This is a genomic window from Frigoribacterium sp. NPDC087798 (assembly GCF_044742985.1).
GTDB lineage: Bacteria > Actinomycetota > Actinomycetes > Actinomycetales > Microbacteriaceae > Frigoribacterium.
This window is the reverse complement of sequence record NZ_JBIUVP010000003.1, coordinates 224,264-277,722: the sequence shown is the minus strand read 5'-3', so window position 1 is coordinate 277,722 and position 53,459 is coordinate 224,264. Positions and strand designations below refer to the sequence as shown.

General features: G+C 72.8%; 61 protein-coding genes and 1 tRNA gene (2 of these 62 running past the window's edge). 29 read left to right on the top strand and 33 right to left on the bottom strand.

Going from position 1 to position 53,459, the window contains the following annotated elements:
* Window positions 1-455, top strand: the end of a protein-coding gene (locus tag ACIOSR_RS11200; RefSeq protein ID WP_402752645.1) for a DUF418 domain-containing protein. Its footprint begins 565 nt before the window's first position; only the last 455 of its 1,020 coding nucleotides appear in the window; its start codon lies off the left edge, out of view; it ends in the stop codon at window positions 453-455.
* 25 nt (window positions 456-480) lie between these two features.
* Here the strand turns inward: ACIOSR_RS11200 and ACIOSR_RS11195 are convergent, their stop codons facing one another.
* Window positions 481-765 (bottom strand): hypothetical protein, encoded by a 285-nt coding sequence (locus tag ACIOSR_RS11195; RefSeq protein ID WP_056044422.1) that lies wholly within the window; start codon window positions 763-765, stop codon window positions 481-483.
* 178 nt (window positions 766-943) lie between these two features.
* On the opposite strand from ACIOSR_RS11195, the gene glsA reads away from it, so the two are divergent.
* Window positions 944-1,882, top strand: a complete 939-nt coding sequence (glsA, locus tag ACIOSR_RS11190) for a glutaminase A (RefSeq protein WP_402752644.1) — start codon at window positions 944-946, stop codon at window positions 1,880-1,882.
* 72 nt (window positions 1,883-1,954) lie between these two features.
* On the opposite strand, the gene ACIOSR_RS11185 is transcribed toward glsA, so the two are convergent.
* The 15 genes from ACIOSR_RS11185 to ACIOSR_RS11115 all read right to left on the bottom strand — a co-directional run bounded on the left by ACIOSR_RS11185 (window position 1,955) and on the right by ACIOSR_RS11115 (window position 12,163).
* The gene (locus ACIOSR_RS11185) at window positions 1,955-2,410 is read right to left on the bottom strand and encodes an SRPBCC family protein (protein WP_056044418.1); all 456 of its coding nucleotides are present in this window, start codon (window positions 2,408-2,410) and stop codon (window positions 1,955-1,957) included.
* 313 nt (window positions 2,411-2,723) lie between these two features.
* Window positions 2,724-3,179: an Hsp20/alpha crystallin family protein gene (locus ACIOSR_RS11180; RefSeq protein WP_056044415.1), complete on the bottom strand. Its 456-nt coding sequence runs from the start codon at window positions 3,177-3,179 to the stop codon at window positions 2,724-2,726.
* A gap of 221 nt (window positions 3,180-3,400) precedes the next feature.
* Complete coding sequence (locus ACIOSR_RS11175) at window positions 3,401-3,997, bottom strand: hypothetical protein (protein ID WP_402752643.1); 597 nt, start codon at window positions 3,995-3,997, stop codon at window positions 3,401-3,403.
* Window position 3,998: 1 nt separating this feature from the next.
* A complete protein-coding gene (locus ACIOSR_RS11170) occupies window positions 3,999-4,334 on the bottom strand; it encodes a hypothetical protein (protein WP_056044409.1) in 336 nt (111 codons plus the stop codon).
* Window positions 4,335-4,433: 99 nt separating this feature from the next.
* Window positions 4,434-4,718 (bottom strand): hypothetical protein, encoded by a 285-nt coding sequence (locus ACIOSR_RS11165; protein ID WP_402752642.1) that lies wholly within the window; start codon window positions 4,716-4,718, stop codon window positions 4,434-4,436.
* A 32-nt stretch (window positions 4,719-4,750) separates the two neighbouring features.
* Window positions 4,751-5,392 carry a hypothetical protein gene (locus ACIOSR_RS11160; protein WP_402752641.1) on the bottom strand — a complete coding sequence of 214 codons (642 nt, stop codon included), beginning with the start codon at window positions 5,390-5,392 and terminating at the stop codon, window positions 4,751-4,753.
* A 105-nt stretch (window positions 5,393-5,497) separates the two neighbouring features.
* Window positions 5,498-5,797, bottom strand: a complete 300-nt coding sequence (locus tag ACIOSR_RS11155; RefSeq protein WP_402752640.1) for a hypothetical protein — start codon at window positions 5,795-5,797, stop codon at window positions 5,498-5,500.
* Complete coding sequence (locus ACIOSR_RS11150) at window positions 5,794-8,067, bottom strand: hypothetical protein (protein WP_402752639.1); 2,274 nt, start codon at window positions 8,065-8,067, stop codon at window positions 5,794-5,796. Before ACIOSR_RS11150 ends, ACIOSR_RS11155 begins: the two co-directional genes overlap by 4 nt.
* Window positions 8,064-8,456, bottom strand: a complete 393-nt coding sequence (locus tag ACIOSR_RS11145; RefSeq protein ID WP_159828199.1) for a DUF6507 family protein — start codon at window positions 8,454-8,456, stop codon at window positions 8,064-8,066. Before ACIOSR_RS11145 ends, ACIOSR_RS11150 begins: the two co-directional genes overlap by 4 nt.
* Window positions 8,453-8,845, bottom strand: coding sequence for a hypothetical protein (locus ACIOSR_RS11140; RefSeq protein WP_402752638.1), 393 nt, complete (start codon window positions 8,843-8,845; stop codon window positions 8,453-8,455). The genes ACIOSR_RS11145 and ACIOSR_RS11140 overlap by 4 nt, the downstream gene beginning before the upstream one ends.
* Window positions 8,835-9,968, bottom strand: a complete 1,134-nt coding sequence (locus tag ACIOSR_RS11135) for a DUF6177 family protein (protein ID WP_402752637.1) — start codon at window positions 9,966-9,968, stop codon at window positions 8,835-8,837. Before ACIOSR_RS11135 ends, ACIOSR_RS11140 begins: the two co-directional genes overlap by 11 nt.
* Before the next feature lie 160 nt (window positions 9,969-10,128).
* Window positions 10,129-10,199 (bottom strand) — tRNA-Gly (locus ACIOSR_RS11130).
* Window positions 10,200-10,365: 166 nt separating this feature from the next.
* Window positions 10,366-10,878 carry a hypothetical protein gene (locus ACIOSR_RS11125; protein ID WP_402752636.1) on the bottom strand — a complete coding sequence of 171 codons (513 nt, stop codon included), beginning with the start codon at window positions 10,876-10,878 and terminating at the stop codon, window positions 10,366-10,368.
* Window positions 10,875-11,612, bottom strand: a complete 738-nt coding sequence (locus ACIOSR_RS11120; protein ID WP_402752635.1) for an Asp23/Gls24 family envelope stress response protein — start codon at window positions 11,610-11,612, stop codon at window positions 10,875-10,877. Before ACIOSR_RS11120 ends, ACIOSR_RS11125 begins: the two co-directional genes overlap by 4 nt.
* Entirely contained in the window at window positions 11,609-12,163 is a 555-nt protein-coding gene (locus ACIOSR_RS11115; protein WP_056044391.1) for an RNA polymerase sigma factor, read from the bottom strand. The genes ACIOSR_RS11120 and ACIOSR_RS11115 overlap by 4 nt, the downstream gene beginning before the upstream one ends.
* A 240-nt stretch (window positions 12,164-12,403) precedes the next feature.
* Here ACIOSR_RS11115 and ACIOSR_RS11110 point away from each other — a divergent pair, with 240 nt between their 5' ends.
* The 5 genes from ACIOSR_RS11110 to ACIOSR_RS11090 are packed head-to-tail and all read left to right on the top strand — an operon-like array spanning window position 12,404 to window position 14,601.
* Window positions 12,404-12,844: an Asp23/Gls24 family envelope stress response protein gene (locus ACIOSR_RS11110; RefSeq protein ID WP_402752634.1), complete on the top strand. Its 441-nt coding sequence runs from the start codon at window positions 12,404-12,406 to the stop codon at window positions 12,842-12,844.
* Window positions 12,841-13,032, top strand: a complete 192-nt coding sequence (locus tag ACIOSR_RS11105; protein ID WP_123571013.1) for a DUF2273 domain-containing protein — start codon at window positions 12,841-12,843, stop codon at window positions 13,030-13,032. The genes ACIOSR_RS11110 and ACIOSR_RS11105 overlap by 4 nt, the downstream gene beginning before the upstream one ends.
* The gene (locus tag ACIOSR_RS11100) at window positions 13,029-13,412 is read left to right on the top strand and encodes a hypothetical protein (protein ID WP_173154290.1); all 384 of its coding nucleotides are present in this window, start codon (window positions 13,029-13,031) and stop codon (window positions 13,410-13,412) included. Before ACIOSR_RS11105 ends, ACIOSR_RS11100 begins: the two co-directional genes overlap by 4 nt.
* A complete protein-coding gene (locus tag ACIOSR_RS11095) occupies window positions 13,409-13,999 on the top strand; it encodes a hypothetical protein (protein WP_402752633.1) in 591 nt (196 codons plus the stop codon). Before ACIOSR_RS11100 ends, ACIOSR_RS11095 begins: the two co-directional genes overlap by 4 nt.
* Window positions 13,996-14,601, top strand: coding sequence for a hypothetical protein (locus ACIOSR_RS11090; protein ID WP_402752632.1), 606 nt, complete (start codon window positions 13,996-13,998; stop codon window positions 14,599-14,601). Before ACIOSR_RS11095 ends, ACIOSR_RS11090 begins: the two co-directional genes overlap by 4 nt.
* Window positions 14,602-14,700: 99 nt before the next feature.
* On the opposite strand, the gene ACIOSR_RS11085 is transcribed toward ACIOSR_RS11090, so the two are convergent.
* Window positions 14,701-15,681, bottom strand: a complete 981-nt coding sequence (locus ACIOSR_RS11085; RefSeq protein WP_402752631.1) for an NAD(P)H-quinone oxidoreductase — start codon at window positions 15,679-15,681, stop codon at window positions 14,701-14,703.
* Between the two features lie 49 nt (window positions 15,682-15,730).
* Here ACIOSR_RS11085 and dcd point away from each other — a divergent pair, with 49 nt between their 5' ends.
* Complete coding sequence (gene dcd / locus ACIOSR_RS11080) at window positions 15,731-16,318, top strand: dCTP deaminase (protein WP_056044378.1); 588 nt, start codon at window positions 15,731-15,733, stop codon at window positions 16,316-16,318.
* A gap of 347 nt (window positions 16,319-16,665) precedes the next feature.
* Here dcd and ACIOSR_RS11075 read toward each other — a convergent pair whose 3' ends face one another.
* Window positions 16,666-17,805 carry a helix-turn-helix transcriptional regulator gene (locus ACIOSR_RS11075; protein WP_402752630.1) on the bottom strand — a complete coding sequence of 380 codons (1,140 nt, stop codon included), beginning with the start codon at window positions 17,803-17,805 and terminating at the stop codon, window positions 16,666-16,668.
* Between the two features lie 177 nt (window positions 17,806-17,982).
* Between ACIOSR_RS11075 and ACIOSR_RS11070 the strand changes: the two genes are divergently transcribed.
* Window positions 17,983-19,020 (top strand): aldo/keto reductase, encoded by a 1,038-nt coding sequence (locus ACIOSR_RS11070; protein ID WP_056044374.1) that lies wholly within the window; start codon window positions 17,983-17,985, stop codon window positions 19,018-19,020.
* Between the two features lie 327 nt (window positions 19,021-19,347).
* Here ACIOSR_RS11070 and ACIOSR_RS11065 read toward each other — a convergent pair whose 3' ends face one another.
* Together ACIOSR_RS11065 and ACIOSR_RS11060 are read right to left on the bottom strand one after the other, a co-directional pair.
* Window positions 19,348-20,193 carry a tryptophan-rich sensory protein gene (locus tag ACIOSR_RS11065; RefSeq protein ID WP_173154278.1) on the bottom strand — a complete coding sequence of 282 codons (846 nt, stop codon included), beginning with the start codon at window positions 20,191-20,193 and terminating at the stop codon, window positions 19,348-19,350.
* A gap of 156 nt (window positions 20,194-20,349) precedes the next feature.
* Window positions 20,350-20,811, bottom strand: a complete 462-nt coding sequence (locus ACIOSR_RS11060; protein ID WP_235452366.1) for a DUF3817 domain-containing protein — start codon at window positions 20,809-20,811, stop codon at window positions 20,350-20,352.
* A gap of 215 nt (window positions 20,812-21,026) precedes the next feature.
* Here ACIOSR_RS11060 and ACIOSR_RS11055 point away from each other — a divergent pair, with 215 nt between their 5' ends.
* Complete coding sequence (locus tag ACIOSR_RS11055; protein ID WP_402752629.1) at window positions 21,027-21,704, top strand: SDR family NAD(P)-dependent oxidoreductase; 678 nt, start codon at window positions 21,027-21,029, stop codon at window positions 21,702-21,704.
* Between the two features lie 229 nt (window positions 21,705-21,933).
* Here ACIOSR_RS11055 and ACIOSR_RS11050 read toward each other — a convergent pair whose 3' ends face one another.
* Both ACIOSR_RS11050 and ACIOSR_RS11045 read right to left on the bottom strand, forming a co-directional pair.
* On the bottom strand, window positions 21,934-22,839 hold the full coding sequence (locus ACIOSR_RS11050; RefSeq protein ID WP_402752628.1) for an FAD-binding oxidoreductase: 906 nt from the start codon (window positions 22,837-22,839) through the stop codon (window positions 21,934-21,936).
* A complete protein-coding gene (locus ACIOSR_RS11045; protein WP_056044367.1) occupies window positions 22,836-23,414 on the bottom strand; it encodes a molybdopterin-dependent oxidoreductase in 579 nt (192 codons plus the stop codon). The genes ACIOSR_RS11050 and ACIOSR_RS11045 overlap by 4 nt, the downstream gene beginning before the upstream one ends.
* 175 nt (window positions 23,415-23,589) lie before the next feature.
* Here ACIOSR_RS11045 and ACIOSR_RS11040 point away from each other — a divergent pair, with 175 nt between their 5' ends.
* The 4 genes from ACIOSR_RS11040 (at window position 23,590) to ACIOSR_RS11025 (ending at window position 27,332) form a co-directional block, all read left to right on the top strand.
* A complete protein-coding gene (locus ACIOSR_RS11040) occupies window positions 23,590-24,210 on the top strand; it encodes a superoxide dismutase (protein ID WP_055976080.1) in 621 nt (206 codons plus the stop codon).
* A gap of 166 nt (window positions 24,211-24,376) precedes the next feature.
* The gene (locus ACIOSR_RS11035) at window positions 24,377-25,636 is read left to right on the top strand and encodes a sensor histidine kinase (RefSeq protein WP_402752627.1); all 1,260 of its coding nucleotides are present in this window, start codon (window positions 24,377-24,379) and stop codon (window positions 25,634-25,636) included.
* Entirely contained in the window at window positions 25,633-26,370 is a 738-nt protein-coding gene (locus ACIOSR_RS11030) for a response regulator transcription factor (protein WP_159826655.1), read from the top strand. The genes ACIOSR_RS11035 and ACIOSR_RS11030 overlap by 4 nt, the downstream gene beginning before the upstream one ends.
* A complete protein-coding gene (locus ACIOSR_RS11025) occupies window positions 26,367-27,332 on the top strand; it encodes a hypothetical protein (protein WP_402752626.1) in 966 nt (321 codons plus the stop codon). Before ACIOSR_RS11030 ends, ACIOSR_RS11025 begins: the two co-directional genes overlap by 4 nt.
* Window positions 27,333-27,375: 43 nt before the next feature.
* Here ACIOSR_RS11025 and ACIOSR_RS11020 read toward each other — a convergent pair whose 3' ends face one another.
* Window positions 27,376-28,053 carry a ScbR family autoregulator-binding transcription factor gene (locus ACIOSR_RS11020; RefSeq protein WP_173154261.1) on the bottom strand — a complete coding sequence of 226 codons (678 nt, stop codon included), beginning with the start codon at window positions 28,051-28,053 and terminating at the stop codon, window positions 27,376-27,378.
* A gap of 214 nt (window positions 28,054-28,267) precedes the next feature.
* Here ACIOSR_RS11020 and ACIOSR_RS11015 point away from each other — a divergent pair, with 214 nt between their 5' ends.
* Entirely contained in the window at window positions 28,268-28,744 is a 477-nt protein-coding gene (locus ACIOSR_RS11015; RefSeq protein WP_054145054.1) for an N-acetyltransferase, read from the top strand.
* Here ACIOSR_RS11015 and ACIOSR_RS11010 read toward each other — a convergent pair.
* Window positions 28,734-29,705, bottom strand: a complete 972-nt coding sequence (locus ACIOSR_RS11010) for an EamA family transporter (RefSeq protein WP_402752625.1) — start codon at window positions 29,703-29,705, stop codon at window positions 28,734-28,736. The genes ACIOSR_RS11015 and ACIOSR_RS11010 overlap by 11 nt on opposite strands.
* 71 nt (window positions 29,706-29,776) lie before the next feature.
* Between ACIOSR_RS11010 and ACIOSR_RS11005 the strand changes: the two genes are divergently transcribed.
* The 3 genes from ACIOSR_RS11005 (at window position 29,777) to ACIOSR_RS10995 (ending at window position 31,274) form a co-directional block, all read left to right on the top strand.
* Complete coding sequence (locus ACIOSR_RS11005; RefSeq protein ID WP_402752624.1) at window positions 29,777-30,676, top strand: LysR family transcriptional regulator; 900 nt, start codon at window positions 29,777-29,779, stop codon at window positions 30,674-30,676.
* Between the two features lie 89 nt (window positions 30,677-30,765).
* Window positions 30,766-31,017, top strand: coding sequence for a type II toxin-antitoxin system Phd/YefM family antitoxin (locus tag ACIOSR_RS11000; RefSeq protein WP_054145051.1), 252 nt, complete (start codon window positions 30,766-30,768; stop codon window positions 31,015-31,017).
* Window positions 31,014-31,274, top strand: coding sequence for a Txe/YoeB family addiction module toxin (locus tag ACIOSR_RS10995; RefSeq protein WP_402752623.1), 261 nt, complete (start codon window positions 31,014-31,016; stop codon window positions 31,272-31,274). The genes ACIOSR_RS11000 and ACIOSR_RS10995 overlap by 4 nt, the downstream gene beginning before the upstream one ends.
* 10 nt (window positions 31,275-31,284) lie before the next feature.
* Here the strand turns inward: ACIOSR_RS10995 and ACIOSR_RS10990 are convergent, their stop codons facing one another.
* On the bottom strand, window positions 31,285-32,577 hold the full coding sequence (locus ACIOSR_RS10990; RefSeq protein WP_402752622.1) for a peptidoglycan DD-metalloendopeptidase family protein: 1,293 nt from the start codon (window positions 32,575-32,577) through the stop codon (window positions 31,285-31,287).
* Between the two features lie 302 nt (window positions 32,578-32,879).
* On the opposite strand from ACIOSR_RS10990, the gene ACIOSR_RS10985 reads away from it, so the two are divergent.
* On the top strand, window positions 32,880-33,950 hold the full coding sequence (locus ACIOSR_RS10985) for a glycoside hydrolase family 6 protein (RefSeq protein ID WP_402752621.1): 1,071 nt from the start codon (window positions 32,880-32,882) through the stop codon (window positions 33,948-33,950).
* A gap of 168 nt (window positions 33,951-34,118) precedes the next feature.
* Here ACIOSR_RS10985 and ACIOSR_RS10980 read toward each other — a convergent pair whose 3' ends face one another.
* Entirely contained in the window at window positions 34,119-34,589 is a 471-nt protein-coding gene (locus ACIOSR_RS10980) for a MerR family transcriptional regulator (protein ID WP_402752620.1), read from the bottom strand.
* A 98-nt stretch (window positions 34,590-34,687) separates the two neighbouring features.
* Between ACIOSR_RS10980 and ACIOSR_RS10975 the strand changes: the two genes are divergently transcribed.
* Window positions 34,688-36,334, top strand: a complete 1,647-nt coding sequence (locus ACIOSR_RS10975) for a SulP family inorganic anion transporter (protein WP_402752619.1) — start codon at window positions 34,688-34,690, stop codon at window positions 36,332-36,334.
* A 152-nt stretch (window positions 36,335-36,486) separates the two neighbouring features.
* On the opposite strand, the gene ACIOSR_RS10970 is transcribed toward ACIOSR_RS10975, so the two are convergent.
* Together ACIOSR_RS10970 and ACIOSR_RS10965 are read right to left on the bottom strand one after the other, a co-directional pair.
* Window positions 36,487-37,224 carry a C40 family peptidase gene (locus ACIOSR_RS10970; RefSeq protein WP_402752618.1) on the bottom strand — a complete coding sequence of 246 codons (738 nt, stop codon included), beginning with the start codon at window positions 37,222-37,224 and terminating at the stop codon, window positions 36,487-36,489.
* A 542-nt stretch (window positions 37,225-37,766) separates the two neighbouring features.
* Window positions 37,767-38,408 (bottom strand): DUF1992 domain-containing protein, encoded by a 642-nt coding sequence (locus ACIOSR_RS10965; protein ID WP_402752617.1) that lies wholly within the window; start codon window positions 38,406-38,408, stop codon window positions 37,767-37,769.
* Between the two features lie 160 nt (window positions 38,409-38,568).
* Here ACIOSR_RS10965 and ACIOSR_RS10960 point away from each other — a divergent pair, with 160 nt between their 5' ends.
* Complete coding sequence (locus ACIOSR_RS10960) at window positions 38,569-38,985, top strand: hypothetical protein (protein WP_402752616.1); 417 nt, start codon at window positions 38,569-38,571, stop codon at window positions 38,983-38,985.
* Between the two features lie 170 nt (window positions 38,986-39,155).
* Here ACIOSR_RS10960 and ACIOSR_RS10955 read toward each other — a convergent pair whose 3' ends face one another.
* Both ACIOSR_RS10955 and ACIOSR_RS10950 read right to left on the bottom strand, forming a co-directional pair.
* Window positions 39,156-39,647, bottom strand: a complete 492-nt coding sequence (locus ACIOSR_RS10955) for a hypothetical protein (protein ID WP_402752615.1) — start codon at window positions 39,645-39,647, stop codon at window positions 39,156-39,158.
* A gap of 235 nt (window positions 39,648-39,882) precedes the next feature.
* Complete coding sequence (locus ACIOSR_RS10950; protein WP_402752614.1) at window positions 39,883-40,758, bottom strand: Rieske 2Fe-2S domain-containing protein; 876 nt, start codon at window positions 40,756-40,758, stop codon at window positions 39,883-39,885.
* Window positions 40,759-41,221: 463 nt separating this feature from the next.
* Here ACIOSR_RS10950 and ACIOSR_RS10945 point away from each other — a divergent pair, with 463 nt between their 5' ends.
* Complete coding sequence (locus ACIOSR_RS10945; protein WP_402752613.1) at window positions 41,222-42,391, top strand: BMP family protein; 1,170 nt, start codon at window positions 41,222-41,224, stop codon at window positions 42,389-42,391.
* A gap of 164 nt (window positions 42,392-42,555) precedes the next feature.
* On the opposite strand, the gene ACIOSR_RS10940 is transcribed toward ACIOSR_RS10945, so the two are convergent.
* Window positions 42,556-44,727, bottom strand: coding sequence for a transketolase family protein (locus tag ACIOSR_RS10940; RefSeq protein WP_402752612.1), 2,172 nt, complete (start codon window positions 44,725-44,727; stop codon window positions 42,556-42,558).
* Between the two features lie 222 nt (window positions 44,728-44,949).
* Between ACIOSR_RS10940 and ACIOSR_RS10935 the strand changes: the two genes are divergently transcribed.
* The 4 genes from ACIOSR_RS10935 (at window position 44,950) to ACIOSR_RS10920 (ending at window position 48,003) form a co-directional block, all read left to right on the top strand.
* Complete coding sequence (locus tag ACIOSR_RS10935) at window positions 44,950-45,681, top strand: GntR family transcriptional regulator (RefSeq protein ID WP_056227873.1); 732 nt, start codon at window positions 44,950-44,952, stop codon at window positions 45,679-45,681.
* 113 nt (window positions 45,682-45,794) lie between these two features.
* Complete coding sequence (locus ACIOSR_RS10930; RefSeq protein ID WP_158612887.1) at window positions 45,795-46,250, top strand: PTS sugar transporter subunit IIA; 456 nt, start codon at window positions 45,795-45,797, stop codon at window positions 46,248-46,250.
* On the top strand, window positions 46,247-46,549 hold the full coding sequence (locus ACIOSR_RS10925; RefSeq protein ID WP_056044337.1) for a PTS sugar transporter subunit IIB: 303 nt from the start codon (window positions 46,247-46,249) through the stop codon (window positions 46,547-46,549). Before ACIOSR_RS10930 ends, ACIOSR_RS10925 begins: the two co-directional genes overlap by 4 nt.
* A gap of 8 nt (window positions 46,550-46,557) precedes the next feature.
* A complete protein-coding gene (locus ACIOSR_RS10920; protein ID WP_402752611.1) occupies window positions 46,558-48,003 on the top strand; it encodes a PTS ascorbate transporter subunit IIC in 1,446 nt (481 codons plus the stop codon).
* A gap of 239 nt (window positions 48,004-48,242) precedes the next feature.
* Here ACIOSR_RS10920 and ACIOSR_RS10915 read toward each other — a convergent pair whose 3' ends face one another.
* Complete coding sequence (locus ACIOSR_RS10915; protein ID WP_402752610.1) at window positions 48,243-49,604, bottom strand: FAD-dependent monooxygenase; 1,362 nt, start codon at window positions 49,602-49,604, stop codon at window positions 48,243-48,245.
* Window positions 49,605-49,664: 60 nt separating this feature from the next.
* Here ACIOSR_RS10915 and ACIOSR_RS10910 point away from each other — a divergent pair, with 60 nt between their 5' ends.
* Window positions 49,665-50,165: a MarR family winged helix-turn-helix transcriptional regulator gene (locus tag ACIOSR_RS10910; protein WP_235452360.1), complete on the top strand. Its 501-nt coding sequence runs from the start codon at window positions 49,665-49,667 to the stop codon at window positions 50,163-50,165.
* A 58-nt stretch (window positions 50,166-50,223) separates the two neighbouring features.
* Here the strand turns inward: ACIOSR_RS10910 and ACIOSR_RS10905 are convergent, their stop codons facing one another.
* Window positions 50,224-51,534: an amidohydrolase gene (locus ACIOSR_RS10905; RefSeq protein WP_402752609.1), complete on the bottom strand. Its 1,311-nt coding sequence runs from the start codon at window positions 51,532-51,534 to the stop codon at window positions 50,224-50,226.
* 135 nt (window positions 51,535-51,669) lie between these two features.
* On the opposite strand from ACIOSR_RS10905, the gene ACIOSR_RS10900 reads away from it, so the two are divergent.
* Both ACIOSR_RS10900 and chrA read left to right on the top strand, forming a co-directional pair.
* Complete coding sequence (locus ACIOSR_RS10900; RefSeq protein ID WP_402752608.1) at window positions 51,670-52,332, top strand: GNAT family N-acetyltransferase; 663 nt, start codon at window positions 51,670-51,672, stop codon at window positions 52,330-52,332.
* Between the two features lie 73 nt (window positions 52,333-52,405).
* Window positions 52,406-53,459, top strand: partial view of a chromate efflux transporter gene (chrA, locus tag ACIOSR_RS10895; protein WP_402752607.1) — the 5' portion only. Its footprint extends 215 nt past the window's final position; 1,054 of the gene's 1,269 nt are visible here — the first part of the coding sequence; it begins with the start codon at window positions 52,406-52,408; its stop codon lies off the right edge, out of view.

The following is a 53,459-nucleotide window of genomic DNA, read 5'->3' as shown; positions in this document are numbered from 1 at the left end:
CGGCCGGGCGCGGCGTGGTGCTCGTCTTCGCCGCGGCCGCGGTGCTCACGGTGCCGGCCCTGCTCTGGCAGGCCACGACCCCGGGCGACCCGCGCTTCTCGACGCCGGGCGGCATCGCCGGGCTGGTCATGGCCGTCGCCTACGCCACCGCCCTCGCCCTGCTCTGGCGCACCCCCGCCCGCCGCGTCGTCGCCGCCGTGTTCGAGCCGCTGGGCCGCATGGCGCTGACCAACTACGTCGTCGCGGCGATCGTCGTGGCAGGTCTCGCCCTCGTGGTCGACTTCGGGCACCTGACGAGCGTCGTCCCGGGCCTGGCGATCAGCGTCGTCCTGATCGCCGTGCAGTCCGTGCTGAGCCGCCTCTGGCTCGCCCGGTTCGTCTACGGCCCGGTCGAGTGGGCCTGGCGGAGCGTCACCTGGTGGCGGCCGGCCGCGCTGGTGCGCCGGGCGTCCTGACCGACGGGAGCCGCGCCTCCTCGGGTCAGCGGCGGTTCCAGGAGGCCCGCACGACGGTGTCGAGGGCGCTCGAGAGGTCGGTGCACCAGAGGCGGCGACCAGGGGTCGCGGCGAGAGTGAGCTCGTAGCCCGCTTCGGTCTGTGCGACCGATCCGATGACCACCGGGGCTCCGCGCTCCGACCGCCGGACGTCGACGATGCGCCAGCGGCCGCGGCCGATCACGTCGAGCCTCAGGTCGAGGGCACTGGCGAGCGGGCCCCGTCCCGGCCAGGCCGTGCCCGACCGGCGTCCCCCACCGTCGTTCAGCATGGTCGCCCCTTCTCGCGGTCCGCCCCGATGCGGCCCGACGAGGTGCACGTTAGACACGCGACCTGACAACGGGAGGGGTTGACTCCGAGGGCCCGGCGTGATCCTTGTACCCCGCCCCGGGCCCCCGTTGCCTCCTGCAGGCCCGGACGCACGGGCCCCGGCCTGTCAGGGTGGAACGATGCCGTCCCCCATCCCGTCGTCCGACGCCGCGTCCCTGGAGGCCCTGCGCGCCTCCGTCCTCCCGACCCGAGGAGGCGCGGTGGACGACAGCATCCCCCAGCTCGCCGAGGCCGACCCCGAGCTGTTCGGGGTCGCCGTGGTGCGGTCCACCGGCGAGGAGGTCGCGTCCGGCGACTCGGGTCACGCGTTCTCGATCCAGTCGGCGGTGAAGCCGTTCCTCTTCGCCCTGGCCCTCGCCGACACCGGCGGAGCGGCGCTCGACGCGGTCGGCATCGAGCCGACCGGCGAGGCGTTCGACGCGATCAAGCTCGAGGGCGGCACCGGGCGGCCGCCGAACCCGATGGTCAACGCCGGAGCTCTGCTCACGGCCGCCCTGGTCGACGGCGACACCTGCGACGAGCGCACGGCGCGCATCCTGGCGGGCCTCGGGGCCTTCGCGGGGCGCGAGCTCGACTACGACCGCGAGGTCAGCGAGTCCGAGCAGCTGCACGGCGACCGCAACCACGCGCTGGCCCACCTGATGCGGTCCGAGGGCAGCCTCGAGCACACGGCCGACGACGCGGTGGCGCTGTACGCCCGGGCCTGCTCGGTGCTGGTCGACAGCGAGGCGCTGGCCGTGATGGGCGCGACGCTGGCGTTCGGCGGCCGCAACCCGGTGACGGGCGAGCAGGTCGTGGACGCCCGCGTCGCCCGTGACGTGGTGTCGGTCATGGCGACCTGCGGCGTCTACGACGGGTCGGGCCGCTGGATGCGCGGCGTCGGGGTGCCCGCGAAGTCGAGCGTCTCGGGTGCGATCGTCTTGTCGGCGCCGAATCGGCTGGGCGCGGCCGTGTTCAGCCCGCCGATCGACGAGCAGGGGACGAGCGTCCGTGGTGCCGAACTGAGCCGCCGACTGAGCGAGGAGCACGGGCTGCACTCGTTCGGCTTCGGCGGCTGACGCGGACGAGGCCCCCGGTGGGCGTCCTGCGAACAGGAGCCGACCGGGGGCCTCGTCGGGTGGAGCCGGGACTCAGGCCTGGACGTCGCCGCGCCAGGCGCCGTCGACGTTGCCCTCGCGCTCGATGAACTCCTTGAAGTTCTTGAGGTCCTTCTTGATGGCGTGGTTGTCGGCGCCGAGCGTGTTGCCGACCTTCTCGAGGAAGCCCTCGGGGGTCCAGTCGATCTGCACCGTGAGGCGCGTCACGTCGTCGCTCAGCTTGTGGAACGTGATGACGCCGGCGTGGTCGACCTCGCCGCCCGTGCTGTTCCAGGCGACGCGCTCGTCGGGGTGCTGCTCGGTGATCTCGGCCTCGAAGGTCTTCTCGACCGGTCCGACCTTGACCTTCCACACCGTGAGGGTGGGGGTGGTCTGGGTGATGGACTCGACCTCGTCGAGGAACTTCGGGAACGACTCGAACTGGGTCCACTGGTTGTAGGCGACGCTGACGGGGACGTTGACGTCGATGGTCTCGATGGCCTGTGCCATGGTGCACTCCTTGCTGACGGTGTTCAGAATTGTCGGGCGGCGCCGTGTCGGCGTCGTGCCCTGCCGTGAACGGTAGGAGGCGCGGGTCGGCTTCGCCCACGTGCGGAGGCAACGGTCAGGTGCCGGGTGACACGGCCGACCTGGGCACCGCACAGTACTCGCGTGCCCGCGACCGACGACGGGGCGGTCGAGCGCCGGCGGAGCGGTCGAGCGCTGGCGTCGCCGGAACGGGGACCACCCCGCCACGACGGATCGTGACGGGGTGGTGGGGCCGATGGCGTGGCCGGGGTCGACGACCAGACCGCCTGAGGGGTCAGCTCGTCGTGTCGCGGGCCGGCGACGCGTCGATCGCGTCGACGGTCTCGTGCGCCTGGCCCGAGACGACCTCGATCTTGCGCGGCTTCGCCCTCTCGCTGACCGGGATGACCAGCGACAGCACGCCGTTGTCGTAGTGGGCCGTGATGCGGCTCGAATCGATGCCCTCGCCCACGCTGAACTGGCGGAGGTACGAGCCGTGCGGCCGCTCCTGCGCGAGCCACTTGACGCCGTCACGGGTGTCGGGCGTGCGGTTGGCCCGGATGGTCAGCAGCTGACCGTCGACGTCGACGTCGACCGACCCCGGATCGATGCCCGGCATGTCGGCGTTGAGCACGTAGCGGTCGCCGTCGCGATAGAGGTCGACCGGCATGACCCTGGGCCCCTGTCGCATGCCCGTGAGGGCGCCGGTGAGACGGTCGAGCTCGGTGAAAGGATCGAAAGACATGGCCATGATGAAGAGTCCCCTTTCGGTTGATCGGTGTGACCCGGGACCCCGTGGCCCCGGCTCGTTGACGACACGAATGTACCTCTGACCAGCGTTTCGTACCTCAAACGCAGCTTGAACGCTGCCGAGAGATCACTGAGGACGCTGCACCTGCCGGCGGGCGGCCCGTTGGGCGCGGATCTCCTCGATGCGGGCCAGGAGGGCGCTGCGTGCCTGTTCCGACATCGTCATGACGGTTCTCCTGCTCGTCGGCGTCGGTCTCGGAGTTCGTCCCGGATCTCGAGCTTGCGATGCTGGGACCTCAGACGGTCGAGGAAGTCGGCCACGGCCGAGACCTCGCCGGGGAACGTGTGCAGGCTCCGTTCCTCCACGGCAGCTCGTTCGTCGACGTAGAAAGTGCTCCACACGCCGTCACGTCGCGCCACGACGAGACAGTGCTGGCGCCTGAGGTACACGTCACCGAGCGCGACACTGATGCGGTTCAAGCCCTCCGCCTCCATCTGCGCAGGCAGCGACGCGAGGTCGGTCATCGACGCACGTTCGACGCGCTCGAGGTCGCGCTCCCGTTGCAGGTCGCGGAGGAGCTTCTTCAGCCGGAGCAGGACGAGGAAGTCCTCCAGGGCCTCGGACTCGCTCGGGTAGGTCCGTACGCTCCCGTCGACGACCGCCGCGCGCTCGTCGGTGGAAAAGGACACCCAGGCATCGTCGCGTCGGGTGACGACGAGGCAGTCCGTCCTGTTCGCGGGGTCACCGTCGATGACATGCGCCAGGTCGTCGAGTCCCTCTGCCGCCATGACGGCGCGCACCGATTCGATCGTCGCCATGTCAGGCCTTCCCCGGTCGGTCGTCTCGTGACGCCTGCCACGTCTCGTGGGCGAGCCTGTTCTTCTCCCTGATGCGCGACATGAGTGCGTCCTCGTCGGCCCTCAGCCTCATGAGACGCAGGAAGTCGTCCAGAGCGTCGGAGAGTTCCTCGTACGTGCGAACGCTGGTCTCCTCGACACCGGCACGTTCATTGGTCGAGAAGGAGGTCCAGACGCCGTCCCGTCGGGTCAGGACCAGGGCGTCCGCCGAAATGGCGTGATCATCACCGATCACGTAGGCGAACCTGTCGAGCCCCTCGGCCTCGATCGTCGCGACCGTTTCTTGGAGTGTCGTCATCCTCTGGGGCCCCTCGGCGGTCGTCGTTCCTCTGCCTCGAGGACGGCCAAGGTCTCGTCACATGGCTGCACGACGTCCGCTCCTTCTCGCCGGGCACGCTCAGTCATGGGGCTCCAGGCCCTTGTCGAGGAGGGCCTCCAACTCCTTCAACCGGGCGACGTTCTGCAACTGGGACATGAAGTCCGTCACGGCAGAGCGTTCATCCGGATACTCGACGAGTGTCCGCTCTTCGACGACACCTCGTTCGTCGCGCAAGAAGGTCACCCACACCCCGTCGATCTGCCCGATCACGTGCGCGCCGGGGACGGGCAGCGACGTGTTGCCGATGAGGAAACCGAGGTGCCCGAGCCCGGCCGCTTCCACTTCTGCTCTCAGTCCGTCCACGTCGGTCCTACTCATCAGCCCTCGAGCACCGGCTAGACGTCCTTCTCAGCCGCGGCCTCGGAACGAAGCCGCTTGACGAGCGCGATACCGTCGAGCAGAACGAGGAACCCCTCGACTGCCGACCGCTCGTCCGGATACGTCCGGACGCTCTTGGCCCTGGTCAGCCCTCTTTCATCCCTGACGAAGGTGCTCCAGCCATCTTCGCCCTGGGCGATGACGAGTGCGGATGGACGCTGTGTCTCCGCGTCACCGATCAGAAAGTTCAGGTGCCCGAGCCCGAGTTGATTCACGCGGTTCGGCAACGAGGCCGAAGTGTTCGAGTCGCCATCAGTCATGGATCTCCTCGAGGAGGCGGTTGATCCTCCCGTGTAGTCACCATCGATGACGTGGTCCAAGCGAAGGAGACTCTCAGCCTCGAGGACGGCCCGCAGCTCCTCCAATCGGGCGAGGTTCCGCAGCTGCGACATGAACTCCGTCACGGCAGAGCGTTCATCCGGATGCTCGACGAGTGTCCGCTCTTCCACGACCCCTCGTTCGTCGCGCAAGAAGGTCACCCACACCCCGTCGATCTGCCCGACCACCTGCGCACCCGGAACGCGTAGCAAGGTGTCGCCGATCAGGAAGTTCAGATGCCCGAAACCGGCCGCTTCCACTTCTGCTCGGAGTTCGTTCACGTCGCGCGCTTCGGGGACTTCAGTGTCGTCCGATCTCGTCGACGTCCGGCGTCTTCCGTCCCGCCCACGCATGACGAACGGCGCTCCGGCCACTGGACCAACTCGTCAACTCTGCCCAGCGGCCCGGCGGCGGGCTGCCAGCTCGGCATCGATCTCCGCGATTCGTGCCATGTTTCGCAAGAGGCGAATGAAATCCGCGCTCGCTGCCTCCTGATCACCGTAAGTCCGAACGCTCTGCTCCTCGACGAGTCCTCGCTCATCGACGTAGAACGTGGTCCAGATCTCAGCCTTCTTGGCGATGACGAGGGCATAAGGTTTGCTCGCCTCAGGATCACCGATCACGTAATTGAGATGACCGAGCCCGAGGGCCTGCACCTGCGACTCCAGGGATTCCATGCTGCTCATGCGGACGGCACCTTCACTTCTTCGACCAGTCCAAGACGCAGGAAGTCCTGGACGCTCATGGGGAGCAGGAGCTGGACCCCGCCACCACTCTGCCCGAACCCGGGAGCAATGGGCCCGCGCATGAGATGCATGTCGTCCCAGGTCTTCCGATGGTCCGACATCGACAGGTCGAACCGCTCGCGGGTCAGGGCATCGCTTCGGTCGTAGGCACCGCGGATGTCTCCGAGGTCACCCTTCGTCCTATAGACGTGCTCGATGGCGGGATCGGGCACCCAAGGCGTCGCCCGCTGCTCGTGCGTGAACGGAACGCCACTGTCAGGGACAGGTGAGACGAAGACGCCATCGGCCGACCCCGCCCTGTCGAACAAGGTGCCGTCAGGGATGTGCGGATCGACCTCGACGATGGCGACCTTGTTCTCGTCGACCGCGAATCCTTTCCAAGGGATGTCCGTCCAGTCGACCTTGCCGTCTGTGCCGAGGAATCGAACGTCGGCGGGGACACGCTGGTCGGCGGGCCATGCACCGCCCTCACGGAACTCTTTGGCGGCCTCTCGGTTGATCACGTCCAGGTAGTTCGCGAGTTGCTCCCGAGTCATTCCGCTTCGATCCACGGCGCTCGGTGTGGATGTGCCACTCGAGCCGGGGGCGTCGCCGCCCGAGCCACCCGTTCCGGCATCGCCGTCGGCGTGGCCGGGCTGGTCGGCCGCGGGGGTGTCGTCGGCGTGACCCGCGCCTCCTGCGTCGTCACGGACGGGAGGGGCGGACGCGTCGTCGACGTGACCCGCGCCTCCTGCGTCCTCGCGGACCGGCGGGGCGGACGTGTCGTCGCGGACGGGCGGGGCCGACGCGTCGTCGCGGACGGGCGGGGCCGACGCCTCGTCACGGACGGGCGGGGCCGACGCCTCGTCACGGACGGGCGGGGCGGACGCGTCGTCACCACGGACCGGCCCGGGCGTCGTGTCGGGGCCGTCGACGCGGGTGGGCGGTGGCGCGAGGCCGTCGGCGCGGACGCCGACGACGTCGTCGAGGCGGGTGAGTTGCTCGTCGAACCGCGAGGGCGCGGCGTCCGGCCCGCGACCGGCCTCGCCGTGCCCTCCGGTCAACAGACGCGTGGTCTCCGACATGGCGTTCAGGGCGTGACCCGCGTGCGTCAGGCCGATGCGCGACAGGGAACCTTCGGGGGCACGGAGCGCAGCTCGTTCCGCGGCGCCACCGAGCCGTGCGAGGCCCGTCGCCGCCTTCGTCCCGCCGACGGCTGCGCCTCCGACCGGGACGAAGAACGAGGCCACGCCGAGGGTGGCGTAGGTGCCGGCCGCGACCGGGTCCTCGTCGTACATCTCGGGCGTGCCCACGATGCCCTGCGTGACGCCCTCGATCGTGGTGCGGTACCAGTCGACGGCCGGCTGGGCGGCCGCCGGCACCGTGCCGGGAGGTGCGTACGCCAGCGCGATCGTCGCCGGACTCGTGATCGCGATGGCCCCGAGCCCCTGCAGCAGGCCACTCCAGGCCTGCAGGCCGAACTCTCTGGTGACGCCCGTGCCGCCCTGGATGTCCCAACCCACCAGGGCACCGGCGCCGTAGGCCGCCTCGGCGATGAACATGCCGAGACCCGTGCCCATCGACTCGGAACAGGTCTTGTGCGGGTCGCCCGGGGCGCCGTAGGGCAGGTCCTTCATCGAGTCGAGCTGCTCGGCCGACAGGCCGACCTGCTCGGGGAAGCACATCGGGTCGGTGCGCAACGCGTTGATGCCGTTCTCGCACTCGGCTCGGGCCGCGTCGATCTTGGCGACCTCGGCGTTCACCTCGCCGAGCAACTCGTCGTTGCGGTTGCGCGAGGGGATGTGGTCGTACCACTCGACCGTGGTCTCGTCGGGCCCGCTCGAGATGTACGAGTTGTAGCTCTGGGTGCTGTAGGTGACGCCGCCGGACACCTCGGCGGTGAAGGCCTCGGCCTCGGTGACGAGCTCCTTGAGCCGGGCGACGGGCGCGGCGACAGCCGTGGCGAGGTCGTCGAGCAACGTCGCGACCTGGCCGAACGTGTCACCGAGGGTCTGCGTGCTCGTGCCGACCGGGTCCATGGCGACGAACAACTGCTCGGCCTCGGGCGCCGCGTAGACGCCCGACAGCCCGGACCAGGAGGTGACGACGCCCGCACCCTTCTCGGCGATGGCGGTCGCCGTGCTGCGGAAGGTGGCGGCGGACGTCGAGATCGCCGCCGGGTCGATGGTGACGCCGGGGATCGCACCGGGGACGATCAGCGAGGGGCTCATCGGGGCACCCCCGGGGTCGAGACGGGCGGGATGCCGGCGGCGCTCTGCTCGCTCGCCAGAGCGGGTGCCTCGGCGGCCGCCGTCACGGCGGCGGATTGAGCGTTCGCCGCCATCTCCTCGTCGCCCGCGACGTAGGCGATGGTCGCCTCGGCGGCACCGGTGCCGCACGACTCGATGCGGTTCACGACCGACGTGAGGGTCGTCGCCTCGGACTCGATCAGCCCCAGCACCGCGTTGGCCACGCCCACGAGGAGGTCGCCGACACCGCCGCTCAGCTCTTCGTGACCGGTCTCCAGGCCTCCGGCCGCGGTGCCGAGGTCACCGGCCGAGACCTGGACCTCGGCGAGGACCGACTGCACCCCGCTGGGCGAGATCGACCACGAGCTCATGAGCGTGCCCCTTCGTCGGTCGTCGCGGGCGCAGCCGTCGCGGGCCTCGGCCCACCCGGGACCGCCTCGACCACGACGCGCCCCCCGGTGTTGCGGACGAGCGCCTGCACGACCGCGTCGGACACCGGGTCGGTCCCCGGCGCGTAGGCCTCGGTCAGCCAGCTGCCCGCCTCGACGTCGACCCCGAGCAGGACGGAGGCGTCGGCCGGGTCCTCGACGTAGGTGCTGCGCACGATCGCCAGCACGAGCCCGTCGTCGGTCGCGATCTGCAGCCCGCCGCCGTTCCAGAGCTTGCCCAGCCCGAGGTACGGGTCGATCTCGGCGGCTGCGCGGGCACCGTCGACGGCGGTCACGGGCTCGGGCGTCACCACGGTGTACTCACGAGGCACGGTGCACCCCCGGCGGGGTCATCGCGGCGAGGATCTCGTCGGCGCCGACGACCTCGACCGCGTCGGCGAAGCGGTGCCAACGGGCTGCGGCCGCGGCACCGTCGACAGCACCAGCACCAGCACCGACCTCGGCGTCACCGGCCGGCCCCTCGTCGAACGACACGAGCACCGACGGCGTCCGCGACGACCCGAGCACCCGTCCGCCGACCCGACGGACCAGGCCCTCGACGTCCAGCTGCATGCCCCGCACGCTCCGCGCCCCGACGACGGCGGCGAGCGGTTGCGGTGCGACCCGGTCGTGGGCGGACACCGTCCCGTCGGCCCGGCCGGACATCGACCACGCCGTGGCCAGGAGGACCTGCTGTCGACCGGCCACGTCGGCGAGCGCGTCCGCGACGACGCCCGGCGCGACGGCTCCGGTCACGACGATGCGGGTCTCCTCGATCACCCCGTCGTCGCTACGGGCGACGCGCACCCAGCCCCGGCACCTCGGCCCGGAGGCGTCACCGCCGGCCACGTGGAACCGCGTCTCGGAGGGCATGCGGCTGCGCGCGGCGGCCGTGAAGAAGTCCCGGTCCCAGGCCGTCGTGGCCGGTTCGGTCGTCCCCCACAGGGTGCGCGTGCCGGGCGCGAGCGCCTCGACGAGTCGTTCGAGCGTTCCGCCGAGTCGGGCCTCGGCCCGCGCCCGGTGGTGGGTGACGACGGCGAGCTGCGTCCACGGGACGGCGTCGGGGTCGACGGTGCGTCCCTCGTCGAGCCGGACCGACGACGGCGCCTCGTCCTGCGGCAGGGGGTAGCCGTCCTCGGTCACCCCGAGGCCGTGGGCCGGTGAGCGCACCGGCTCGAGCGTGACCGCCCGACGCAGCGAACCGTCGGAGGCGCGGGTCAGCCAGACCCCGCCGAGCACGTCGAGCAGGTGGAACAGCGAGTACGTGAGCCGCGATGCGGGATCGGTGACGAGGGCGACGCGGGTGCCCGGCCCGGCACAGTCGACGAACAGGGCCGAGAGGCCGCTGGACACCCCGACGACGGGCTTGCTCGACCGCGACTCGACCCAGCCGGGCCCGTGCGTGTCGAGCATCGGGTGCAGCAACGAGACGGTCGTCGTGGCATCGTCGGTCATGGCTTCCCCCCGGTAGCGGCGACGACCATCGTACGGGGGCGGCGCTCCCGGCCGCCGTCGGCCGAACGCCCCACGAGCCCGTACCCCGATGACGTGGGAAGAGACCTGACGGCGGTGGTGACCAGGCCGTCAGCCCGGCCGTCACCTCAGAGAAGAAGAGAGCGAGTGACGGGAATCGAACCCGCGCTATCAGCTTGGGAAGCTGAAGTTCTACCATTGAACTACACTCGCGCGGCGCCTCGGAGGCGCGTCAGACCACTATAGCGGCCCGCGCCTCCCGTGCTCCCTCCACCCTGCCGAGCGTGTGGCACCGCCGAACGGACATCGCACCGCCGCGTTCCGCGGTGCGACGTCAATCAGGCGGTGCGACTCCGCGCACCACCGGCAGGAGGCGCGCTCAGCCTCCCGTCGCGACCGAGACGATGCGCAGGTCGACCGATGCCGGCGGAACGGGCTCCCCGATCACGCGGTCGAGCAGCGCCTGGGCGACCGCACGGGCCACGAGCGGGCCGGAGCCGCTCTCGTCGACCGCGATGTCGAGGGTGATGCGGGTCTCGAGGTCGGCCACGGCGATGCCGACGAGGGGCACGGGTCGGCCGGGGGCGGCGGCCTCGGCGGAGGCCGGGTCGGCGCGCTCGGCGTCGGGGATGTCGGAGGCGGGAACGCCCGGGTCGACCGACGTGGCTCCGGCGATCGAGGCGTCGCTCTGCACGGTCGAGCCCACGACCCCTCCGCCACCGACGACGGCGCTCAACCCCTGGAGGGCCGAGCGGACGACGCTGCCGAATCCGGGCCGGGCCCGGACGTGCACGACGCCGTCGACCGACGCCGCGATCTCGCCGAGCTCGGCGGCGAGCAGGGACAGGTCGGCCGGGCTGATCGGGGCCCGCAGGCCGTCGTCGTCGCTCACGCCGCGCCTCCTTCGCTCTGCAGGTGGACGTCGTCGACGACCACGTCGACGCTCTCGAGGGTCAGTTCGGTCTGACGGGACAGGCTCGACGACACCGCCGACTTGACCGCCTCGGCGAGCGCGGGCAGCGGTTCGCCGAACAGGCCGCTGACGACGACCTCGACCCGGACGAGCGCACCGGGCACGCTGACGTCGCCGTGGATCGTGCACGAGATGACCATGGCTCCGTCGACGCCGTCGCCCGCCTCGCGGATGAGTGACCTCACGGCGCCCTCGGTGATGTGCAGGGTGGAACGCTCGTCGATCGAGGCGAGCGGGATCTGCCTCCCGGCCCGCGACTCGAGGCGCACGCGGTCCATCACGCCCGAGATCCAGCTCGGGTCCGGTGCGGGGCTCGCCGCGGCGTCGGACTCGAGCAGTCGGGCCCCCATCGCCCGGAGGCGTTCGAGGGCGGCGAGCTGGGCCCGGGCCTCGGGTGACTCCTCGATCTCGGGGTCGTAGGGCTGCCGACCGGCGTCGAGGTAGTCGACGAGACGCTCGGGCGAGACCCCGTCGTCGATGCCGTCGACGAGCTCGTCGGGCGACGGGTCGGCGCCGCCAGGCGCACCCGGGTCGCCAGGCGCACCCGGGTCGACGGACCCACCCGGGTCGACGGACTCGTCCAGGGCGACGGGCACGTCGGGCGGGGTCGGGTCTTCGTGGGCGTGGTCGGTGCCGTGAGGACGGTCACTCATCGCCAGGCCTCCATCTCGCGGGTCAGGGTCTCTCGGGCCCGGGCCAGTTGCCCCCGGACCGCGGTCACGGTGGTGCCGGTCCGTTCGGCGATCTCGGTGTACGACTCGCCACCGACCTCGCGCAGCGCCCACACCTGCCGTTGGCTGGCCGGGAGCCGCGCGAGCGCCGCACGCAGCGCCTCCATGGCGTCGTTCGACGACGCCCGGCGTTCCGGATCGGTCGTGGGCGTCGCCGCCGGCAGCTCGAGGTCGTCGACGTCGTCGGTGAGGCGGCGCGACCGGATCAGGTCGAAGGCCTTCCGCGACACGATGCGCATCATCCAGCCCTTGACCGCCGCGGGCGTCTGCAGCGTCGGCAGTTCGCGCCAGATCGTGATGGACGCCTCCTGCACCGCGTCGGTCGCGTCGGCTCGTGAACCGGTCAGCCGGGTGGCGTACGCCGTCATCAGCCCCAGATGGCGTCGGAGCAGCACCTCGAAGGCCCGCTCGTCGCCCTCGGCGGCACGCGACGCGAGGACAGCGTCGGTGGCCTCGGTCAGGTCCGCCGCCATGTCCGCCTCCTCTGCTGCTGCGTCCGCCCGGGCCCCCAGGACGAGGAGGCGCGGGTCACGACCCGTGGATGAATGGTGACGCATTCCGTGACGTTCGGGCCACGGAAGGCGTCTCATCCCTGGATACACCGGAATCGGTGCGCGCGGGACGACCGTTCCCGGACTCGTCGGCGGCTCGTCGGGTAAGACCGAGGGGCGACGCCGACCCGTCGCACATCGTCCGATCAGAAGGAGACACCGATGGCCACCACCGACGAGACCCCGACGAGCACCGTCCCGAGAGGCACCGTCGGGGTGCCCGGCAGGACGGTGGTCGCCGACGGCGTCGTCGCCACGATCGCCGGCATCGCCGCCCGCGAGGTGCCCGGCGTCTTCGCCCTCGGTGGCGGCACCGCACGGGCGTTCGGCGCCCTTCGGGACGTCATCGGCACGACCGACCTCGGTCAGGGCGTGCGCGTCGAGGTCGGCGAGACCCAGGTCGCCGCCGACGTCACGATCGTCGTCGCGTACCCGGCCCCCCTGCACACGGTGGCCGAACAGGTGCGTGCCGCGGTGGCCGGGGCGATCGAGCAGCTCGTCGGCATGGAGGTCGCCGAGGTGAACGTCGCGATCGTCGACGTCCACATCCCCGGCGACGACGACGCCGACGCCGACTCCACCCGCGAGAGCCGCGTCTCGTGACCGCCACCACCACGGGCATGGCCGTCGGCGCCGTGCTCGCCGTCTCGGCCCTGGCCTTCGGGTTCTGGGGCTTCGTGCTCGTCGCGGTCTTCATCGCCGTCGGCGCGCTCGTCGGGCGCATCGTCTCGGGCAGGACCGACGTGGCCGGACTGCTGGACGCCCTGCGCGGACGGCGCTCGTCGTCATGACCACCGCCGGCACGGATCTCGCCGAGACGGGACGCGTCGTCGCGGGGCACGTCGTCGCGGGGCACGTCGGCATCCCCGCCAAGGTGCTGCAGAAGGTGGCGGTGGCCGTCGTCGCCGAGACCCTCCACGTGCGTCGGGCGGACGTCCGCGTCCTGGCCGAGGACGACGCCGGTCGCCTCGCCCTGCGCGTCTCGACGCCGGTCCGCGTCCCGATGCTCTCGGAGGCCGCGACCATGCCCGAGGGCGGGGTCGTCGCCGTCGTCCGAGACCTCCAGTCCACCCTGACCCGTCGGCTCTCCGAACTCGCGGGGCGCACCGTGTCCCGCGTCGACGTCACCGTCAGCGGCAGCCGCACCGACCGGACGGGGCGCACCTCGTGAGCGGGATCGACCCCGGCCTGTACCGCCGCGTCCTCCGACGCGAGCAGCACTCCTCGCGCTCGGGCAGCGCGGTCGTCGTGCTCGTGCTGCTCACGCTCGTCGTCGGGTACGTCGGCGTGGAGGCCGTCTACGCCGCGCTCGGTCGACGGGCCCTGCTCTTCTCCCCGGTCGACGTCCTCGCGACGCTGACGTCGTCGGTCGACGGCGGCGGCACCTCGGGCCTCGTGCTCGGCGCCGGCGTCGTCGCGGCGGTCGTGGGCCTCGTCCTGATCGGCCTCGCCGTGACGCCCGGCCGTCGCGGACGCCACACCATCGACGACGACCGCGTGGCGGTGGTCGTCGACGACCGGGTCATCGCGTCCTCGCTCGCCCGGGCCGCCCGTGTCTCGGGGCGCCTCACGGACCAGCAGGTCTCGGCGTGGGTGTCCCGTCGTCGGGCCCAGATCGACCTGACGCCCGCGTCCGGCCTCGCGGTCGACGAGCAGTCGGTCGAGGCCGCCACCCGTTCCGAACTCGGGTCGGTCGCCTACCGGCCCGAGCTCACGGCTCGCGTCCGCACGACCGACACGGGGAGGGTCGGCGCATGACCTCGAGCAACCGGTTCGCGAACCGCCTCCTCCTGTTCGTCGTCGGCCTCGTCGCCCTGGCCGTCGGGGCGTTCCTCGTGATCGTCGCCCTGCCCGGCGGCGGCGTCCTGCGCGACCTGCTGTCGCCCGCGTCGTCGGCCCTCGACGACGCCGTGGCGGCGACGCCGATCGACCCGTCCGGTGCGACGGGCGGCAGCTGGCTGCCGGTGGCCCTCGCCCTGCTCTGCCTGTTGCTCGTCATCGTCTTCGTCGTCGCGATCCCCGGCCACGGGCACGGTCGCACCGACAGCGTCGTCGTCCAGGACGACCCGGCCGGCTCGATCGCCGTGTCGAGCTCGTTCGCCGACACCGCGATCACCGGCGCGCTCCGCGACCGCCGCGACGTGGCCTCGGTGGGCGTCTCGGCGTGGACGGTCGCAGGTCGGCCCGCCCTCAAGGTGCGGGTGCGGCTGACCGCGGGATCGTCCCCGGCGCCCGTGGTCGCGGCGGCGTCCGACGTCGCCCGCGGGCTCGACCGCGTGCTGGGCGAGACGGTGCCCGTGCTCGTCGAGATCACCGGCGCCTCGGCCGTGCGCAAGGGGGCCGACAGCCGCGTGGCCTGACGACCCGCGCCTCCTCGGCTCACCAACCCGCGCCTCCTCGGCTCGGCGACCTGCGCCTCCTCGGCTCTGCGACCCGCGCCTCTTCGGTCCGGCCGGGCCTCAGCGGACGGCGAGCAGGATCTTGCCGCTGTGCCCGCCGGACTCCATGCGCTTGTGGGCCGTGGCGACGAACTCGAGCGGGTAGACGCTGTCGAGCACCGGTCGCACCGACCCGGCCTCGACCAGCGGCCAGACGTGCTCGCGCACCTCGGCCATGATCGCGCGGCGTTCGTCGAGGGGGCGGGCGCGCAGCGTGGTGGCCCAGACCCGACCGCGCTTGGCCATCAGGCGCGACAGGTCGATCGTGGCCGACGGGCCGCCCTGCACGGCGATCACCATGACCCGGCCGTTCACGGCGAGCGCCTCGACGTCGCGGGCGATGTAGTCGCCACCGACCAGGTCGAGCACGACGTCGACGCCGCGGCCCTCGGTCAGCTCGTCGACGACCGCGACGAAGTCCTCGGTCTTGTAGTCGATGCCGCGCGCGGCGCCGAGCTGTTCGCAGAACGACGTCTTGTCGGCCGTCCCGGCGGTGGCGTAGACGGTCGAGCCGAGCGCCACGGCCATCTGGATCGCGATCGAGCCGACGCCGCTGGCGCCACCGTGCACGAGCAGGGTCTCGCCCGGCTTCAGCCCGGCGCTCATGAAGACGTTCGACCAGACGGTCGCGACGGCCTCGGGCAGGCCCGCCGCCTCGACGAGGTCGACGCCGCGCGGCAGGGGCAGCACAAGGCCCTCGTCGACCTGCACGCGGTCGGCGTAACCACCGCCCGGCAGCAGGGCCACGACGTAGTCGCCGACGGCCGCGGCGGTGACGTGCTCGCCGGTCGCGACGACGGTGCCGCTGACCTCGAGCCCGGGCCAGCCGGGCGCCCCGGCGGGCGACGGGTAGTGCCCCTCCCGCTGGTTGACGTCGGCGCGGTTGACGCCCGCGGCGGCGACGTCGATCACGACCTCGCGGGGGCCGGGCACCGGCTCGGCGACCTCGGAGACGACGAGGGCGGAGGGCCCTCCGGGCACGGGGACGGTGATGGCACGCATGCGTCCATCCTCCCCCCGTGGCCCGGCACGCGCTGACTAGTCTTGTCGCGTGCTGCTCTCCGACCGCGACATCAAGCTCGAACTCGACGCCGGCCGAATCGGCCTCGACCCCTACGACCCGACGCTGATCCAGCCGTCGAGCATCGACGTGCGGCTCGACCGGTTGTTCCGGCTCTTCGACAACCACAAGTACCCGTTCATCGACCCGGCCGAGGACCAGCCCGAATTGACCCGCCTGGTCGAGGCGAAGGCCGACGAGCCGTTCATCCTGCACCCGGGCGAGTTCGTGCTGGGCAGCACCTACGAGTTCGTCACCCTGCCCGACGACGTCGCGGCCCGCCTCGAGGGCAAGAGCTCGCTCGGGCGCCTCGGCCTGCTGACCCACTCGACCGCGGGCTTCATCGACCCCGGCTTCGGCGGGCACGTCACGCTCGAGCTGTCGAACGTCGCCACCCTGCCGATCAAGCTCTGGCCCGGCATGAAGATCGGCCAGCTCTGCTTCTTCAAGCTCAGCTCACCCGCCGAGCACCCCTACGGCTCGTCCGAGTACGGCTCGCGCTACCAGGGCCAGCGTGGTCCGACCGCCAGCCGGTCCTTCCAGGGCTTCGTGCACACGGACGTCTCCGCCCGCGACTGACCGCTGCGCGCTCGCGACCGATCGCGGTGCGTTCGCGCCGCGCTGGCCCCGCGTCGGCGCCGCGCGTTCGCGCCGCGCTCGTCGAGAACGCAGGAGGCGCGGGCCGCGTCCCCGACGGTCGCCCCCTCCGGAGACGAGAAAGGGGTGCGGAAGGAACCCGACTCCCTCCGCACCCCGGCGACACGAGAGAAACCCGACGTCGATCTCGTGCGCTGTGACTCGCGGTCCTGAACCTTTCACCGCGAGGCCAATTCATTCTGCGGCTCTCCGCTCCTCCGGCAAACCCGGCAATGTCCGAAAAACGAAATGAAAGCTCAGCTTGCGAAGCGGTGGCAAAAAGTCACCCGTCACCCTTCGAGGGTGTCGCGGGGTGACCGCCCGAACTCGGCCGTGTACTGGGCCGCGAAGCGGCCCGCGTGGGCGAAACCCCAGCTGAGCGCCACGCCCGCGACGGTGTGGCCGAGGGTCGGATCAGCCATGACGAGGTCCCCGTGCGCGCCGCGCAGCCGCGCCCGCCGCAGTTCGGCCATGGGCGTCGAGTCGAGGTGGCGACGGAACGCCAGCTGCAGGGCGCGGGGGGTCACCCGAGCCGCCTCGGCGATCTCGACGACGCCGATGTCGTCGTGCGCGTGCTGCTCGATGTAGTCGCGAGCCCGACGCACGGTCGACGGCAGCGGCGAGAGGCCGTCGGCACCGCCGACGCCGACCACGTTCGTCTCGAAGGCCTCGAGGTAGGCGGCCACGAGCGACCGGAACGCCGAGCCCCGCACCAGCTGACTGGCCATGGCGGCGTCGTTGCGGATGACGTGCTCGTGCACGTGCCGGACGAGGTCGGACCAGTAGCGGCCGAGCGAGGGCGAGACCGCCTCGGCCGCGGTCGACCGGAGCCCCCCGGGGGCGGTGAGCCGCATGGCCTCCAGCTCGCGTTCGACGGCGGTGCGGTCGAGCATTACCTGCCCGAGCACGAGGTCGTACGACAGCATGACCTTGGCGTCGTGCGACGGGAACGAGAACGGCGCGCCCGGCTCGACCCTGAGCTCGTGGTCGCGGGTCCGCAGCGACAACCGGCCGGCCATCACGCCGCCGGCGACGAGGAACCCGGTCGGATCGCTCTCGGACAGCAGGCGTCCCCGCCGGTACTCGAAGCGACAGAGGGCGAAGCGCGTGTCGCCGGAGACGGCGCGACTGTAGGTGAACGGTTCGGGGCCCTCGCCTTCGAGGCGCGTGATCTTGTAGTTCTTGCGGATCAGCGCGTGCGCGACCTCGCGATCCGTGGTCGAGACGCTGCGGACCCGCGGGTCGACGAGCGCCTCGAAGGTCTGCGCCCTGGGGGGCGCCGCGGTCGGATCGGTGGTGGTGTCGGTCGGCGCGGTGTTCGTGGGCGAAGTGTTCGTCGGCGCGGTGTGCGTCGGCGCGGTGTTCGTGGGCGTGGTGCGGAGTGCAGCTGATCCGGCGACTGGTGAGGCCGCCTGCGGTGTGGACGTCACGGTCGTTCCCCTCGGGTGGGACGGTGATCCGGGGTGGTTGGTCCCGGGTGGTCCTCCCGACGTCGGTGTCGGGTGGCCTACCCGAGAGTATCCACCTGACGAACTGGGCGCGCGCCGCATCCGGTGGGTACGGCGCCCCCTGGTCGGGTGCCACACGCACCCGCGTAGCGTCGGGTCATGGACTACAGAACCCTCGGAAACAGTGGAGCCTCGGTGTCGGAGCTGACACTCGGCACCATGACCTTCGGCGCCGAAGCCGACGAACCGACCTCGCACGCCATCCTCGACGCCTTCGTGGCCGGAGGCGGCACGCTCGTCGACACCGCCGACGTCTACAGCGCCGGCACCAGCGAGACCATCATCGGCCGGTGGCTGGCGAGTCACCCCACGGACGCCGACCAGGTCGTGCTCGCGACCAAGGGACGCTTCCCCATGGGTGACGGGCCCAACGACGTCGGCCTGTCGCGTCGTCACCTCGCGAAGGCCCTCGACGCCTCGCTGACCCGGCTCGGCGTGGAGCACGTCGACCTCTACCAGATGCACGCCTGGGACCACCTCACCCCCATCGACGAGACGCTGAGGTTCCTCGACGACGCCATCAGTGCGGGCAAGATCGGCTACTACGGCTTCTCGAACTACCTCGGGTGGCAGGTGACCAAGGCCGTCGGCCGGGCCGAGGCCCTCGGGTTCGCCCCGCCCGTCACGCTGCAACCGCAGTACAACCTGCTCGTCCGCGACATCGAGCACGAGGTCGTCCCGGCCTCGCTCGACGCCGGCATCGGCCTGCTGCCCTGGTCGCCGCTGGCCGGCGGCTGGTTGAGCGGCAAGTACGTCCGCGACCAGGCGCCCACCGGTGCCACCCGCCTCGGCGAGGACCCGAAACGCGGCATGGAGGCCTGGGAGGCGCGCAACGCGGACGAGCGCACCTGGACCGTCCTCGACGCGGTCACCTCGATCGCGTCGGCGCACGACGCCTCGGCCTCGCAGGTCGCCCTGGCCTGGCTGCTCCGGCAGCCCGCGGTCACCTCGGTGATCCTCGGCGCCCGCACGGTCGAGCAGCTGGACGACAACCTGGGTTCGTCGGCCCTGGCCGCGGCCCTCACCGACGACGAGGTGGCCCGGCTCACCTCGGCGAGCGCACCCCGGGTCGACGACTACCCCTACGGCACGGCGGGCGTCGCTCAGCGCGACCGGAAGATCACCGGCGGCCGCTGACCAGGAGGCGCGGCGCGCCTCCTGCGGGCACCGCGCCTCCTGCAGTCCCCCGCCTCCTGCAGTCCCCCGCCTCCCCCATGCCGCTCATCCCGCACGACACCGCGAGATGGTCACCGCGCCAGGTTTTCTCCTGGCGCCGTGACCATTTCGCGGTGCTGTGCGGTAGAGCGGCACGCGTGACCCAGCATCCCGCCACGAAGTAAACGTCCCGCCACGCAATCCTGTGGCGGGACGTTTACTTCGTGGCGGCGTGCCCGGGGCCCGGGGGCGGGGCGGTGCCGTGCGGGGCGGTGCCGTGCGGGGCGGTGCGGGCGGTGCGGCCGGGGCTCAGCGCTGCAGCGAGGCGGTGGCGCCGACCCGACCGCGCGCGACCCGCACGGCGATCGTGACGACCAGCACGACGGCGGCGGCGACGATCGCGGCCACCCCGGCGACGACGTTCTCGGGTTCGCCGGTCAGGCGGCCGACCGCGATCCAGGCGAGTCCCCACGAGAGCGACAGGGCGGGTGCGAGGCGGCCGCGCCCGGCGAAGGCCAGCACGACGCCGACGAGGGCGGCCACGGCGAGCACCACCGACGACCAGAACCCGGCCGCGAAACCGAAGCCGTCGAAGCCCGCGTCGACCAGGCCGGCGGCGATGTTGGCGACCGTCGCGACGCTGACCCAGCCGAGGTAGAGGCCGAGGGTGCCGTCGGTGACGACCGCGTCGACCCACCCGCTCGACGCGGTGTGGAACAGGATGACGAAGATGCGCGCGAGCACCAGCAGCAGCGCGACGATGACGACGGCGCCCAGCCAGACGCTGCCGAGCTGCACGGCGGCGAACAGCCAGGCGGCGTTGAGCAGCAGCGAGGCCGCGACCCAGTAGCCCAGCCGACGGTGTCGGGTCACGGCGCGCTGACCGGGCAGGGCCTGGTAGATCGCGTAGGCGACGAGGCCGAGGTAGATGACGCTCCAGATGCTGAAGGCCGTGGTCGCCGGGGCGACCGTCGTGGCCGTCGCGCTCAGGGCCCCGCCCGCCGCGTCGGACACCGAGACGCCGCCGAACGCGCCCGATCCGTAGGCGGCCAGCACGATCGCGAGGACCGCGGTCACGACCACGACGATCTGGCGGACGACGTCACGCGACGTCGCGGTCTCGGCAGGGGGTCGGGTGCTCGTGTCGGTGCTCATGAGGGGGACGCTAGTCGTGCCCGCCGGTCGATCTCTTAGTTGCTAAGAGGATTGTCAGGGAAGGGGCGGCGAGGGATGGGCGGCACAGCCCAGGAGGCGCGGTGCGGAAGGTGCAGCCCGGGCGCACAGCCCAGGAGGCGCGGTGCGCTCGGGCGGTCAGCCCACCTGCACGGGCGGCCCCGCGATCAGCAGCACCACGAAGACGACGACCACGGCGACGACCAGCAGCACGAGGGCGAGGACGAGGTGCCCGAGCATCCAGCGCAACAGGCGGTCGAGGGGACGTCGGTCCCGCGGGTCGTCGGTCGCCGTGCGGCGCCAGGCACCGGCGAGGAGGCCGCGGCGGTCGATCCAGCGCTCGACGGGCAACGAGGCGAACGGCACGACGGCGCTGGCGAGGGCGGCCAGGGTCACCCCGCCCGACCAGCGCTGGTTCACTGCGACGACAACGCCCGCGACGAGGTACGCGAGGAACACGAAGCCGTGGATCGGCCCGGCCACGCTGACCGGCCAGTCGCCGACCCCCACCGCGTACTTGAGGATCATGCCCGCGATGAGCAGCGACCAGGTCACCACCTCGGCGACGGCGAACGAGCGGAAGAGGGTGCGAGGCGACACGAGCTGCTCCTGGTGAGGGGCCGACGGGGACGCGTCCATGCTCGCAGCCCCCTGCTGAGCGCCGGCCCTGCCCGATCGCCCCGGTGACTCGGCCACGCGGCCCTGCCCGCTCTTCGCGGCCACCCGGCGACCCGGCCACGCGGCCACGCGGCCACGCGGCCCGCGTACCCCTCCGGCTGGGTGCCGCCCCGCGCCTCCTCGGTTGGATGGGTCCCATGACGACACTCGCGATCATCGGTGCAGGCAAGGGGCTCGGCGCTGCCGTGGCCCGACGATTCGGCGCGGAGGGCTTCAGCGTGGCCCTCATCTCCCGCCACCAGGGCAGGCTCGACGCCCTCGCGGCCGAACTCGAGGCCGACGGCGTCACGGCCCAGGGCTTCACCGCCGACGTGCGCGACCCGGCGAGCATCGCCGCCGCGCTCGAGCAGGCGACCGAGCAGCTCGGACCGATCCAGGTGATGCAGTACAGCCCGCTGCCGCAGAAGGACTTCATGCGTCCCGTGCTCGAGACCATGCCCGCCGACCTGGTCGGTCCGGTCGAGTTCTCGATCTACGGGCCGGTCGCGGCCGTGCACCAGGTGCTTCCCGGCATGCGGTTCCTGCCCGACGGCGGCGGCACCATCCTCTTCGTCAACGGCGGCTCGGCCGTCACTCCCGGCGCGAAGGTGACGGGCACGTCCATCGCCTTCGCCGGGCTGACCGCCTACGCGCAGCTGCTCCACGACGAGCTCGCCGGCGAGGGCATCCACGTCGGTCAGCTGATCATCCCCGGCGGCATCGAGCCCGAGAGCAGCGACAAGAGCCCGGAGGCGCTGGCCGAGTTGCTCTGGCAGCAGCACGTCACGCGCGGCGACTTCCGCACCACGGCGCCCGAGAAGGGCACGTCCGCCTGACTCCCGGCGTTCGGGTGGGGGCTGGTGCCTCCGCCGGACGGCCATGAACCCCGTTTCGAACGATGCACCCGCTTTCTTCTGGGTGCATCGTTCGAAACGGGGTTCTTCGCTGGTCCCGTAGAGCCCGGGCCAGCACAGCGCGGGCCCGGGCCAGCACGGCGCAGGCCCGGGTCAGCACGGCGCAGGCCCGGGTCAGCACAGCGCAGGCCCGGGTCAGCGGCGGGCGGCCTCAGACGCCGCCGAAGCGCTCGGTGCGGACGCGGGTCGGCGCGTGCCCGAGCTCGACCAGCCAGCCGGCGACGACCGCCACGAACGAGTTCGCCCCGCAGACGTAGACCAACGGATGCTCGGACGCGGGCAGCACGAGCCGCTCGAGTTCGTCGCGGGTGAGTCGGCCCGCCGGCCGAGCGTGCCCCTCGGGAGCGGTGCGGCTGAAGACCCAGTCGACCACGAGGGGCGCCTGAGGCCCGGTCGCATAGCGAGCCGAGGAGGCGCGCGCGGCCTCGTCCAGCTCGCCGACGTACCACCGCGAACCCGGGTCGCGCACCGAGGCGAGCAGACGCATCGGGGGTGCGTCCCGGCCTCGGGCCCGCACCATCGCCATCAGCGGTGCGACGCCCGACCCCCCACCGATCAACTGCACGGGGGCAACCGTCGGCGGGGTCGCCCCCTCGGGCTCGGGCAGCACCGCGTGGACGGCCGAGTCGGGCTCGAACTCGGTCGGCGGCCAGACGAACCAGCCGCCGATCGGGCCGCGCACCTCGATCGGATCGCCGGGTTCGGCCGCGTCGACCAGGTAGGGCGAGACCTCGCCGTCGTCCAGGCGCTCGACGGTGACCTCGATCTGCGGGACCGGGCCCGCGCCTCCTGCGCCTCGCACACGGTCGGGGCCACCGGAGGCCCTGACGTCGCTCAGCGAGTACGACCGCACGGCCGTGTACCCGTCGTCCGCGGTCAGCCGCAGGTCGACGTGCTGGCCGGCTCGCGCGGGCCGGAGGCCGGGCACCGCGAGGGTCAGCGACCGGGCCCGTGACGTCTGCGCGACCGACGACACGATCGTGGCGGGCAGCCAGGCGAACGGATCACCCGCGGGGTCGAGCCCGCCGACCCCGGGGTCGGGAACGGGGTCGCTCACGCGTACCGTTCTTCCTTCCACGGGTCGCCGTGCGGGTGGTAGCCCATGCTCTCCCAGAAGCCGCGGCGGTCGGTGGCCATGGTCTGGATGCCCTGCAGCCACTTCGCGCTCTTCCAGAAGTAGAGGCCGGGCACGAAGAGGCGCGCGGGGCCGCCGTGTTCGGCGTGCAGCGGCTGCCCCTCGTAGGTGTCGACCACCCAGGCCTTGCCCCCGAGCAGCTCGCCGAGCGGCAGGTTGGTCGTGTACCCGCCGTGGCTGGTCGCCATCGCGAACTCGTGCGTGGTCTCGAGGCCGTCGAAGAGGGTGTCGAGCGAGACGCCCCGCCAGTGGGTGCCGAGCTTCGACCAGCTCGTGACGCAGTGGATGTCGGTCTCGATCGCTTCGTGCGGCAGGGCCTGGAAGTCGGCCCAGGTGAGGGAGCGCTGCCCGGTCTCGGTGGCGACCTGGAGCTCCCACCGCTTGATGTTCGGCGTGGGGCCGGCCGACAGGACCGGGAACCCGCTCTCGAGGTACTGCCCCGGGGGCAGTCGCGGGTCGGCCGCGCGTCGCCTGCCGAAGCCGGTGAATCCTGCCATGGTGCGCCTCCTCGGGGTGGAGCGGGGTCGTTCGCGGTTGCGTCGTACGCCCGTCAGCCTACGCACGACCCCCGACGGCGCCGGGCCCCGAGGCTGCGTCCGCGCTGGGAGAACGTTGACCCCGGCATGGGTGGAGGTCGTACGGTGGATGCAGGTCAATTCGAAAGGACCCCACATGGCTGAGTACACCCTGCCCGATCTGCCCTACGACTACTCCGCTCTGGCGCCGCACATCAGCGCGAAGATCATGGAGCTGCACCACTCCAAGCACCACAACACGTACGTCACCGGCGCGAACACGGCCAACGCCGCCCTCGCCGAGGCCCGCTCGACGGGTGACCTGGCGAACGTCAACAAGCTCGAGAAGGACCTCGCCTTCAACCTCGGTGGCCACGTCAACCACTCGATCTTCTGGACGAACCTCACCCCCGAGACCAGCGAGCCCACCGGCGACCTGCTCGAGGCCATCGGCCGCGACTTCGGCGACCTCGAGAAGTTCAAGGCCCACTTCACCGCCACCGCGCTCGGCGTGCAGGGCTCGGGTTGGTCCGTGCTCGCGTACGACGTGCTCGGCCAGCGCCTCAGCGTCTTCCAGCTCTTCGACCAGCAGGGCAACGTGCCGTTCGGCCTCGTCCCCCTGCTGATGCTCGACGTGTGGGAGCACGCCTACTACCTCGACTACCAGAACGTGCGCGCCGACTACGTCAAGGCCTTCTGGAACATCGTGAACTGGAGCAACGTCGAGGCCCGCCTCGCCGCCGCGACGACCAAGACCGACGGTCTGATCACGCTCTAGTCCCTCCAGTACCACCACGCCGACGGCGCGTCCCCACCCGGGGGCGCGCCGTCGCCGCGTCCCCGGGGCCCGACGGCTCGTCCCCACCCCGGCGCGTTCGTCCTCAAGGATGAAAACCCCGCAGGAGGCGCGCGCGGCCGGTCGACGACGCCTTACGGTCGTCGACATGGACACCATCCCCGACGACCTGCGCACCTGGGTGCCGCGCCTCGCGGCGCCCGTCGCCGCCGCGGTCTTCGTGCTGCTGTGGACCATCGCCGAGGCCGGTCGGGGCGAGATCGTCGAGAACGTCGTCCTGTTCGGGCTCTTCGGCCTGGCCGTCGGCCTCGCGGTCTGGATGCCGTGGACGTCGATCGGCCTGATGGTGACGATCCCGGCCCTGCAGCTCGCCGGCTGGGTGCAGCCCCCGACGGACACCACCTGGCCGACGTACCTCGCCCTCGCGTTCGTGGCGTTCTTCGCGGCGTTCGCCCGCTCGGTCGCCGTGCGGCTGGTCGCCCTCGCCGCCGCCGGCCTCGCGTCGGGACTCGCCGCGATCGCGATGGCCGTGCCCACCCTCGCGCGGCCGTACGTGTGGTCGTCGTGGGTCGGCGGCGGCCAGGGCACGAAGACCGACGTGATCACCCTGGCGGCCTCGCTCTTCGGTGCCGCGGCCGCGGCCTGGGCGGTCGGCATCTTCCTCTCGAGCGTGCTGCGGGTCCGCCGCATCGGGCAGGTGCTCGAGCGCACCGAGACGCGCTTCCACGAGACGGACTTCGAGCTGCGCCTCGCCCACGACCGTGCCCGGATCTCCCGTGACGTGCACGACGCCCTCGCCCACTCGCTGGCGGTGATCGTGTCGCAGGCGCAGGGCGCCCTCGCGTTGTCGGCGACCCGTCCCGAGGTCGTCGAGCAGGCGCTGCGCACGATCGCCGACGTCGGCCGCACCTCGTTGGTCGACGTGCGGCACCTGGTCGAGCGCATCCAGCAGGACGCCGACGACGTGACGCCCCGCGAGACCCTCGCCGACCTCGACCGACTCGCGACGACGATGCGCGACGTGGGCATGACCGTCACCCTGCGGCACCTCGGCGACGCCTCCGAACTGTTGCCCTCGCAAGAACTCGCGGTCTTCCGCATCGTGCAGGAGAGCCTGACCAACGCCCTCAAGCACTCCGGCTCGTCGAGCACGGTCGACGTCGCCCTCGACTGGCGGGGGCCCGGCCTCGCCCTGCTGGTGACGTCCTCGGGCGACGACCCGCTCGTCGCCGCCCGCCGCGGCACCGGCCGGGGCACCGGCATCGCCAGCATGACCGAACGGGCCCGGCTCGCCGGTGGCTGGCTGACGGCCGAGCTCGGCGACGACGGCGTCTTCGTCGTCACCGCCTTCCTGCCGACTCCCGAACCGATCGGACTCCTGCAGTCCTGGACGGAGCAACCCGCATGACCGACGTGACGACCGCGACGACGCGCACCGCGCCTCCCGCCCTCGTGAGGGTGGTCGTCGTCGACGACCAGCCGCTGTTCGCCTCCGGGCTGCAGATGCTGATCGAGGCGCAGGCCGACCTGGTCTGCGTGGGCACGGCCGTCGACGGGGCGGCCGGAGTCGCCCTGGTCGAGCGTGAGCGGCCCGACGTCGTGCTGATGGACCTGCGCATGCCCGTGATGAACGGCCTCGAGGCCACCACGCGCATCGTGGCGGCGGCCGGCACCGACCCCGACTCGGCCCCGCGCGTCGTCGCCCTGACCACGATCCAGCGCGACGAGGCCGTGTTCAGCGCGTTGAAGGCCGGGGCCTACGCGTTCCTCACGAAGGACGCCACGCCCGACGAGGTCCTGACGACGATCCGCGCGGCGGCGGCCGGCGAGCCCGTCCCGACCACGGCCGCCGCTCTCGACGTCGTGCACGCGTTCGCCGTGCCGACCCCGTCGCCGAAGCGGCGGACCGAACCGCTCGAGGTGCTCTCGCCCCGCGAGCGCGAGATCTTCCTGCTCGTGGCACGGGGCCTGAGCAACGCCGAGATCGCCGAGAGCGCGTGGCTGAGCGAGGCGACGGTCAAGAGCCACGTGCGCGCCGTGCTGCAGAAGCTCGGCATGCGCAACCGCGTGCAGATCGTCGTCTTCGCCTACGAGAACGACCTGGTGGGCCCGGCCCGCGACGACGAGGGGGCCACGCGATGACCGACGAGAAGAACGTCCCGACCCGCGACGTTCCGCCCCGCGGAGTCTCGCCTCGACAGCGACGCGCGAAGCGGGTGACGCTCGCAGCCGTGGTCGCGGTCGTCGCCGGCGTCGTCGCCTACGGCATCCCGGCCAACGCCGCCTACGCCCTGCCCGACCTCCCCGAGAAGGACGTCGACGCGTGGACGATGCCGCTCGACCGGTACGTGCCGGTCGGCGAGACCTCGTCGTCCTACGCCCTCCTGCTCGTCGCGCAGCAGTGCATGGTCGCGGCCGGTCACGACGACTTCGTGGTGCCGTGGCGGGACGTGGCGGCGGGCGACCGGGCGGGCGAGCTGTCGATGAACGGCTCGCTGCGCCTCCGGGCCTTCGACCTGGCGACGGCCGAGACCCGTGGCTACCACGCCCTGTCGGTCATCGACGCGGGGGCGGCCGCCTGGTCCGAGTTCTCGTCGCAGCCCTGGACGGCCGAGAGGTCCGCCCCGTTCGACACCTGCGTGCAGCGCGCCCGCGGGACGGTGCCGTCCCTGGACGACTACTCGAACCGCACCCAGTCGCTCGTCCGCCTGAACAACGCCGCGTTCGAGGGGGCCCGTGACGACCCCACGGTGACCGCGACCTGGGACGACTGGCGCGGGTGCATGCAGGACGCCCGGGTGGGCGACGTGGCCTCCGACCCGTCGGGCATGCCGACCCTCGAGATGGCCGACCGGTTCGAGACGCTCGACTCGAGCACGTCGCCGACCGACGACGAGATCGAGATCGCGACGGCCGACGCCCGGTGCCGTGAGTCCTCCGGCTACCGCGACGCCCTCTACGAGGCCGAGTGGCACCGACAACTCACCGTGCCGCACGACGACGGCGAACTGCTCTCCGGGATCGACACGGCGGCCCTGGCTGCGGACAACGCGGAGATCCGGCGGGTGCTGGCCGAGCTCACCCCACCGCGGCCACCGTCCTGACCCGCCCCCTCCTCGAGGGACTGGGAAACCGGTCGGCCAGTATCTAAACTGGGTCCACAGAGGATGCGTCGGGGGACGGGGGAACATCCGACGGCCTGATCAGCGGGGGCAACGAGCTGGTCAGGCCTTCGTGCCCGGGGGCCACGACCGTCGGCAGCACGAACGCCCACATGTCGCGCAGCCGGTCGAAGAGGTCGGCGCGGCCGGTCAGGGCCTGCGACACGATGTGCACGCCGGCGTACGACCCGACGACGAACCGGGCGACGCTCTCGACGTCGGTGTCGGCCCGGAAGTCGCCCTCGGCGACCGCGCGCTCGACGAGCCCCGAGATCTGGGCCTGCCAGTCGAGGTACGGGTGCTCGACCCGGAGGTCTCGGCTCGGCGACTGGGTGGTCAGCCGGATGCCCGCCGTGACGAGCACCTCGGTGGTGAGCTGCGTGGCGAGCGACGCGCACGAGAGCATGAGCGCCTCGGCACCGCTGCCCGCGGTCTCGGACACCCGGTCGGCGTAGGCGCGCGAGAGCGCGTGCTGCTCGGCGATGACCGCGTTCGCGAGGTCGGCCTTCGAGCGGAAGTGGAAGTAGAGCGCGCCCTTGGTCACGGTGGCGGTCTCGGCGACGAGGTCGAGCGAGGCCTCGCTGTAGCCGTGCTCGTCGAAGACGACGGCGGCCCCTCGGATGATGGCGGCGCGGGTCGCCTGGGCACGTTTCTGCTGGGGCATCGGGTGGGTCTCTCCTGCGGGTCGAGACGGTGCCCCTGCGAGGCACCGCACGGCCGCCCCCCGCCGGCCGGTGCACACGTTACCGGGGCGACCTGCGCCCTCCGACAGTCGCCGGGGTACGCGTGGCGAAGCGTTTCGGGGTACGACCGACCGGTCCGCCTGCGGCTCGTGACGCCGCGTGCCGCGCATGGTCACGGCGCGCTAGCGTGCGGGCATGACGCTCAGCCTCGTGCCCATGCCCACCTCCCGCCTCGTGCCCTGGATGCGACGCTCGACCGCCGAGTACGAGAAGTCCCGCGTGCTCGCCGGCGAGACCCCCGAGCAGGCCGCCGAGGCCGCCCGACGCTCGTTCGGCGAGGCCTTCCCCGACGGGGCACCGGCCGAGGGCCACCTCGTCTACGACGTCATCGACGACGCCCGACCGGGTGAGCCCGTCGGCATCCTCTGGATCGCACCCCGCGTGCCCGGCTCGTCGGACTGGTGGGTCTTCGACGTCGAGATCGACGAGGCCCACCGCGGCGCCGGACTCGGCCGGGCGACGATGCTCCTCGCCGAGCAGGCCGCCGCCCGTCACGGCGCCGAGACCCTCGGCCTGAATGTGTTCGGCTACAACGAGGTCGCCCGCCACCTCTACGAATCGCTCGGCTACGAGACGACCGCCGTGCAGATGAAGAAGCCCGTCACCGCCTGAGGGGCGACCCGGGAGGCGCGGTGCCGGTCTCGGGGACGGGCACCGGCTCGGGCGGGGCGACCCGCGCCTCCTCGGGGTCGCCGTCCACGGCGCGGGCCCTGGGCACCCGGCTGGCGTAGAGCACGCCGCCGACCACCGCGACGCCGGCGACGAGCTCGACCAGGTCGGGCACTTCGCCGAACGCCAGCCACGAGGCCAGCACGCCGACCACGGGCACGAGCATCGAGAACGGTGCGACGGTCGCCGAGGGGTAGACCGAGAGCAGGCGCGTCCAGATGCCGTAGCCGACGACCGAGGCGATCAGCACGAGGTAGAGCAGGCAGAGCACCGACGGCAGCGCCTCGAGCGTGAAGACCGTGCCGAGGCTCTCACCGATGCGCTCGGGGCCCTCGACGACGAACGACAGGGCGAGCATCGGCACCGGCGCGACGATCGACATCCACAGCGTCAGGTGCATCGGGTTGGGCGGCGCGGCCCGTCGGACGGCCACGTTGCCGATCGCCCAGCCGAGCGCGCCGCACAGCGTCAGCACGACGGGGAGCAACGCGGCGACCTGCGACCGGTGCCCCGCGATGACGACGAGCCCCACCACGGCGATGCCGATGCCGATCGCCTGTCGGCGGGTGATGCGTTCCCGGAGCCAGAAGCCGGCGATCACGACCGTGAACGGTGCCGACGCCTGCAACACGAGCGAGGCGAGACCCGAGGGCATGCCCGCCGCGATGCCGAGGTAGAGGAAGGCGAACTGCAGCATGCCGAGGGTGGCCCCCACGAGCAGGAGGCGCGACCACGGGATCGCCGGACGCGGCACCAGCAGCACGGTCGGCACCGCGAGCAACGTGAAGCGCAGCGCCACGAGCAGGAACGGCGGGAAGTGCTCGAGGGCGATCGCCGTCACGGGGAAGTTGATGCCCCAGCAGACGGCGACGACGAGGGCGAGGAGGCGGTCACGGACGGTCACGTCTCCATCGTGGCGTGCCGGACCGTTCAGGACCAGCGCAGATCACCGCGTGCACTTTGTAGGCTGCCTTCATGGATCTGACCCATCTCGACCTGCTGCGGGAACTCGCCGACCGCGGCAGCGTCACCGCCGTCGCGACCGCCACGCACCGGTCACCCAGCGCCGTGTCGCAGCAGCTGAAGACGGTGCAGCGTCAGCTCGGGGTCGAGCTCGTCCGTCGCGTCGGCCGGGGCGTCGTGCTCACGGAGGAGGGCCGGGCGCTGGCCCGGGCGTCGGTCGGGGTCGCGACCGCCGTCGCCGAGGCCGAGGCGGCGTTCGACGCCGTCCGCGGAGGCACGGGTGGCGTCGTGCGGGTGTCCGTCTTCGCCTCGGCGGCCGAGCTCCTGCTGCCCGGAGTGTTGCACCGCATGCGGTCGCACCCGGGCATCGAGCTCGACGTGGCCGACCGGGACGTCTCCGAGGACGAGTTCGCCCCGCTGACGGCGGACTGCGACGTGGTGCTCGCCCACCGGTCGGACGGCGTGCTGCCGCCGGGCCGAGCATCGACGACCGTCGTGTCGCTGCTGCGCGAACCGCTCGAGGTCGCCCTCCCCCTCGGCCACCGACTGGCCGACCGCAGTCGGGTGGCCGTCGACGACGTCATCCGGGAGCCGTGGATCGGGGTGCCGGAGGGGTACCCGATCGACCGCGTGCTGGTGGCGATGGCCCTGCAGTCGGGCGTCCCACCCGAGGTCGTCCACCGCACGGTGCACCTGCCCTTGATCGAGAACCTCGTGGCGGCCGGCCACGGGGTCGCCCTCGTCCCGCGCCACACGTCGGCCTCGCGGGCGCCCGGCCGGTTCCACCTCGCGACGCTCGAGAACGTCCGCGCCGGGCGCCACCTCGAGGCGCTGATGCGACCCGACCGGGCGGCCCGGCCGGCCGTCCGCACCGTCGTCGACGAGATCCGGGCCGAAGCCGCGTCCATCTGACGAACCGATGGACGAGGCGCGTGAAGTCTCGTCGCCGTCTTGTGACACGGACCTCTCGGACGTACAATTTCCTGTACTCAGGAGGCACGATGAAGACACTCACCTATTCCGAGTCGCGGGCGAACTACGCGGCGACGCTCGACGCGGTCATCGACGATCGCGAAGAGGTCGTCATCACCCGTGCCGGGCACGATCCCGTCGTGCTCGTCGCGCTCGACGACTACGAGTCGTTGAAAGAGGCGGCCTACCTCTTGCGCAGCCCGGCCAACGCACGGCGCCTGCTCGGCGCGATCGAGCGTCTGAGCGAGGGTGGCGGGAGCGAGCGAGAACTGCACGGATGAGGATCGTCTTCGACGACGACGCCTGGGACGACTACGTGTACTGGCAGACGCAAGACCGGAAGGTGCTGAAGCGCATCAACACCCTGATCCGCGACGTCGAACGCAACGCGAACGAAGGCATCGGCAAGCCCGAGGCCCTGAAGCACGGCTTCCACGGATTCTGGTCTCGCCGCATCACCGACGAGCACAGGCTGGTCTACAAGGTGACCGAGACGGACGTCCTGATCGCGCAGTGCCGCTACCACTACTCGAGCTGAACCCGGGTCGTCAGCGGACGCCCTTCGACGCGAGGAAGACCACGGGGTCGGTCGGGACGCCGCCCTGCCGCACCTCGAGGTGCAGGTGGCAGCCGGTCGAGCCGCCCGAGGTGCCGACGCCGGCGATGTTCTGGCCGGCCGCGACCTGCTGGCCGACCGAGACGTAGATGCCGTTGCGTTCCATGTGGGCGTAGGCGCTGCTGACCCCGCCGCCGTGGTCCACGACGATCAGGTTGCCGTAGCCGCTCGACGGCCCGGCGTAGCTGACGCGACCGGCCGAGACCGAGTAGATCGGCGTGCCGCAGGAGGCCCCGAAGTCGGCTCCGGCGTGCAGCTTGTACTCGCCCGTGATCGGGTGGATGCGGTAGCCGTAGGCCTGGTACGAGCTGAACGCGCGGATGGCGGCGACCCACCCGGTGCCCGGGTCGGGCACGGTGACGCCCGGGCCGGGACCGCCCGTGCCCGGCGCGACGGGGCCCGTGCCACCACCCGCGGCGGGGGCGGGACGCGCAGCGGCGGCGGCGGCCGCAGCCGCGGCCGCCTGTGCCTGCGCGTAGGCCTGCTCGAGCGTCATGCGGTCGTCCTCGAGCAGGGCGACCTGGGCGGCGAGGGTGGCCTTCTCGTCGTCGACGGCCGCGAGGTCGGCCTCGGCCGTCACGCTGGCCGCGGCCGCCTCGTCGAGTGCGGTCTGCGCGTCGGCCGCGAGCCGGTCGCGTTCGGCGAGCGCCACGGCGGCCTGGTCGGCCAGCGAGGTCGCGAGGTTGTCGGCGGCCTGGGCCCCCTCGCGGAGGCGACCGACGTTCTCGCCCAGCTTGCTCGACAGGCTCAGCCCCTTGAGCACCTCTTGGGCGCCGTCGCCGGCCGCGAGCAGGTCGCCCACCATGCCCCCGCTGCCGGGGCGGGCCAGCAGGGCGGCGGCCTGGCCGACGACCCGTCGTGAGGAGTCGGCGGTCTCGCGGGCCTCGGCCCGGCGCGTCTCGAGCCGCTCGTGCCGTGCGGTCGCCTCGTCGACGGCGGCCTGGGCCTCGCCCAGCACGCGTCCGGCCTCGTCCGCCGAGGTGCGGGCGGCCTCGGCACGGGCCGAGGCCGCGTCGAGCGCCGTCTGCAGGTCGGCGAGCGCCTTCTTCTTGGCGGACTCGTCGTCGCGGGCGGCGAGGACGGCCTGCCAGGTCGGGGCGGCGGCGATCGCTCGGTCGGGGACGAGGAGCGTGGCGAGCACGGCCAGCACGAGGGCGACGGTGGCTGCCGACGTCCGGCGGCGGAGGGGGCTCGAGAGAGGAACGGGGCGGACGGAGTGGGACATGGCTCTCTGTCTGTCTGGTGCACGCGTCGCGTGCGGTGGTGCAGGGGCGTCCGCGCTCGGGCCTCGCGGAGCACCCACACTACCGAGGCGCTCCGGGACGGAAGCGGCGCGCTCGCCCCGCACCGCGCCTCCTCGGGAAGGTCGACGAGCTGGGGACGAGACGTCGACGCGGCGCCGACCCGGCGCCCGCGAGGTACGGTCGTGTCCCCCTTTCGGCCCCTGTGCGTCGGCCGGCATCCGTGGTCGACTGTCCCTTCCACCACCGTCGGGGCAGCTCCCCGAGTGCGCCGAGAGAGGCGCAGATGGCATCGTCCCGACCGGCCCGCTCCACCCTCGGCCTGATCGCCGCGGCCGCCGTCGTCCTGCTGACCGCGTGCTCGTCGGGCGACGCCACCCGTCCGACGCCGACGGGCGCACCGGCCACGCCGACGCCGACCCCGACGTCGCAGACGACCCGGGTGACGCCCGAGACGATCCGCACGGCTCCGTCCGGCACGGTGTTCCACGGGGGCATCGCGCTCGAGCCGAACTCGCTGGCGATCCGGGCCGAGGCCACGCTGAGCGCCGACGGCGAGACGGACGCCGCGCGGGCCGCGGCCCTCATCGCGAAGCGCCCCGTGGCGATGTGGATCGGCGACGGCTACGACGACGCCCAGCTCGTGAAGGTGATCACCGACTACCTGGCCGCCGCCGAGGACCAGGGGGCGACGCCCGTGTTCGTCACCTACGCGATCCCCGACCGGGACTGCGGCAACTACTCGGCCGGCGGCTTGTCCGTCGAGCGCTACCCCGCCTGGAACGCGACGATCGCGGCCACCCTCGCCGGGCACCGGGCCGTCGTCATCGTCGAACCCGACTCGCTCGGCATCCTCAGCCGGTGTCCGCAGCTGGCCGACACGCGCCTCCCCCTGCTGAAGCAGGCCGTCGCCGACTTCGCGGCGGCCGGCGTGCCCGCCTACCTCGACGGCGGCAACTCGCACTGGGTGCCGCCCGAGGTGATGGCCGAGCGGCTCGAGGCGGCGGGCGTCGCCCAGGCCCGCGGCTTCTTCACCAACGTCGCGGGCTTCTACCCCGTGGGCGACGAGCAGCCCTACGCCGAGGAGGTCGCGGCGATGACGGGCGGCAGCCGCTACGTGATCGACGTGTCGCGCAACGGCCGCGGCTGGAAGGGGACGTGGTGCAACCCCGAGGACGTCGGCCTCGGCCAGGACCCCCGCGTGGTGTCCGACGACGGCCGCCTCGACGCCCTGCTCTGGGTCAAGACGCCGGGCATCAGCGACGGCACCTGCAACGACGGCCCCCCGGCCGGTGAGTGGTACCCGTCGTACGCCGAGATGCTCGTCGACCGCCGCCCCGAGTGGGCCCGCAGCTGACGCGCGGTCGGCCGGCCCGCCCCGCCACCGCGCCACGAGATGAACACGCCGCCACATCATCGAGTGGCGGCGTGTTTACTTCGTGGCGGCTTGAGCCGAGCGACCGGGCCGGGCCGGGCCGGGCCGGGCCGGGCCGGGCCGGGCCGGGCCGGGCCGGGCCGGCGGTGTCTAGCCCAGGCGGGCGCGCAGCAGCTCGAGGAACTCGTCCGCCATCGCGAGCTGACGCTCGAGCTTCGCGCGACGCTCGACGGTCTCGTCGATGAACGCCGCCAAGGAGGCGCGGGTCGCCTGACCGCGCCCGTCGCCCTCGTCACCCGCACCGCCGCCGTCGACCGCGGCGGCCGCGTCGTCCGCCCCGGCGCCGTCGTCCGCACCGCCGTCGTCGCCCGCCCCGCCGTCGAGTGCGTCGACGACCCGCAGCAGTTCGGCCATCTCGTCGAGGCTGAACCCGAGCGGCTTCATGCGTCGGATCACCATGAGCCGCAGGTAGTCGTCGTGCGTGTAGAGCCGGAATCCGCCCTCGCTGCGGCCCGACGGCGTCAGCAGACCGACCTCGTCGTAGTGGCGGATCGTGCGCAGCGACATCTCGGTGCGCTCGGCCAGCTCGCCGATCTGCATCGTGGCGGTCTCGTCGGGCATGGGATCTCGTTTCATCTCTACCCTCACGTAAGGGTAGGTTTGCATCGTACGGCAGTGTCGCCGACTCCCCATTCTTCCGCACACCCCAGGAGTCCTCCGTGACCACTGCCCACGACTCCGACCGCGCGCGCCCTGAACCCGCCGCGCGGTCGGTCCTCCCCGTCCGCCCCACCGACACGGTGCTGTCCGTGTTGCGCAACCCGCGCCTCCTGACCCGCGAGGCCCTGGCCGGCGTCGTCACGACGCTCGCGCTCGTGCCCGAGGTCATCTCGTTCTCGGTGATCGCCGGGGTCGACCCGATGGTCAGCCTCGTCGCGTCGATCGTGCTCGCGCTCGTCATGTCGGTGCTCGGTGGCCGGCCGGCGATGGTGACCGCCGCCGCGGGCTCGGTCGCCCTCGTCATCGCGCCACTGGTCCGCGAGCACGGCACCGACTACGTGCTGCCCACGGTCGTGTTGGCCGGACTCGTGCAGCTCGCGTTCGGGCTCGCCGGCCTCGCCCGGCTGATGCGGTTCATCCCCCGCTCGGTCATGATCGGCTTCGTCAACGCGCTGGGAGTGCTGATCTTCGTGGCGCAGGTGCCGCACATCATCGACCAGCCGTGGGTCGTCTACCCGCTGTTCGCCCTGACCATCGCGATCGTCGTGCTGCTGCCGAAGGTGACGAAGGCCGTGCCGGCGCCGCTGGTCGCCATCGTCGTCGTGACGGTCATCGCCGTGGCCGCCCGCCTCGACGTGCACACCGTCGGCGACGAGGGCCCGATGGGCGGCGGCCTGCCCGGCCTGACCCCGTGGCTCGCCCCGTTCACCCTCGAGACGTTGCAGATCATCTGGCCGACCGCCCTCAGCGTCGCCTTCGTCGGCCTGATGGAGACCCTGCTGACCGCGAAGCTCGTCGACGACCTCACCGAGACCCCGTCGCACAAGGGCAAGGAGTCCTGGGCGCTCGGCGTCGCGAACATCGCGGCGGGCTTCTACGGCGGCATCGCCGGCTGCGCCATGATCGGCCAGACCGTCGTCAACGTGAAGATCGGGCGGGCCCGCACGCGGGTGTCGACCATCGCAGCCGGGCTCTTCCTGCTGTTGCTGGTCACCGGGCTGAGCGCCGTGATGTCGACGATCCCGATGGTGGCGCTGGCCGCGGTCATGATGATCGTCGCGATCACCACCGTCGACTGGCACTCGCTGAAGCCGTCGACCCTCCGCCGCATGCCCGTGCCCGAGACACTGGTCATGGTGGTCACGGTGGCGGTGGTCGTCGCGACGAACAACCTCGCCCTCGGCGTCGCGGTCGGCGTGCTCCTCGCGATGGTGCTGTTCGCGCGCCGCGTGGCCCACGTGATCACGGTCGAGCGGCACGTGACGCCGGCCCCCGCGGGCGCCGGCGTCACCTCCGGCACCGGCACCCTGGGCACCGCCAGCGACACGATCGATGTCACCCCGAGCGCAGGAGGCGCGGGTGCCGTCGTCGACGGACCCCCGGCCCCCGAGACGGTGCGGTACGACGTCGTCGGCCCGCTGTTCTTCGGCAGCAGCAACGACCTCGTCGAGCACTTCTCCTACGGAGACGACCCCGCGACGGTCACCGTCGACCTGTCCCGCGCCCAGGTGTGGGACGCGTCGAGCGTCGCCGCCCTCGACTCGGTCGACGAGAAGTTCCGGGCACACGGCGTGACGGCGACGTTCGTCGGGCTGGACGACCGTAGCGAGGCGTTCCACGGCCGACTCACCGGCCGCCTCGGGTAGCGGGTCCGCAGCACGGGCATGCGACACCGCGGCACGGCGCCTGCCGCAGAACGGACGGACGGCGGAGCCCCGGAGGCGCGGGTCGTCAGGTCAGGACGCGAAACCGCCCTGCGCGGTCGAGGCTGAACCCGAGCCCGAGCCCGAGGGGCGGCTCAGCCGTCGATGCGGACGAAGTGGTGCGCCTGGTTCCAGATCGGGCGGACGTCGACGAAGCCGCCGGGCTTCGGGGCGTCGAGGATCATGCCGTTGCCGGCGTAGATGCCGTCGTGGGCCAGGTTGTCGAACACGACGAGGTCGCCGGGGACCGCCTCGGACTCGGGGATGGTCCGGCCCTCGGTGTTCTGCGTCGGCACGTAGTGGGTCAGCTCGATGCCGAACTGCGCGTAGACGAACGTGATGAGGCCCGAGCAGTCGAACTTCGAGGGGTCTTCGCCGCCGTGCACGTACGGCGTGCCGATGTACTGCAGCGCGACCGCGAGCACCTGGTCGCGGTCGAGTTCGGGGTAGAGCGGGTTCGCGAGGTAGTCGGCCGTGGTCGGCCCCTCGTAGGTCGTGTTCGCCGCGGCCTTGCGGTTCTGCAGGTTCTGCGTCACGACGTCGACCATCGACGTGGCCGAGTAGGCGTCGCGGGCGGTCTCGTCGGACTCGTCGGTCAGCGAGGCGGTGTCGACCGACAGCGTCTGCGAACCGAGCGACGACCGCGCCGTCGCACCCGCGGCGACGGCCTGAGCCTCGTCGCCGGTGGTCGCGAGCAGGGGGAGGACGCCGCTGGCGGCGAAACCGACGATCGCGGTGACGATGGAGAGCTTCTTGACGGCGGTGCCGACGCTGCGCGCCGCACCGGGGCGGCCGGCGGCCGCACGGGTCGGCGAGGAGGGACGTGCGGCCACGACCGCGGCACGGCGAGCGCGGCGTGACGGACGGGCAGGCGCCGGGTGGCCGGTCGGCGAGGAGGCGCGGGCCGCGTCCTCGGGACGAGCGGCGGCGCTGGCCGTGGCGGACTCTTCGAGACCGAGCAGGGGGCCGGTCTGAACCGGCGCGTCGGCGCGTCGGGGTCGGACGCGCGGGGCGACCGAGGCCTCGGCAGCACCGACGAGGGCGGGGCACTCGACGAAGGACTCACGGTGCGAGGTGGGGAGGACGTCCCGTCGGGCACGGCGTTCGCGACGCTCGAGGGCGAGGCGGGCCGAACGCTCTCCGAGCGGACGAACGCCGGTCGGACCAGCCTGACCAGTAGGACGCTGACCAGCACTTTCGACATGACCAGCCGTCGCGCCACCCTGATCCGGAGAGGTCGGGGAGGCGGGCTTCGTCACGCGTGCGGTCCTCTCGTCTGGGGGTGGTGCGAACACTCGACCCTAGCGCGCATCATCCTCGAGGTGTAGTTCTCGCCCGAAAAAGATCACGAACAGGTCACGAGGCCAGGCGGGCATCACTCGTCGGATGACGGCGGCCCACCCGGCCCGCCCGACGGTCCCGGGTCGCCTCGGCGCCGCTTGAGCTCGCGTCGCAGGGCCCGTCGTTCGCGCCAGCTCGGGGGTGGTGGCGGCACGGCGGCGGCCTCGGCGGCCCGGCGCGCCTGCCGCCTCTCGTGCCAGAGCAGGACCTCGCCGTCGACGTCCCGCGTGGGCGTCACGACCGGGGGTCCGCCGGACAACTGGCGCCTGGCCTCGACGATGCGCGCGTTGAAGTCCTCGAGGTGCGACCGCACGGCGGCCTCGGAGCGCAGCCGGTCGAGTTCGGCGTGCAGACCCGTGCTCTCGGCGCGCAGCGACAGGGCCGGAGGGGCGAGCCCGGTGAGCCCCTCGCGCTCGATCAGACCGCGGAGCCACCAGTCGGGGTCGACCGTGCCGCCGGCCAGGCCGGGCAGCGGCTTGCCGGCGAGCGGCAGGTCGTCGAACTCGCCACGGGCGATCGCCTGGTCGATGGCGGTGCGGGCCCAGGCCCGCATCTCGGCGGCCGTGCGGGTGTCGCGGGGCGCGTCGTCGCTCGGCACGTCGCCGTCGACCCGGTAGCGGGCCGCGTCGACGCGGTGGTCGCGACCCTGCGGTCGTCGTTCGGGTTCTCGGTCCATGCGCCGCGCCTCCTGCGCTCGTCGTGGGGCGGCGGACGGTGCCCGACCGTCGCTCCTGGTCGTTCGTGCTCTTCGGGGTTCGTGGCGTCGAGGGTACGCCGCACCACCGACGGTGGCCGGGCCTACCCTGGAGGCCCCGCCCGCCGATCGAGGAGGCCCGATGCGCGACGCCGCCCCACCCGCCCCCCGCACGATCTCGGCGGCGTACGCCCTGTGGATCGCCGTCGTCGCCCTGGGCGTCGTCGGTGCCGTCCTGCTGATGCTCTTCGGCGGGCCGGCCCGGGTGTCGACGTCCGGCGGGGCCCTGGCCGACCCGCGCGGGGCGGACATCGCCGGCGGCGTGTTCGCGATCGTGGTCGCCCTGGTGCAGCTCGCGGTCGTGCGGTCGATGCGCGACGGGCGCCGCTGGGCACGCACCGTGCTGCTCGTGCTGACGATCCTGCAGGTGCTGGGCGGCGTGAGCGGGGCGAGTGGCGGCGGGGTGCTCGAGTGGGCGTCCGTGATCTGCGCGCTGATCGCCTGCCTGCTGATGCTGCTGCCGCCGTCGACGGCGTTCTTCGAGCGGCACACCCGCTAGGCGCGTCGGCGCTCCACGACGCCCCGAGGAGGCGCGGGTCGTCCGGCGAGGACGCGCGGGTCCTGCGGTGAGGAGGCGCGGGTCGTCAGGCGAGGAGGCGCGGGTCGCCCGGTGAGGACGCGCCGCCCGTCAGCGGAGGCGCGGCTCGTCCGGTGAGGACGTGCCGCCCGTCAGACCGTGCGGCCCCGACCCCGGGCGCGCAGCACGTCGACGACGACCGCTCCGACCACGGCCCCGGCACCGATCAGGGCGAGCACGGTGCTCGACCGGACGAAGTCCGAGCGGCGACCGCGGGGCAGGCGACCGGCCGCGAGGTCGTGCAGCAGCTGGCCGGACGCGGCGAGGCAGGCGGACTCGGCCTCGGCGTCGTGCAACGACCAGTCCGGCACGGAGACGTCACCGATCACGCTGACGTCCCCGTCGTCCGCGTCGAACCAGACGTCGATCGGCGCCCGCCGTGGGCCCGTGATCGTCAGCACCCGCGACTGCCAGCCAGCACGACGGATCGCACCACCTGGCACCTCGTCGCCGACCCACGAGTGGACGACCCGCAGGCGCCCGCTCTCCTCCGCGGCGGCCAGGTCGAGTGCCCGCTGCAGCCGGTCGACGAACGGCGGACGCTCGGGTTCGGGCAACGAGATGGTCGGCAGGCCTCGGTACATGCCGACAGTGTGCCCCGCCCGCCTGGACGCCGCCGCACCCCGCAGGCCGGTCGGTCGGTCAGCCACCGCCACCTCGCCGGCCCGCCACGACGCCACGACGCCACGACGCCACGAAGTGAACAAGCCGCCACGAAAAAAGGTGGCGGCGTGTCCACTTCGTGGCGTGATGTCCACTTCGTGGCGGCGAGGGCACGGAGGCGCGGCGAGCGACTTGCGGACGGACGGACGGCGCGGGTCAGCCGGCGTGCGGCAGCCGCACCTCCAGCGTGCCGTCGACGACGCGGGTCTCGAAGCGCGGCTGGGGCGAGGTCGCCGGCCCGTGGACGACTTCGCCCGTCGCGAGCGAGAAGACGCTGTCGTGCCAGGGGCAGGTGACGCAGGCCTCGCCGCGTTCCGTGCCGACGCGGCCGTCGGCGAGGGACGCCGACAGGTGGCTGCAGGTGTCCGACAGCACCTCGACGCGGTCGCCGTGGCGATACGCCACCACGGGCTGGCCCGACACCTCGAGGGCGGTGAGTTCGCGGTCGGGCAGCTCGTCGACCCGGGCGATCTCGTGCCAGCCGGGCGCGACCAGGTGCGGGACGTCCTCGGCGTGGTTCGCGCCGACGGCCTGACGATAGGCGAGGTGTCCGCCGATGAAGCCGCCGGCCGAGACGGCACCGAGCCCCGCGAAGCCGAGCAGCTTGGCGCTGAGCGACCGTCCTCGCACGCGCTGCAGGTACGAGGCCCCGTACAGGGCCGTCGCGACGAGGTTGGCCGCCGAGTGGACGAGGCCGACGCGCTTCTGCTGCTCGTGCGTCGCGGCCCAGTCGGCGAAGCCGGCGAGCGCGGACGGCGCCACGGCCAGCACGCCCACGCCGACGAGGGTCCGGGCGGCCCGGTCCTGCCCGGGCAGCAGGTCGAGCACGGCCGCACTGATCCAGGCGCCGGTCGGGACGAGCACCATCACGGGGTGTAACGGGTGGCCGGCGGGGACGCCGTGCAGCACGTCGCGCAGGCTGCGCGGCGCGAGGACCCGGTCGACGACGCCGGCGACGCGGTCGACGAGCGGGTCCAGCCGCTCGGCGTTCTCGAGGGCGGTCAGGGTCCTGACGATTCCGAGTTCTCGCATGACGTGCCTCCAGTGCTGGTCCGGGCCGGGGATTCGTGTTGTCCCGAGCAAACACCCGTTGCACCCGACCCGCCGTCTCGCCCACCACCACCGCCGCAGCCCGCCGGCCCGCCACGAACTAAACACTCCGCCACGAGAAAAAGTGGCGGCAAGTTTACTTCGTGGCGGCGAGAGCAGGGAGGTCTGGTGCAGCCCGCCAACCCGCCACGATGTGGTCACAACGCCACGACCAGTCCTGGCGCTGTGGCCATCTCGTGGCGTGGAAGGCAGGAGGCGCGGTGTCGGCCGGGCGCGGCGAGCACACGAGGCGCGGCGAGCGCAGGAGGCGCGGCGCCGGCCGCCGACGGAGCCCGCCCCCGTCACACGCTTGGCACGGAGCCCCGCAGGCAGTTGACTGTGTCCACCCGCCCGGCCCGCACCGCCGGCACCCCCACAGCACACCCCTTCCCGGAGGTCCCGCCTCATGTCCGTCCGCCCCGCCACGTCCGCACGCCCGGCAGAACGCTCGTCCGCACGCCCGGCCGCACACCCCGCACCCGCCCGCCTCGGGGACCGCCCGTCGTCCCGCCTCCGTCACCCGCGCCTCCTCGGGGTCGCCGGCGGCCTCGCCGGTCTCGCCCTGCTCGCCGGCTGTGCCAGCGCTCCCGCCGAGGGAGGCGGCAGCACCTCCGCCGCGGGCGAGGACTGCGCCCGGATGGTGACGAACTCGGGCGGGCTCGACGACCGCTCGTTCAACCAGTCGAGCTGGGCCGGCCTGCAGAAGGCCGAGAAGGAGGACGGCATCCAGGCCCGCGTGCTCGTCTCGACGACCGAGAACGACCTGGCCCCGAACGTCGCGCAGGCCGTCGACTCGGGCTGCGGCTTCGTGCTGACGGTCGGCTACGAGCTCGCCCCCGCCACCGAGGAGCAGGCGGCGGCCAACCCCGACATCGACTTCGCCATCGTCGACGAGACCGTCGACGCCCCGAACGTCAAGCCGATCCTGTTCGACACCGCGCAGGCCTCGTACCTCGCCGGCTACCTCGCGGCGGGCGTGAGCAAGACGGGCAAGGTCGCGACCTTCGGCGGCGGCAACCAGCCCCCGGTCACCCTGTTCATGGACGGCTTCGCGGACGGCGTCGACGCCTACAACGCCGCGCACGGCACGACCGTGCAGCTGCTCGGCTGGTCGAAGGAGGCGCAGGACGGCTCGTTCACCGGCGACTTCGAGGACGTCAACAAGGGCAAGCAGCTCGCCCAGGCGCTGATCGACCAGGGTGCCGACGTGATCATGCCGGTGGCCGGGCAGGTCGGCGAGGGGGCGGCGTCGGCCGCGCTCGCCACGGGCGGCGTCGACGTGATCTGGGTCGACAACGACGGCTACGACACGCTGCCCGCCGAGTACCGGCCGATCGTGCTGACCAGCGTCATCAAGGACACCGAGAAGGCCGTCCAGCAGATCGCGGTCTCGTCGACCGACGACTCGTTCACCAACGAGCCCTACGTCGGCACGCTCGACAACGGCGGCGTCGGCCTCGCGCCGTTCCACGACCTGGCGTCGTCGGTCAGCCCCGAGCTGTCGGACGAGCTCGACGCCCTGCGCGACCAGATCGCCAGCGGAGCCGTGACGGTCACGTCGCCCAGCCAGCCGTAGGCCGGTCCCGGGCCCAGGCCCGGGCTCGGGCTCGGGCTCGGGCTCGGGTCCGGCCCGGCCCGGCAGCGACCCCTGCCGCTCCGCCGAGTGGGCAGAAGATGCTCGTCAGCGCGAGCCGAGCAGCACCTTCTGCCCACTCGCGGGCCAGGACGAGGAGGCGCGGGTCAGGAAGCGACGGAGGTCGCCGCCCGGGCGGCAGCAGCCCGGGCGGCAGCCCCGCGAACGGCGGCGACGACGCGGTCGGTCGTCATGCCGCGCTCGCGCAGTGCGTCGGCCGCGGGGGCCGACAGGCCGAACTCGTCGATGCCGACGACCACGCCGTCGGGGCCGGCGACGCCCTCCCAGCCGAAGCTCGCGGCCGCCTCGACCACGACCCGGGCCATGACCGCGCGGGGCAGCACCTGCTCGCGGTACTCGGCGGGCTCGGCGTCGAACCATTCGCGGCAGGGCATCGACACGACGCGCACGGCGAGGTCGTCGATCTGCGCGACGGCCTCGAGCACGAGGGCGACCTCGCTGCCCGTGGCGACGACGACCACGTCGGGCGCTCCGGCGTCGGGCGCGCCGGCATCGGGCGCACCGGCGTCGGTCGCGCCGGCGTCGGGCGCACCGGCGTCGGTCCTGCCGGTGCCCGCAGCCGCAGCCGCAACCGCAACCGCAGCACTACCGTCCTGCACCACGTAGGCCCCGCGACGCACACCCGCGCGCACCACGTCGGCGGGCGTCGCCGCGACCGGCAGCGGCTGGCGGGCCAGGACCAGACCGGCCGGGCCGTCCTTCTCGAGGATCGCCAGCCAGGCGGCGGCGGTCTCGGCGCCGTCGGCCGGGCGCACGACCGAGAACCCGGGCATCGCGCGCAGGCTCGCCAGGTGCTCGATCGGCTGGTGGGTCGGCCCGTCGGCGCCGAGGGCGACCGAGTCGTGCGACCAGAGGTAGGTGACCGGCAGCTGCATGAGCGCCGCCAGCCGGATCGCCGGGCGCTGGTAGTCGCTGAACACGAGGAACGTGCCGGCGAAGAACCGCGAGCCCTCGATCAGCGCGATGCCGTTCATGGCCGAGGCCATCGCCCCCTCGCGCACGCCCCAGTGGACGTTGCGACCGGCGCGGCCGGTGCCGGGGGCCTCCTCGGGGAGGTACGACGCGCCTCCTGCGATCGCCGTGCGGTTGGGCTCGGCGAGGTCGGCCGAGCCGCCCCACAGCTCGGGCAGCGCCTCGGCGAGCGCCTGGATGACCTTGCCGGACGCGTCGCGGGTGGCGAGCGTGTCGCCGGGAGAGAAGACGGGGAGGCGCGACCCGAGGTCCGCGGGCAGGGTGCGCGACCGCGAGCGGTGCAGCTCGGCGGCGGCCACGGGGTGGGCGGCCTCCCAGGCGTCGGCGGCGACCTGCCAGGCCTCGCGGGCGGCCCGGCCCCGCTCGAGCACGGACCGGGTGTGGGCGAGCACGGCGTCGTCCACGGTGAAGGGCTCGGAGTCGACGCCTAGCTCGACCCGGGTCGCGGCGACCTCGGCGGCACCGAGCGGGGCGCCGTGCGAGGCCGAGGTGTTGCGGGCGTTCGGCGCGGGCCAGGCGATCTGCGACTTGAGCACGACGAGGTGCGGGCGGTCGCCCCGGCGGTCGGTGGTCGAGAGCACCTCGTCGAGGGCCTCGACGTCGACGTCGCCGTCCGGGGCGAGTCCGACGTGGTCGACGCGCCAGCCCTGCGCGGCGAACCGGGCGCCGACGTTCTCGCTCGAGGTGAGGCTCGTGTCGCCCTCGATCTGGATGTCGTTGTCGTCGTAGACCACCGTCAGGTTGCCGAGGCGGTGACGTCCGGCGAGCGCACCGGCCTCGTACGAGAGGCCCTCCTGCAGGTCGCCGTCGGACGCGAGCACGAAGACGCGGCGGTCGAAGACGGACTCGCCGGGGGCGGCGTCGGGGTCGTTGACGGCACGCTCGTGCAGCATCGCCATCGCCATGCCGACGGCCGTGGCGAGTCCCTGCCCGAGCGGCCCGGTCGTGGTCTCGACGCCGGGGGTGTGACCGAGCTCGGGGTGGCCGGGGGTGCGCGACCCGAACGACCGGAACGCCTTGAGGTCGTCGAGCGACACGTCGTAGCCGGTGAGGAACAGCTGCGTGTAGAGCAGGACGCTCGCGTGCCCGCAGCTCAGCACGAACCGGTCGCGGCCGGCCCAGTCGGGTGCCTGCGGGTCGTGCCGCAGGTGCTTCTGGAAGAGGAGGTGCGCGACGGGGGCCAGCGCGGCCGCCGTCCCCGGGTGGCCGGACCCGGCGCGCTCGACGGCGTCGAGGGCGAGCAGGCGGGCGGTGGTGACGGCGGCGGCGTCGAGGTCGTGGATCACGTGGGGGGCTCCGGTTCGGGGAGGGGCGGGCTGGGTCTCCGACGACCGTAGCGTCGGTCATCAGGACGTCATGATGAATCAAGACGACTGTCGACTTGCACCGGTGGTCGGCGAGACGTACCCTCGTCGAAGTCATCATGACGACTTGACGACCTGACGACTCGACGGCCTGACGTCGTCGGGCGGGCACCACCCACTTCAGCAACGGCGCGGAGGCACCAGATGAGCACCACGAGCGGCACGAGCAAGTACGTGGCCGTGCGCGAGCACCTGCTGTCCCGCATCCAGAAGCTCGAGCCCGGGTCGCAGCTGCCCGCCGAGCCCGTCCTCTGCGACGAGTACGGCGTCAGCCGCATCACGCTGCGGCACGCGGTCGACGGCCTCATCGCGGACGGCCACCTGGTGCGCGAGCACGGCCGGGGCACCTTCGTCACCGAGCCGCAGTACCGCCTGCACTACCGCGAGCGCTTCGCCGACGAGGTCAAGGGCTTCCACGCGCAGCAGACGGGCGAGGGCTTCGCGGTCAGCACCCGCGTGCTCGACCAGAAGGTCGTCCGGGCCGGCGAGACGGTGGCGAGCCACCTCGACATCAACTCGGCCGACGAGGTCGTCGAGCTGACCCGCCTGCGCTTCGTCAACGGCTCGCTGCACCACCTCGTCGTGACCTGGTTGCCGCACGCGCTCTTCCCCGAGACGGCGACCGTCGACTTCACCGACGGCTCGCTCTACGGGCACCTCGACCGCGAGCACGGCGTCACGCTCGCCCGACAGGACCTGCTCGTCTCGCTCGACGGGGCCAGCACCCTCCACGCCGACGAGCTCGACGTCCCCCTCGGGACGACCCTGCTGAAGATCGCGTCGACCGTGTTCGACGGTGACGAGCGGGCCGTCGCGTACGGGACCAGCCACTTCACCCCGCAGAACAGCGAGATCTTCTTCGGCCTGCACGGCTGACCGACCGGGCGCGCCTCGTCCGCCGAGCCGCGCCTCCTGAACCCCCTCCCGACCCCCACGACCACCGACGCCCGTCCCGACGCCGACGTCACCGACCCCCACCAGGAACGACAGTGCTGACCGACCTCCTCACCCCCGAGACCATCCTCTTCGCCGACCGCGTCGACGGCTGGCGCGACGCCGTCGAACGCGTCGCGCAGCCCCTGCTCGACAACGGCGCCATCAGCAGCCACTACGTCGCGGCCATGACCGACTCGATCGCCGCGGGCGGCACCTACATCGACCTGGGCTTCGGCATCGCCCTCGCGCACAGCCGGCCCGAGAACGGCGTCGAGCGCACCGGGCTCTCGAGCCTGCGCGTCGGCGAGACCGTGCTGCTGAACGACGACGCGGCGCACCCGATCGACCTCTTCTTCTGCCTCGCCGCGACCGACCCCCAGAGCCACCTCGACACGATGATGGCCCTCGCCACCCTGCTCTCCGACGAGACGCTCCGCGCCGAGCTGCTCGCCTCCTCCACCCCCGCCGACACCCTGGCGGTCCTCACCAAGATCGGACAGAACGCATGAAATTCCTCGCCGTCTGCAGCTCGGGCCTCGGTTCGAGCTTCATGGTCCACATGAACATCGAGAAGGTCCTCAAAGAGCAGGGCATCACCGGGGTCGACGTCGACCACGCCGACCTCGGCTCGGTCGGCCCGGGTGCCGCCGACGTGATCTTCGTCGGCGCCGACCTGGCCGACTCGGTCGGCGGCCTCGGCGACGTCGTGGTGCTCGACAGCATCATCGACCTGGCCGAGCTGCGCACCAAGGTGCGCGAGACCGCCGTGCGCAAGGGCGTGACCGTGCCCGACGCCGGGGCCAACTGATGGAGGGCGTGCTCTCCGTCCTGCTGGACGTCTTCCGCCAGCCCGCGATCATCGTCGCGCTGATCTCGCTCGTCGGGCTGCTGCTGCAGCGCAAGGCGTTCAGCGACGTGCTCAAGGGCACCGTGCGCACCCTCGTCGGCTTCCTGGTGCTGGCCGCCGGAGCCGGCGTGGTCGTCGCCTCGCTCGACCCGTTCGGCGCCATGTTCCAGGAGGCGTTCGACGTCCAGGGCGTCGTGCCGAACAACGAGGCCATCGTCGGCCAGGTGCTGCTCGACTACGGCTCGGCCGCCGCGCTGATCTTCTTCTTCGGGTTCATCGTCAACGTGCTGCTGGCCGCGACGACGCACTTCAAGTACATCTACCTCTCGGGCCACGTCGCCTTCTACATGGCGGCGATGATCGCCGTGATCCTCGGCGTCGCCGGGTTCCCGGTCTGGGGCGTCGTGCTCTGGGGTGCGCTGCTGCAGGGTCTCGTCACGACACTCTCGCCCGCGATCGTGCAGCCCTTCATGCGCAAGGTCACCGGCTCGAACGACGTGGCCCTCGGCCACACCGGCGGTGCCGGCGTCGCCCTGAGCGGCCTGGTCGCGACGCTGACCCGCGGCAAGGGCACCCGGTCGAAGTCCACGGAAGACATCACGTTCCCGAAGGGGCTGGGGTTCCTGCGCGACACCACGGTCATCGTGGCCCTGTCGATGGCCGTGATCTACGTGATCGTCGCCCTGTTCGCCGGGTCGGCGTTCGTCGAGACCGAGCTGAGCGACGGCCAGAACTACATCGTCTACGTCGTCATGCAGGCCGCGACCTTCTCGGCGGGCGTCTTCGTGATCCTCGCCGGCGTGCGCGTCGTGCTCGCCGAGATCGTGCCCGCGTTCAAGGGCATCAGCGAGCGCCTGGTCAAGAACGCGATCCCCGCACTCGACGTCCCGATCACCTTCACGTTCGCCCCGAACGCCGTGCTGATCGGGTTCCTCGCGAGCTTCGTCGGCGGCATCGTCGGCATGTCGGTGATGATCTTCGCCGGCACCGCCATCGTGATCCCCGGCGTCGTCGCGCACTTCATGACCGGAGCCGCCTCGGGCGTCATCGGCAACGCCGCGGGTGGTCGACGCGGTGCCGTGCTCGGTGCCTTCGCCAACGGTCTCGCGATCACGTTCCTGCCGCTGTTCCTGCTGCCGGTGCTCGGCGACATCGGACTGTCGAACTCGACGTTCTCCGACTCGGACTACGGCGTCGTCGGCATCCTGTTCGGCCAGATCAGCCTGGCCGGCGGCCAGATCGCCGTCATCGTCGCGATCCTCGCCTCGCTCGTGCTGGTCTACGCGTCGAGCCTGTTCGTGCGGGCCCGTGCCCGCCGGGCCGGTGGCCGCGACGGCGGTGCCGGCGACGGCTCCGCCGATGCTCCGACGGACGCCGACGGCACGCGCGTCGACGAGACCGCCTCGGCCCGCTAGGCCGACCTCCCGACCTCCTGCCAGGACGGGCGGGTCCGGTGCGAGCGGGCGTCTCCGGACGCCCGCCTCCGCCGGGCCCGCCCGTTCTGCACGTCCGTGCCCGCCGCGCGTGTCCGCACCCTCCGTCGGACGCCTGCACCGCGCCTCCTCGTCCCGACTGCTCGGTCGAGTGGTCCCAGATCGTCCTTCCCGGCGGGGTGGAGGACGATCCGGGACCACTCGACGGGAGCGTCAGGGCGTCAGGGCTCGAGGTGTGCGTAGTCGGGCAGGTCGAGCGCGTCGGCCGGCGGGGTGGAGAAGCGTGCGCCGAGCCGACCCGCGACCCGGGTCGACGCGAGCCGCACCCCGGCGTGGAACACCACGACGCCCGCGCGGGACCTCGGGTTGGCGACCCGCGGCACCCCCGGCGGCAGCTGCTGCGCCTGCTCGACGTAGGGCCGCATCAGCCGCTCGTACCCGGCGAAGGCGTCGCGGTGGTGTCGGTGCGAGGCGAGCTCGCCGGCCAGCACGTACGCCCCGGCCAGCGACAGGCTCGTGCCCATGCCGCTCACCGGCGAGGCGCAGTACGCGGCGTCGCCGAGCAGAACGACCCGGCCCGACGACCAGCGCGGCGCCCGCACCTGCCCGATCGACTCGAAGTAGAGGTCGTCCGCGTGGTCGAAGCCGTCGAGCACGCGGCGGGCCTCCCACCCCGCGTCGTCGAAGATCTCGTGCAGTCGGGCCCGCTGCTCTGCGACGGTGCGGCGCTCGGCCCCGCCCCGCTCTCGGGCGCGGTCGGTGACGAACGACATCGCGGCCCGGATCGTCCCGTGTGGGTCGGGCCGCAGGGTGATCGAGCGCCCCCCGGCGGCGTTGTACCAGCGCCACCAGTCGTCGTCTGCGGCCGTGCGCGGGATCGTCGCGTACGAGGTCTCGAGCCCCAGCGACCGGATCGTCGGCTCGTCGCCGAACACCAGGCGCCGCGTCGACGAGCCGATGCCGTCGGCGGCGACCACGAGGTCGAAGCGTTCGTCGGGAGCGTGCTCGAAGGACACGACGACGCCCCGCGAGCCGGACCCGGGAGGCGCGGTGCCGGCGAGCGAGGAGGCCGCGGTGGTCGTCGGGTCGCCTCCCGTGGCGGCATCGGCGGCGGCGCCGGCGGCCCCCACCCCGCCGCCGACCCCGACCCCGCCGTCCTCCCGGATGCCGGTGATGCGGTCGCCGAAGCGGTACGTGGTGCCACGACCCCGGCCGTCGCTCGTGGTGCGCCCGACGAGGAGCCGCGCGAGGTCCCCCCGCAGGATCTCGAGTTCGGCGGTCGCGCCTCCGGAGTCCGAGGTGCCGGCCGGGAACTCGGCGACCGTGCGGCCCGTCGGCCCGACGAACCGGGTGCCGACCTCGCCCGTGGTGGCGGCGCGGACGTCGTCCTCGAGGCCCATGCGGCGCACGACCTCGCGGCCCGCACCGCGGACGTCGACGTTCTGCCCGCCGGTCCGCAGCTCGGGGGCCCGTTCGACGATCGTCGTCTCGAAGCCGTAGCGGTCGAGCCAGTAGGCGAGGGCAGGCCCCGCGATGCTGGCACCCGAGACGAGGACGCGGGTGCGCGTGGTGGGGATGGTCACTAATTGCTCCCTGGATTGATTATCAACGATATTGGCAATCTACACGGCTATCGTTGAGTGGTGACCGACATCGACCCCCACGACCGCCCCGATCGCGACGACCGCACCCGGGCCCGGCGTGACGGTCGCGAGCTGCCCGCCGACGACATCCGTGCCCGCGTGCAGCAGGTGGCCGTCCGGCAGCAGCGCTTCGAGCGGCACCTGGCCGAGCGTCTCGGCGTCGACCGGGCCGGGCTCGACGCCATGGACCACCTGATCACGACCGGCCCGGCGACCCCGAGCGAGCTGGCGCGCCGCGTCGAGGTGTCGACGGCCGCGATGACCCTCGTGTTGAACCGCCTCGAGTCGGCCGGTCACGTGCGGCGCGAGCGACACCCCTCCGACGGCCGCAAGCTGATCGTCACGGCCGAGCAAGCCTCGGCCGACCGGGCCTACGAGCAGGTGCTGCCGATGATCGACGGCATCGAGCACCTCGTCGACGGCATGGACGAGGCCGAGCGGGCGGTCGTGCAGGGCTTCCTCGACCGACTGATCGCCGTGTACGACGACGCGACGCCCTGAGGCCGCCCTGAGCTCGTCGACGAGACGTCACGACGTACCGAGGCGCGCGGCCGTGCGCTCAGTGCCCTGCGCCTCCTGACGCACCGTGATCCGCCAGCCACTCGTGGGCCGCCGCGACGAGTGCGTCCACGCCGTTCGTCAGGGTCGGCTCGACGACCGGCGCATAGAGGGGCGAGTGGTTCGACGGCAGCTGAGCCACGATCCGCGGCACGTCCGCGGCCGACGTCGCCTCGGCGAACGACGCGGGGTCGGCACCCCCGAGCAGCCAGAAGCTGCACGGCGCACCGGCCGCGGTGGCGAGGATGCCGACGTCCTCGCTGCCCGTCACCGGCCCGGGAGCGATGACCTGCTGCTCGCCGAAACGACGCACCAAGGAGGCGCGGGTGCGGTCCGCCGCGGACGGGTCGTTCACGACGGCCGGAAAGCTCTCGTAGTGCTCGACGGTGGGCGGCTGCGGTGCGCCGGCCGCCGCGGCCTCGCCCTCGGCGATTCGCGTGACGGCGGCGAGCGCCCGCTCTCGGACGTGCTCGTCGAACGACCGCATGCTGATCAGGATCTCGGCGGTGTCGGGGATCACGTTGTTCTTGGTGCCCGCGTGGATCGACCCGACCGTGATGACGAGCCGATCAGCGGCAGCGGTCTCGCGCGAGACGATCGTCTGCAATCGCAGCACCGTGGCCGCGGCCATGACGATCGGGTCCACCGTCGTGTCGGGGCGTGATCCGTGGCCGCCCCGGCCGTGGAACGTGATGCGGATGCCGTCCTGCGCGGCGAAGGCGGGGCCGGACTGCAGGGCGACGAGACCGGCCGGGAACGGCGCGACGTGCTGGCCGAGGACGACGTCGGGGGTGGGGACGCGGTCGAGCAGCCCGTCGGCCACGAGCGCGCGGGCGCCGGCACCGAGCTCTTCGGCGGGCTGGAAGAGCACCTCGAGGGTGCCCGACCAGGTGTCGCCGGTCGCCAGTCGGCGTGCGGCACCGACGAGGCAGGTCACGTGCACGTCGTGACCGCAGGCGTGCATCACCGGCACGTCGCGCCCGTCGGGGTCGGTGCCTCGGGCCGTGCTGGCGTAGTCCAGGCCGGTGGCCTCGGCGACGGGCAGCCCGTCCATGTCGGCGCGCAGCAGCACGGTCGGGCCGTCCCCGCGGCGCAACACGCCGACCACACCCGTGCCCCCGACGCCGGTGTGCACCTCGAAGCCGAGGGCGGTGAGCTCGGCCGCGACGATCGCGGCCGTCGCGTCCTCGTGGAACGACAACTCGGGATGTCGGTGGAGATGCCGGTACAACTCGTCGAGCGGGGCGCCCACGGCGGGCGGCCGGACGTCGTCGGGGAGGGGGCGCGGCTGGTCGGTGCCGGTCGAGGTCATGAGGTGCTCCTCTGGTGGTGCGTGGGTGGTTCGTCGCGACGACGCTACCCACCACCCCCGTCACTCGCCACGTGCCACGTGCCCGCCGCCCTCTCGCCGCCCCTCGTGGCCGCCGACCCGGCCTACGCTCGAGGGGTGATCGAGACGACCGACGGCCTCATCCCGCTCGTCGACCGGTGGGTCGAGGGCTGGGCGCTCTCGCGTGGCGCCGCCCGTCACCGCGACGGTGACGCCTGGCGGGTCGACGTCGCCGCCGCGACCCGCGCCGTCGAACGGATCGTGGCCCGCCCGACCCCGGACGAGCTCACCCGCCTCGTCGACGAGACGACCGCGCCCGACGTCTGGCTGTCGGTCGTCGGCCCCCTCGACGACGTCGCCCGCGCGACCCTGGCCCGGCTCGACGCCGTGACGCACGCCGAGCGGATGATGACGAGCCGCGTGTCGGCGCGGCCGCTCCCCGCGGGCGTGATCGTCGACGGCGACGGCGACGACGACGACGACGGTGACGGCCGGGTCGTGCACGTCCGGGTCGAGGTCGACGGCGTCGTCGCCGCCCGCGGCCAGGCGGCGGTCGTCGGCGAGGACGTCGTCTTCGACCGCATCGCGACCGAACCCGACTTCCGGAGGCGCGGGCTGGGCAGCCGCGTCATGGCCGGCCTCGAGCACGGGGCCGCCGCCCGAGGAGCGACGACGGGTCTGCTCTTCGCGAGCGTCGACGGTCGCCGCCTCTACGAGAGCCTCGGCTGGCGCGAGGTCGCCGAGCTGGGGACCTGGCGGGGTCGCGGCCTCCCGGGGTGACGACCCGCGCCTCCTCGTCGGTGGCCTCGTGGCCGCGGTACCGCGCGGGGCGGTCACCTGCCACGATGACCTCGTGACCGAGCGCGCACCCGATCCGACGGCCCGACCCGAGAACCCGTCGAGCCGCGGCCCGGCCCGGGTGCGTGAGGTGCTGGCGGCGTTCTCGGTGCTCGGGGTCACGTCGTTCGGCGGCCCGGTCGCGCACCTCGGGTACTTCCGGGCCGAGGCCGTGAGCAGACGACGCTGGCTCGGCGACACCGCGTACGGCGACCTCGTCGCGATCGCGCAGTTCCTGCCGGGCCCGGCGTCGAGCCAGGTCGGGTTCGGGCTCGGCCTGCTCCGGGCGGGGCCCGTCGGAGCGCTCGTCGCCTTCGTGGCCTTCACCCTGCCGTCGGCACTCGTCATGTTCGTCATCGCCACCGGCGTCGGCCTCTTCGAGGGTCCGGTGGGCTCGGCGATCGTCACGGGGCTGGGGATCGGCGCGGTCGCGATCGTCGCCCATGCCGTGATCGGCATGTCCCGCGCGCTGGCACCGGACCCGACGCGGGCGAGCATCGCGGTGGCCGCGGCCGTCCTCGCGCTGGCGCTGGCCGGCCCGGCCGGGCAGCTCTCGGCGATCGCGCTGGGGGTGTTGGCCGGGCTCGCCTTCTGTCGGGGGTCCGACCCGACGGCCGGAGCGGCGGTGCCCGCCGTCCATCCCGAGCCCCTCCGGTTCCCCGTCTCGCGGGCCGCGGGCGTCGTCTGCCTCGTGGCCTTCGCCTCCCTGTTGGTCGGCCTTCCCGCCGTCGCCGCCGCGACGGGGTCGGGGTCGATCGCGCTCGTCGACGTCTTCTACCGGGCAGGCGCCCTGGTCTTCGGCGGTGGGCACGTCGTCCTGCCGTTGTTGCACGCCGGCCTGGTCGAGCCGGGCTTCGTCGACGACGAAACCTTCTTGACGGGTTATGCCGCCGCTCAGGCCGTTCCGGGCCCGCTGTTCACCTTCGCGACCTACCTCGGCACCGTGGCCGGCATCGGGCCGGGAGGCGCGCTCGGGGCCGCGCTCGCGACCGTCGCGATCTTCGCGCCCGGGTTCCTCCTGCTCGTCGGGGTGCTGCCGTTCTGGAACGCCCTGGGGAGCCGGGCACCGG

Excerpts from the sequence above, each read along its gene's own strand:
- ACIOSR_RS11035 (WP_402752627.1), top strand. The coding sequence starts at position 24,377 with ATGGACACCATCCCCGACGACCTGCGCACCTGGGTGCCGCGCCTCGCG.
- ACIOSR_RS10905 (WP_402752609.1), bottom strand. The coding sequence starts at position 51,534 with ATGACCTCGACCGGCACCGACCAGCCGCGCCCCCTCCCCGACGACGTC.
- ACIOSR_RS11090 (WP_402752632.1), top strand. The coding sequence starts at position 13,996 with ATGACCTCGAGCAACCGGTTCGCGAACCGCCTCCTCCTGTTCGTCGTC.
- ACIOSR_RS10935 (WP_056227873.1), top strand. The coding sequence starts at position 44,950 with ATGAGCACCACGAGCGGCACGAGCAAGTACGTGGCCGTGCGCGAGCAC.
- ACIOSR_RS11135 (WP_402752637.1), bottom strand. The coding sequence starts at position 9,968 with ATGACCGACGATGCCACGACGACCGTCTCGTTGCTGCACCCGATGCTC.
- ACIOSR_RS11070 (WP_056044374.1), top strand. The coding sequence starts at position 17,983 with ATGGACTACAGAACCCTCGGAAACAGTGGAGCCTCGGTGTCGGAGCTG.
- ACIOSR_RS10950 (WP_402752614.1), bottom strand. The coding sequence starts at position 40,758 with ATGCGAGAACTCGGAATCGTCAGGACCCTGACCGCCCTCGAGAACGCC.
- ACIOSR_RS11170 (WP_056044409.1), bottom strand. The coding sequence starts at position 4,334 with ATGACGACACTCCAAGAAACGGTCGCGACGATCGAGGCCGAGGGGCTC.
- ACIOSR_RS11115 (WP_056044391.1), bottom strand. The coding sequence starts at position 12,163 with ATGGCGGCGGACCTGACCGAGGCCACCGACGCTGTCCTCGCGTCGCGT.
- ACIOSR_RS10960 (WP_402752616.1), top strand. The coding sequence starts at position 38,569 with ATGCGCGACGCCGCCCCACCCGCCCCCCGCACGATCTCGGCGGCGTAC.
- ACIOSR_RS11145 (WP_159828199.1), bottom strand. The coding sequence starts at position 8,456 with ATGAGCTCGTGGTCGATCTCGCCCAGCGGGGTGCAGTCGGTCCTCGCC.
- ACIOSR_RS11065 (WP_173154278.1), bottom strand. The coding sequence starts at position 20,193 with ATGAGCACCGACACGAGCACCCGACCCCCTGCCGAGACCGCGACGTCG.
- ACIOSR_RS11020 (WP_173154261.1), bottom strand. The coding sequence starts at position 28,053 with ATGCCCCAGCAGAAACGTGCCCAGGCGACCCGCGCCGCCATCATCCGA.
- ACIOSR_RS11025 (WP_402752626.1), top strand. The coding sequence starts at position 26,367 with ATGACCGACGAGAAGAACGTCCCGACCCGCGACGTTCCGCCCCGCGGA.
- ACIOSR_RS10980 (WP_402752620.1), bottom strand. The coding sequence starts at position 34,589 with ATGCCCGACGAGACCGCCACGATGCAGATCGGCGAGCTGGCCGAGCGC.
- ACIOSR_RS10955 (WP_402752615.1), bottom strand. The coding sequence starts at position 39,647 with ATGTACCGAGGCCTGCCGACCATCTCGTTGCCCGAACCCGAGCGTCCG.
- ACIOSR_RS10990 (WP_402752622.1), bottom strand. The coding sequence starts at position 32,577 with ATGTCCCACTCCGTCCGCCCCGTTCCTCTCTCGAGCCCCCTCCGCCGC.
- ACIOSR_RS11150 (WP_402752639.1), bottom strand. The coding sequence starts at position 8,067 with ATGAGCCCCTCGCTGATCGTCCCCGGTGCGATCCCCGGCGTCACCATC.
- ACIOSR_RS11030 (WP_159826655.1), top strand. The coding sequence starts at position 25,633 with ATGACCGACGTGACGACCGCGACGACGCGCACCGCGCCTCCCGCCCTC.
- ACIOSR_RS11155 (WP_402752640.1), bottom strand. The coding sequence starts at position 5,797 with ATGAGCAGCATGGAATCCCTGGAGTCGCAGGTGCAGGCCCTCGGGCTC.
- ACIOSR_RS10995 (WP_402752623.1), top strand. The coding sequence starts at position 31,014 with ATGAGGATCGTCTTCGACGACGACGCCTGGGACGACTACGTGTACTGG.
- ACIOSR_RS11180 (WP_056044415.1), bottom strand. The coding sequence starts at position 3,179 with ATGGCCATGTCTTTCGATCCTTTCACCGAGCTCGACCGTCTCACCGGC.
- ACIOSR_RS10925 (WP_056044337.1), top strand. The coding sequence starts at position 46,247 with ATGAAATTCCTCGCCGTCTGCAGCTCGGGCCTCGGTTCGAGCTTCATG.
- ACIOSR_RS11195 (WP_056044422.1), bottom strand. The coding sequence starts at position 765 with ATGCTGAACGACGGTGGGGGACGCCGGTCGGGCACGGCCTGGCCGGGA.
- ACIOSR_RS10985 (WP_402752621.1), top strand. The coding sequence starts at position 32,880 with ATGGCATCGTCCCGACCGGCCCGCTCCACCCTCGGCCTGATCGCCGCG.
- glsA (WP_402752644.1), top strand. The coding sequence starts at position 944 with ATGCCGTCCCCCATCCCGTCGTCCGACGCCGCGTCCCTGGAGGCCCTG.
- ACIOSR_RS10945 (WP_402752613.1), top strand. The coding sequence starts at position 41,222 with ATGTCCGTCCGCCCCGCCACGTCCGCACGCCCGGCAGAACGCTCGTCC.
- ACIOSR_RS11000 (WP_054145051.1), top strand. The coding sequence starts at position 30,766 with ATGAAGACACTCACCTATTCCGAGTCGCGGGCGAACTACGCGGCGACG.
- ACIOSR_RS11120 (WP_402752635.1), bottom strand. The coding sequence starts at position 11,612 with ATGAGTGACCGTCCTCACGGCACCGACCACGCCCACGAAGACCCGACC.
- ACIOSR_RS11005 (WP_402752624.1), top strand. The coding sequence starts at position 29,777 with ATGGATCTGACCCATCTCGACCTGCTGCGGGAACTCGCCGACCGCGGC.
- ACIOSR_RS11015 (WP_054145054.1), top strand. The coding sequence starts at position 28,268 with ATGACGCTCAGCCTCGTGCCCATGCCCACCTCCCGCCTCGTGCCCTGG.
- ACIOSR_RS11055 (WP_402752629.1), top strand. The coding sequence starts at position 21,027 with ATGACGACACTCGCGATCATCGGTGCAGGCAAGGGGCTCGGCGCTGCC.
- ACIOSR_RS11085 (WP_402752631.1), bottom strand. The coding sequence starts at position 15,681 with ATGCGTGCCATCACCGTCCCCGTGCCCGGAGGGCCCTCCGCCCTCGTC.
- ACIOSR_RS11175 (WP_402752643.1), bottom strand. The coding sequence starts at position 3,997 with ATGGCGACGATCGAATCGGTGCGCGCCGTCATGGCGGCAGAGGGACTC.
- ACIOSR_RS11110 (WP_402752634.1), top strand. The coding sequence starts at position 12,404 with ATGGCCACCACCGACGAGACCCCGACGAGCACCGTCCCGAGAGGCACC.
- ACIOSR_RS11185 (WP_056044418.1), bottom strand. The coding sequence starts at position 2,410 with ATGGCACAGGCCATCGAGACCATCGACGTCAACGTCCCCGTCAGCGTC.
- ACIOSR_RS11040 (WP_055976080.1), top strand. The coding sequence starts at position 23,590 with ATGGCTGAGTACACCCTGCCCGATCTGCCCTACGACTACTCCGCTCTG.
- ACIOSR_RS10965 (WP_402752617.1), bottom strand. The coding sequence starts at position 38,408 with ATGGACCGAGAACCCGAACGACGACCGCAGGGTCGCGACCACCGCGTC.
- ACIOSR_RS11100 (WP_173154290.1), top strand. The coding sequence starts at position 13,029 with ATGACCACCGCCGGCACGGATCTCGCCGAGACGGGACGCGTCGTCGCG.
- ACIOSR_RS11045 (WP_056044367.1), bottom strand. The coding sequence starts at position 23,414 with ATGGCAGGATTCACCGGCTTCGGCAGGCGACGCGCGGCCGACCCGCGA.